The sequence below is a fragment of the Microbacterium sp. VKM Ac-2923 genome, assembly GCF_022815605.1.
In the GTDB taxonomy this organism is placed as follows: Bacteria; Actinomycetota; Actinomycetes; order Actinomycetales; family Microbacteriaceae; genus Microbacterium.
Genome location: NZ_JALGRP010000001.1, coordinates 33,715 through 91,385 on the forward strand (window position 1 = coordinate 33,715; position 57,671 = coordinate 91,385).

Annotated in this window: 48 protein-coding genes (1 of these 48 running past the window's edge); 18 read left to right on the forward strand and 30 right to left on the reverse strand. The window is 71.2% G+C overall.

Annotation, left to right across the window (positions count from 1 at the left end; translation table 11 throughout):
- Positions 1-299: 299 nt before the first annotated feature.
- The 9 genes from MT347_RS00125 to uraD form a co-directional block, all read right to left on the reverse strand.
- Positions 300-818, reverse strand: coding sequence for a GNAT family N-acetyltransferase (locus MT347_RS00125; RefSeq protein WP_243497041.1), 519 nt, complete (start codon positions 816-818; stop codon positions 300-302).
- 62 nt (positions 819-880) lie between these two features.
- Positions 881-1,861 (reverse strand): ABC transporter substrate-binding protein, encoded by a 981-nt coding sequence (locus MT347_RS00130; RefSeq protein ID WP_243497042.1) that lies wholly within the window; start codon positions 1,859-1,861, stop codon positions 881-883.
- 166 nt (positions 1,862-2,027) lie between these two features.
- Positions 2,028-2,810 (reverse strand): amino acid ABC transporter ATP-binding protein, encoded by a 783-nt coding sequence (locus MT347_RS00135; protein ID WP_243497043.1) that lies wholly within the window; start codon positions 2,808-2,810, stop codon positions 2,028-2,030.
- Positions 2,807-3,934: an amino acid ABC transporter permease gene (locus MT347_RS00140; RefSeq protein WP_243497044.1), complete on the reverse strand. Its 1,128-nt coding sequence runs from the start codon at positions 3,932-3,934 to the stop codon at positions 2,807-2,809. The genes MT347_RS00135 and MT347_RS00140 overlap by 4 nt, the downstream gene beginning before the upstream one ends.
- Before the next feature lie 494 nt (positions 3,935-4,428).
- A complete protein-coding gene (locus MT347_RS00145; protein WP_243497045.1) occupies positions 4,429-5,751 on the reverse strand; it encodes a M20/M25/M40 family metallo-hydrolase in 1,323 nt (440 codons plus the stop codon).
- A 4-nt stretch (positions 5,752-5,755) separates the two neighbouring features.
- Positions 5,756-6,106, reverse strand: coding sequence for a carboxymuconolactone decarboxylase family protein (locus MT347_RS00150; RefSeq protein ID WP_243497046.1), 351 nt, complete (start codon positions 6,104-6,106; stop codon positions 5,756-5,758).
- Positions 6,107-6,349: 243 nt separating this feature from the next.
- Positions 6,350-7,534, reverse strand: coding sequence for an FAD-dependent urate hydroxylase HpxO (hpxO, locus tag MT347_RS00155; RefSeq protein ID WP_243497047.1), 1,185 nt, complete (start codon positions 7,532-7,534; stop codon positions 6,350-6,352).
- A gap of 8 nt (positions 7,535-7,542) precedes the next feature.
- A complete protein-coding gene (gene uraH / locus MT347_RS00160; RefSeq protein ID WP_243497048.1) occupies positions 7,543-7,863 on the reverse strand; it encodes a hydroxyisourate hydrolase in 321 nt (106 codons plus the stop codon).
- A 34-nt stretch (positions 7,864-7,897) separates the two neighbouring features.
- Positions 7,898-8,425: a 2-oxo-4-hydroxy-4-carboxy-5-ureidoimidazoline decarboxylase gene (gene uraD, locus MT347_RS00165; protein ID WP_243497049.1), complete on the reverse strand. Its 528-nt coding sequence runs from the start codon at positions 8,423-8,425 to the stop codon at positions 7,898-7,900.
- Positions 8,426-8,677: 252 nt separating this feature from the next.
- On the opposite strand from uraD, the gene MT347_RS00170 reads away from it, so the two are divergent.
- Positions 8,678-10,243: an RICIN domain-containing protein gene (locus tag MT347_RS00170; RefSeq protein ID WP_243497050.1), complete on the forward strand. Its 1,566-nt coding sequence runs from the start codon at positions 8,678-8,680 to the stop codon at positions 10,241-10,243.
- 35 nt (positions 10,244-10,278) lie between these two features.
- Entirely contained in the window at positions 10,279-13,614 is a 3,336-nt protein-coding gene (locus tag MT347_RS00175; RefSeq protein ID WP_243497051.1) for a LamG-like jellyroll fold domain-containing protein, read from the forward strand.
- Positions 13,615-14,078: 464 nt separating this feature from the next.
- Here the strand turns inward: MT347_RS00175 and MT347_RS00180 are convergent, their stop codons facing one another.
- Positions 14,079-14,759, reverse strand: a complete 681-nt coding sequence (locus tag MT347_RS00180; RefSeq protein WP_243497052.1) for a helix-turn-helix domain-containing protein — start codon at positions 14,757-14,759, stop codon at positions 14,079-14,081.
- A gap of 159 nt (positions 14,760-14,918) precedes the next feature.
- On the opposite strand from MT347_RS00180, the gene MT347_RS18030 reads away from it, so the two are divergent.
- From MT347_RS18030 to MT347_RS00235, 12 genes are all read left to right on the forward strand, one after another.
- Positions 14,919-15,704, forward strand: coding sequence for a cytosine permease (locus MT347_RS18030; RefSeq protein WP_308194190.1), 786 nt, complete (start codon positions 14,919-14,921; stop codon positions 15,702-15,704).
- On the forward strand, positions 15,674-16,651 hold the full coding sequence (locus tag MT347_RS18035) for a cytosine permease (RefSeq protein WP_308194191.1): 978 nt from the start codon (positions 15,674-15,676) through the stop codon (positions 16,649-16,651). The genes MT347_RS18030 and MT347_RS18035 overlap by 31 nt, the downstream gene beginning before the upstream one ends.
- Positions 16,648-17,589 (forward strand): aspartate/glutamate racemase family protein, encoded by a 942-nt coding sequence (locus tag MT347_RS00190; RefSeq protein WP_243497053.1) that lies wholly within the window; start codon positions 16,648-16,650, stop codon positions 17,587-17,589. The genes MT347_RS18035 and MT347_RS00190 overlap by 4 nt, the downstream gene beginning before the upstream one ends.
- A gap of 51 nt (positions 17,590-17,640) precedes the next feature.
- Entirely contained in the window at positions 17,641-18,975 is a 1,335-nt protein-coding gene (allB, locus tag MT347_RS00195; protein ID WP_243497054.1) for an allantoinase AllB, read from the forward strand.
- A gap of 209 nt (positions 18,976-19,184) precedes the next feature.
- A complete protein-coding gene (locus tag MT347_RS00200) occupies positions 19,185-20,399 on the forward strand; it encodes an acetamidase/formamidase family protein (protein ID WP_243497977.1) in 1,215 nt (404 codons plus the stop codon).
- Positions 20,396-22,000, forward strand: coding sequence for an AtzH-like domain-containing protein (locus tag MT347_RS00205; protein WP_243497055.1), 1,605 nt, complete (start codon positions 20,396-20,398; stop codon positions 21,998-22,000). Before MT347_RS00200 ends, MT347_RS00205 begins: the two co-directional genes overlap by 4 nt.
- Before the next feature lie 238 nt (positions 22,001-22,238).
- Positions 22,239-23,474, forward strand: a complete 1,236-nt coding sequence (locus tag MT347_RS00210) for an alanine--glyoxylate aminotransferase family protein (protein WP_308194192.1) — start codon at positions 22,239-22,241, stop codon at positions 23,472-23,474.
- A 97-nt stretch (positions 23,475-23,571) separates the two neighbouring features.
- The gene (locus MT347_RS00215) at positions 23,572-24,855 is read left to right on the forward strand and encodes an allantoate amidohydrolase (RefSeq protein WP_243497056.1); all 1,284 of its coding nucleotides are present in this window, start codon (positions 23,572-23,574) and stop codon (positions 24,853-24,855) included.
- A gap of 160 nt (positions 24,856-25,015) precedes the next feature.
- Entirely contained in the window at positions 25,016-25,942 is a 927-nt protein-coding gene (locus tag MT347_RS00220; protein WP_243497057.1) for an NAD-dependent epimerase/dehydratase family protein, read from the forward strand.
- A gap of 121 nt (positions 25,943-26,063) precedes the next feature.
- Complete coding sequence (locus MT347_RS00225; protein WP_243497058.1) at positions 26,064-26,921, forward strand: PhzF family phenazine biosynthesis protein; 858 nt, start codon at positions 26,064-26,066, stop codon at positions 26,919-26,921.
- Between the two features lie 164 nt (positions 26,922-27,085).
- Positions 27,086-27,676, forward strand: coding sequence for a trans-aconitate 2-methyltransferase (locus MT347_RS00230; protein WP_243497059.1), 591 nt, complete (start codon positions 27,086-27,088; stop codon positions 27,674-27,676).
- Positions 27,673-28,503 carry a PIG-L family deacetylase gene (locus tag MT347_RS00235; protein WP_243497060.1) on the forward strand — a complete coding sequence of 277 codons (831 nt, stop codon included), beginning with the start codon at positions 27,673-27,675 and terminating at the stop codon, positions 28,501-28,503. Before MT347_RS00230 ends, MT347_RS00235 begins: the two co-directional genes overlap by 4 nt.
- 50 nt (positions 28,504-28,553) lie before the next feature.
- On the opposite strand, the gene MT347_RS00240 is transcribed toward MT347_RS00235, so the two are convergent.
- From MT347_RS00240 to MT347_RS00250, 3 genes are all read right to left on the reverse strand, one after another.
- The gene (locus MT347_RS00240) at positions 28,554-31,619 is read right to left on the reverse strand and encodes a molybdopterin-dependent oxidoreductase (protein WP_243497061.1); all 3,066 of its coding nucleotides are present in this window, start codon (positions 31,617-31,619) and stop codon (positions 28,554-28,556) included.
- A gap of 61 nt (positions 31,620-31,680) precedes the next feature.
- Positions 31,681-32,514: an FAD binding domain-containing protein gene (locus tag MT347_RS00245; RefSeq protein ID WP_243497062.1), complete on the reverse strand. Its 834-nt coding sequence runs from the start codon at positions 32,512-32,514 to the stop codon at positions 31,681-31,683.
- A gap of 3 nt (positions 32,515-32,517) precedes the next feature.
- The gene (locus tag MT347_RS00250; RefSeq protein ID WP_243497063.1) at positions 32,518-33,132 is read right to left on the reverse strand and encodes a pyridoxal 5'-phosphate synthase; all 615 of its coding nucleotides are present in this window, start codon (positions 33,130-33,132) and stop codon (positions 32,518-32,520) included.
- Positions 33,133-33,239: 107 nt separating this feature from the next.
- Here MT347_RS00250 and MT347_RS00255 point away from each other — a divergent pair, with 107 nt between their 5' ends.
- Positions 33,240-34,262 carry a methylenetetrahydrofolate reductase C-terminal domain-containing protein gene (locus MT347_RS00255; protein WP_243497064.1) on the forward strand — a complete coding sequence of 341 codons (1,023 nt, stop codon included), beginning with the start codon at positions 33,240-33,242 and terminating at the stop codon, positions 34,260-34,262.
- Positions 34,263-34,301: 39 nt separating this feature from the next.
- On the opposite strand, the gene MT347_RS00260 is transcribed toward MT347_RS00255, so the two are convergent.
- From MT347_RS00260 to MT347_RS00275, 4 genes are all read right to left on the reverse strand, one after another.
- Positions 34,302-35,294 carry an antibiotic biosynthesis monooxygenase gene (locus MT347_RS00260; RefSeq protein ID WP_243497065.1) on the reverse strand — a complete coding sequence of 331 codons (993 nt, stop codon included), beginning with the start codon at positions 35,292-35,294 and terminating at the stop codon, positions 34,302-34,304.
- 2 nt (positions 35,295-35,296) lie between these two features.
- Positions 35,297-36,874, reverse strand: coding sequence for a guanine deaminase (gene guaD / locus MT347_RS00265; protein ID WP_279390900.1), 1,578 nt, complete (start codon positions 36,872-36,874; stop codon positions 35,297-35,299).
- 93 nt (positions 36,875-36,967) lie between these two features.
- Complete coding sequence (locus MT347_RS00270; RefSeq protein ID WP_243497067.1) at positions 36,968-37,675, reverse strand: SDR family NAD(P)-dependent oxidoreductase; 708 nt, start codon at positions 37,673-37,675, stop codon at positions 36,968-36,970.
- 197 nt (positions 37,676-37,872) lie between these two features.
- Positions 37,873-38,379, reverse strand: a complete 507-nt coding sequence (locus MT347_RS00275; RefSeq protein WP_243497068.1) for a pyridoxamine 5'-phosphate oxidase family protein — start codon at positions 38,377-38,379, stop codon at positions 37,873-37,875.
- 195 nt (positions 38,380-38,574) lie between these two features.
- On the opposite strand from MT347_RS00275, the gene MT347_RS00280 reads away from it, so the two are divergent.
- The 3 genes from MT347_RS00280 (at position 38,575) to MT347_RS00290 (ending at position 42,223) form a co-directional block, all read left to right on the forward strand.
- Complete coding sequence (locus MT347_RS00280; protein WP_243497069.1) at positions 38,575-39,525, forward strand: alpha/beta hydrolase; 951 nt, start codon at positions 38,575-38,577, stop codon at positions 39,523-39,525.
- 208 nt (positions 39,526-39,733) lie between these two features.
- Positions 39,734-41,110, forward strand: a complete 1,377-nt coding sequence (locus MT347_RS00285) for an amidohydrolase family protein (RefSeq protein ID WP_243497070.1) — start codon at positions 39,734-39,736, stop codon at positions 41,108-41,110.
- A 309-nt stretch (positions 41,111-41,419) separates the two neighbouring features.
- Positions 41,420-42,223 (forward strand): alpha/beta fold hydrolase, encoded by an 804-nt coding sequence (locus MT347_RS00290; protein WP_243497071.1) that lies wholly within the window; start codon positions 41,420-41,422, stop codon positions 42,221-42,223.
- Positions 42,224-42,274: 51 nt separating this feature from the next.
- On the opposite strand, the gene MT347_RS00295 is transcribed toward MT347_RS00290, so the two are convergent.
- The 13 genes from MT347_RS00295 to MT347_RS00355 all read right to left on the reverse strand — a co-directional run.
- Positions 42,275-42,652 carry a hypothetical protein gene (locus tag MT347_RS00295; protein WP_243497072.1) on the reverse strand — a complete coding sequence of 126 codons (378 nt, stop codon included), beginning with the start codon at positions 42,650-42,652 and terminating at the stop codon, positions 42,275-42,277.
- Between the two features lie 53 nt (positions 42,653-42,705).
- A complete protein-coding gene (locus tag MT347_RS00300; protein WP_243497073.1) occupies positions 42,706-43,926 on the reverse strand; it encodes an MFS transporter in 1,221 nt (406 codons plus the stop codon).
- Positions 43,927-44,431: 505 nt separating this feature from the next.
- Positions 44,432-45,211 (reverse strand): creatininase family protein, encoded by a 780-nt coding sequence (locus MT347_RS00305; RefSeq protein WP_243497074.1) that lies wholly within the window; start codon positions 45,209-45,211, stop codon positions 44,432-44,434.
- The gene (locus tag MT347_RS00310; RefSeq protein WP_243497075.1) at positions 45,208-46,539 is read right to left on the reverse strand and encodes an FAD-binding oxidoreductase; all 1,332 of its coding nucleotides are present in this window, start codon (positions 46,537-46,539) and stop codon (positions 45,208-45,210) included. Before MT347_RS00310 ends, MT347_RS00305 begins: the two co-directional genes overlap by 4 nt.
- Positions 46,540-46,884: 345 nt before the next feature.
- Positions 46,885-48,060: an ABC transporter substrate-binding protein gene (locus MT347_RS00315; protein ID WP_243497076.1), complete on the reverse strand. Its 1,176-nt coding sequence runs from the start codon at positions 48,058-48,060 to the stop codon at positions 46,885-46,887.
- 135 nt (positions 48,061-48,195) lie between these two features.
- Positions 48,196-49,086, reverse strand: a complete 891-nt coding sequence (locus MT347_RS00320; protein ID WP_243497077.1) for an ABC transporter permease — start codon at positions 49,084-49,086, stop codon at positions 48,196-48,198.
- Positions 49,083-49,859 carry an ABC transporter ATP-binding protein gene (locus MT347_RS00325; RefSeq protein WP_243497078.1) on the reverse strand — a complete coding sequence of 259 codons (777 nt, stop codon included), beginning with the start codon at positions 49,857-49,859 and terminating at the stop codon, positions 49,083-49,085. The genes MT347_RS00320 and MT347_RS00325 overlap by 4 nt, the downstream gene beginning before the upstream one ends.
- Before the next feature lie 29 nt (positions 49,860-49,888).
- A complete protein-coding gene (locus MT347_RS00330) occupies positions 49,889-51,145 on the reverse strand; it encodes an amidohydrolase family protein (RefSeq protein WP_243497079.1) in 1,257 nt (418 codons plus the stop codon).
- Positions 51,146-51,432: 287 nt separating this feature from the next.
- The gene (locus MT347_RS00335; protein WP_243497080.1) at positions 51,433-53,631 is read right to left on the reverse strand and encodes an alpha-galactosidase; all 2,199 of its coding nucleotides are present in this window, start codon (positions 53,629-53,631) and stop codon (positions 51,433-51,435) included.
- 67 nt (positions 53,632-53,698) lie between these two features.
- Entirely contained in the window at positions 53,699-54,550 is an 852-nt protein-coding gene (locus tag MT347_RS00340; protein WP_243497081.1) for a carbohydrate ABC transporter permease, read from the reverse strand.
- Entirely contained in the window at positions 54,547-55,416 is an 870-nt protein-coding gene (locus tag MT347_RS00345; protein ID WP_243497082.1) for a carbohydrate ABC transporter permease, read from the reverse strand. The genes MT347_RS00340 and MT347_RS00345 overlap by 4 nt, the downstream gene beginning before the upstream one ends.
- Before the next feature lie 170 nt (positions 55,417-55,586).
- Positions 55,587-56,912 carry an extracellular solute-binding protein gene (locus tag MT347_RS00350; protein ID WP_243497083.1) on the reverse strand — a complete coding sequence of 442 codons (1,326 nt, stop codon included), beginning with the start codon at positions 56,910-56,912 and terminating at the stop codon, positions 55,587-55,589.
- 112 nt (positions 56,913-57,024) lie between these two features.
- A protein-coding gene (locus tag MT347_RS00355; RefSeq protein WP_243497084.1) for a glycosyl hydrolase family 32 crosses the window boundary here: on the reverse strand, positions 57,025-57,671 show its 3' portion. The gene runs 331 nt beyond the window's last position; 647 of the gene's 978 nt are visible here — the last part of the coding sequence; the start codon falls outside the window, past its right edge — the gene reads right to left on this strand; it ends in the stop codon at positions 57,025-57,027.

Here is a 57,671-nt window from a genome sequence, read left to right on the forward strand (position 1 = left end):
CCCCGAACCGCGCACGATGGCTCGCCCCGAACCGCGCACGATGGCTCGCCCCGAACCGCGCACGATGGCTCGCCCCGAACCGCGCACGATGGCTCGCCCCGGACCGCGCACGATGGCTCGCCCCGAACCGCGCAGGACGGCTCGCCCCGAACCGCGCACGATGGCTCGCCCCGGACCGCGCACGATGGCTCGCCCCGGACCGCGCAGGATGGCTCGCGGCGTGGACCCTCCGCGCGGCTCCCGCCGGGCCTTCCACGCGGCTCCCGCCCGGGCCGGCTCCGCCGAGGGGCGGAACAGCCTCAGAGGTCGAGTCCGAACGCCCGCAGGTCGAGGAACCGACCCGGCTCCACCTCGACGGAGTGCTCCCGCTCGGTCAGCCGCCGGAAGCCGAGCTTGAGGTACAGCGCGTGGGCGCCGAGCATCTCGGGCCCGCTGTTCATCACCACGCGGTGCGCGCCGCGGCCGCGCGCGACGGCGACGACGTGACGGGTCAGGGCCTCACCGACGCCGCGACCCCGGGCGGCGGGGGAGACGGCGAGCTGACGGAAGTCCACCTCGCCCTCCCGCGCGAGTTCCGACAGCCTTTCGCCGGGTCGGGGCACCCACACGGATCCCACGATGTCTCCGTCGGCCTCGACAGCGACCCACACCTCACCCTGGGCGACGCGGCTCGCCACGTCGGCCAAGGACGCGAGGTAGGCATCGCTCAGTCCTTCGTAGCTGTGCCGATAGGCGTCGGCCGTCGCGCGTCCCACCACGGCGTACTCCTCCGGCGCGATGAGGCGGATGGTCAGCGAGGGGGTGACGGCAGTGGTCATGGCATCCATTCTGCGTAACGGGAGAGTGGCCCGGCCTCGAAAGACCGGGCCACGCGAGAGGGTCAGGACTTCGGGAGTCCCGGCGGGTTGATGCGCGAGGTGTCGACGCCCTCGGAGGTGAGGTTCCACACCTTCAGCACCTCGGCGTATTTGCCGTCCTCGATCAGAGCGTTCAGCACGATGCCGACCGGCTCGATGAGACCGTTGCCCTTCTTCGTGGCCGCCGCGATGTCGGCCTGCAGCGGCCATCCACCGGGGATGATCCCCACGAGCTTGGTCTCTCCGGTCTCCTTCGCCGCCCACGCCGCGGTGGCGTTGGGGCCGAAGGTCGCGTCGACGCGGCCCGACTGCAGCGCGAGGGTCGCCGCGGCGTTGTCGTCGTAGTACTGCAGCTCGGCCGGGGCCTTGCCCGCGGCGGCGAGCTCGTCGTTCCAGCTCAGCAGCACCTTCTCCTGGTTGGTGCCGGAGCCCACGACCACCTTGAGACCCGAGATGTCGTCCGCCTTCTCGATCGTGGAGATCGCGCTGTCGGAGCGCACGGAGAAGCCCAGCAGGTCCTGCCGGTAACTGGCGAAGTCGTACAGCTCCTTGCGCTCCTCGGTGACGGTGACGTTCGAGGTGATCAGGTCGTACTTGCCCGACTGGATGCCGAGGGGCCAGTCCGCCCACGCGACCACGACCGGGTTGTACTCGAGGCCGAGGCCCTCCGCGATGAGCGAACCGAAGTTGGGCTCGGTGCCCGCGGGCAGGGTCTCACCGTCCGGCACATAGCTGAGCGGCGGCACGAAGGCGCCCACCGCGACGGTCAGCTTGCCGGGCTCGATGGGGGTGAAGCCGCTGTCCTTCAACGCCTGGACGGCCTCGGGGACGGCGTCGGTGTGGACCCAGTCGATCGCGCCCGCGGAGGCGGATGCCGCGGGTTCGGGGGCTGCGACCGCCTCGGCCGGACGGTTGAGGCCGATCGCGGTGCCGATACCGGCGACGGCGACGATCGCGGCGGCGATGACGCCGATCGCGACTCCTTGTTTCTTGCTGAGGGCCATGCTGTGTCTCCTTGCGGGTGTGCGGGTGTGCGGGTGTGCGGGTGTGCGGGTGTGCGGGTATACGGGTGGTTCGGGGGAGCGGTGGCTGAGCCTGTCGAAGCCACCGCGGGCGCGCACGGGCCGGCCCCTTCGACGGGCTCAGGAACCTCGGGCAGCGGCGATCGCCTCAGCCGAGCACCTTCGCGAGGAACTCCCGCGTGCGCGGGTGCTGCGGACGGCCGAGTACCTCGTCGGGCGTGCCCTGCTCGACGACGCGACCCTGGTCGAGGAACACCACGCAGTCGGCGACCTCGCGGGCGAAGCCGATCTCGTGCGTGACGATCACGAGGGTCGTGCCGAGCTTCGCCAAATCCCGGATGACGTCGAGCACCTCGCCGACGAGCTCGGGGTCGAGCGCGCTGGTCGGCTCGTCGAAGAGGAGCACCTGAGGCTTCAACGCCAACGCCCGGGCGATCGCGACCCGCTGTTGCTGACCCCCCGAGAGTTGCCGGGGGTACGCGTCGGCCTTCTCGCTCAGCCCCACGCGATCCAGCAGCCCGAGGGCGAGCTCTCGGGCGTCGTCCTTGCCCAGCCGCTTCAGAGCCAGGGGCGCCTCGGTGATGTTCTCGAGCGCGGTGAGGTGGGGGAAGAGGTGGAAGTTCTGAAACACGATCCCCACCCGTGTCCGCCGCCGCAGGATCTCGCGCTCGTGCAGCTCGTGCAGCTTGCCGTGGCGCAACTCGTAGCCGATGAACTCGCCGTCGACCGTGACCGAGCCGGCATCCACGCGCTCGAGGTGGTTGATGGTGCGCAGGAGCGTCGACTTGCCGGAACCGCTCGGCCCGAGCAGGGCCACGACCTCGCCGGGCTCGACGGTCAGGTCGATGCCCTTCAGCACCTCGACGCCGTGGAACGCCTTGTGCACGTTGTGGATCTCGACGAGTCCGCGCGTCGCGGTGGGGGCGGTCATGCTCGGCCGCCCTTCGACGTCAGGTCGTGCTCGACGGCATCGGCTGTGCTCGCCCCGTCGGTCGGCGAGGGCGCCGGGCCTGTGGCATCCGTCCCTCCCGGCGGTGCCGGAGTGTCATCCAGGCGCGCCCACTGCACGCTCACCCACCGTCGCGCCCGCTGCACCGGCGTCGGGGGCAGTGCCCGCGCGGCACCCCGGGCGTAATACCGCTCGATGTAGTACTGCGCGACGCTCAGGATCGTCGTAATGAGGGTGTACCAGACGACCGCCACCAGCAGCAGCGGGATGACGCGGCTGTTGCGGTTGTAGACGACCTGCACCGCGTAGAACAGCTCGGGGATCGCGATCACGAAGACCACCGATGCGCCCTTCACCAGGCCGATCACCTCGTTCGTGGCGTTGGGCACGATCGACCGCATGGCCTGGGGGAGGATGATGCGGAACAGACGACGGGATGCCGGGATGCCCAGCGCCGCCGCCGCCTCATGCTGACCGGGGTCGACCGAGACGAGACCGCCGCGGATGATCTCGGCCGAGTACGCCGCCTGGTGCAGGCCGAGACCCAGGATCGCCGCGGCGAAGGCGCTGACCAGCTGGACGGTGGGGAACTCCACGATCCAGAAGTCGGTCGTGAACGGCGTCCCGAGGCCCAGGGTCGGGTAGAGGTATCCGAGGTTGTACCAGACGATGATCTGCACGACGAGGGGCACCGACCGGAAGAACCAGATGTACCCCCACGCCGCGGCGTTGAGCAGCGGCGACGCCGACAGGCGGCCGAGCGCGAGGACCGTACCGAGGGTGAAGCCGACGACCGTCGAGATGGCGGTGAGCGAGAGCGTGTAGCCGATGCCGATGAGCACGGGTTCCGAGAAGAAGTACTGCGCGAAGGTGTCCCACATGTAGCGGTCGTTCGTGACGAGGCTCCACGCGAACTGGGCGACGACGAACAGCAGCAGGGCGCTGAAGATCCAGCGCCACCAGTGGCGGGTGGGGACGACGGCGACCGTGCTGAGATCGACCTTGCCGGCGGCGCGGTCGGACGGCGGGCCGGCGTGCGGGGAGGCCTGTGCGGCGGTGGTCCCGGCGGTCGGGCGGTCGGCGGGGGCCGGCGCGGTGGTGGTCATGGCGTGCTCCTCGAGCGGCGGATCGGCGGCGGACGCCGGCGGGTGACGAAACGCTATGTCGGGGTTCCGCCGCCCGCGATTCCCCGTTTCACACGTCGCAACGCCCCGCCATGCACCGCAATCGGCCGCCATGCGGCGTCACATCCTGGCCGCCGCGGCGGTTTCGCGCTACGCGCGTCTGCGGGCGCGACACAACGCAGGAGATCTGCCACCGGCGAGGCCTCGTGCGGGGTCAGGACGGGGGTCCCGGTGCGGAGTTCCTGCGTTGTGTCCGGCAGGGGCCGAGCCCACCGCGGCGGGCCCGCCTGCACAGGAGGTTGTTGAGCCTGTCGACGGGTCTGTGATCGGGGAATGCCGCAGCCCGTCGACGGGATCGCCTGCACGGGAGGTCCCTGAGCCCGTCGAAGGGACCGGGGCCAGGGAGGTCCTCGGGCGCGTCACGGGGCCGGGACCAGGGAAGTTTTCGTGCCCGTCGACAGTGCCGGGACCAGCCCTCAGGCCTCTCGCAGCACCCGCTCCGTCACCCGCGTGCCGAAATGCAGTGCCTCGACGGGCACGCACTCGTCGGCCGCGTGGAACTGCCCGAACACGTCGAAGTCCGCCGGAACGCGCAGCGGCACGAACCCGTAGCCCCGGATGCCGAGGCGCGCCAGGTGCTTGTTGTCGGTGCTGGCCGGCAGCAGGTACGGCACGACCGTGCCGTCGGGGTCCTCGGCACTCACGGCATCCTGGAGCACTCCCACGAGCCGTCCGTCGGCGGGGGCCTCGATGGCGGGAATGTCGCGCGCCCAGGTGATCTCGATGTCGTCGCCGACGACGGCGGCCAGCTGCTCCCGCACCGCCTCGGCCTGCCCCGGCACGACGCGCACGTCGAGCGTCGCGCTCGCCGAAGCCGGGATGACGTTGGCCTTGCCCCCGGCGGCCAGCACCGTGGGCGAGGCGGTGTTGCGGCTGCCCGCGTTGATGAGGGATGCCGCGAACCCCAGGTCGTCGACATCGCCGCCCGCCCGCGCGTACACGTCGACGAAGCGCTGGAGCGTGGCGGTGCGCGCGACCGGGAAGCGGTGCTCGCCCACGGCCGCAACGGCCCGGGCGAGACGGACGACGGCGTTGTCGGCGGTGGGGCGTGAGCCGTGCGCCGCGCGACCGCGCGCCGTGAGGGTGGCGGTGGTCACGCCCTTCTCGGCGGTGGCGACGAGGTAGGCGCGGCGGTCCCCGGGCAGGGGGATCGAGAACCCGCCGACTTCGCTGATGGCCTCCGTCGCCCCGGCGAAGAGTTCCGGGCGGTGCTCGACGAGCCACCGTGCGCCCCAGACACCTCCGGCCTCCTCGTCGGCGAAGAAGGCGAAGATCAGGTCGCGACGGGGCACGACGCCGTCGCGTCGGAAAGTGCGGGCGATCGCGAGCAGCATGCCGGCGAAGTCCTTCATATCCACCGCGCCGCGGCCGTACAGGATGCCGTCGTGGATATCCGCGCCGAAGGGCGGGTACGTCCAGTCCTCGGCGGTGACCGGCACGACGTCGAGGTGGGCGTGGGCGACGAGGGCTCCGGCATCCGGATCCGACCCGGCCAGACGCGCGATCACACTCGCGCGTCCCGGCCTGGGCTCGACCAGGACGGTGTCGTAGCCGACCTCGTGGAGGTGCTCCTGCACGTATCGCGCGGCGCGCGTCTCGCCGTCGCCGATGGTCGCCGCCTCGCCCGTATTGACGCTGTCGATGCGGATCAGGGCGCGGATGTGCTCCAGCGCCTCGACCTCGAGCGGGCCTGGGTCGGGGGCCCCGGCGTCGGTCGCGAGCGGCGTGACGTCGGTCACGGAATCAGTGCTCGTGCGGGCGGGCGTCGTCGGCGAGCTTGAAGGCGAGGCGTCCGTGCGCGTAGCCGCCACCCGCGCGGATGGCGGTCGCGACCCACGCGGCCTCGGCGAGCTCGGCCTCGGTCGCGCCCGCTTTGACGGCGTTCTGCGAGTGACCGTCGATGCAGTACACGCACTGCGTGGTGATCCCGACGGCCAGAGCGATGAGCTCGCGGTACTTCAGCGGGATCGCCCGCCCCTCGGGAGCGAACACGGCCTGGTCGAACGCGGCGAATGCGGCGAGGATGTCGGGCGTCTCGGCCTTGTAGACCTTCGTGTAGGTCTTGTCGGCGGTGCGGTCGAAGTAGTCGGACATGGTGCCTCCCGAAGGCGTCGCGGGGTCTGAGGGTGGGCTCCCACGGTGCCACGGGTCGGGTTGGCCGACGCCGTGCGCGCGTCACGCGGGGTCACACGTTCCGCGCCCGTCCGCGCGGCATCCGATGCGTCATCCGGCGTGACGTCCGGGGCGACCCATGTCCCGCTCTTCGCGGACCATGTCCCCCCTCTGGCGGCCCACGCACCCCTCAGCCGGCCGAGGGGGCGCAGCTCACACCGCGCGTCAGCTCAGGACGCTCGCCCCGAGCTCGACCGGACTTCCCTCGATGTTGCCGACGATGCCCCGGATCACCCCGGTGCCGTCTTCGCGGCGCAGACCGTCGTACCAGGCCTGGGTCGCCGCGAGGTCGAAGGCGTGCGTCTCGTGCGCGCGCTTGCGGGCGCGCAGCACCAGATCGCCCGCCCGCTCCGTCCGGATGCGTTCGTAGCGCCGGAGGGAGTCCTCGACGCCGAGGGTCGAGGTGGCGAAGACGATGCCGAGGGCGAAGCTGTCCTCCAGGGCCGAGCAGGCGCCCTGGCCGATGTCGGGGGCGGTGTTGTGCGCGGCGTCGCCGAGGATCGCCACGCGCCCGCGCGCCCAGGTGTCGAAGGGGTCGATGTCCCAGATCTCCACGCGGTTGAGTGAGGCGTCGGGATCGACGCCGTCCAGCAGCGCCCGCACGCCCGGAGCGCCCCACGATCCGAAGGCGTGCTCGAGCGCCGTCATGCGGTCCTCCACCACGCCCGAGGGGCCCGGCACGTCGACGAAGAAGTAGAAGCGGTCGCCCGCGACGGGCATCACGGCGCACCGCTTGCCGTCGCCGACGTAGGTGGTCCACTGGTCCAGCGGTCCGATGCGCTCGTCGGCGGCGACGAGGCCGTTGTAGTTGACGTAGCCCGAGTAGGTGCGCTCGGGACGGATGCCGGTGGGCTCGGTGACGTAGTCGCGCACGAGCGATCGTGCCCCGTCGGCGCCGATGAGCAGGTCGGCGGTGTCGGTGGAGCCGTCGGCGAACGTGGCGGTGACCGTCGTTCCGTCGTCGGAGACGGCGACGAGCTGCATCCCGAGGCGGATGTTCGCCGGGCCCACGGCATCCATCATCAGCTGCTGCAGGTCCGCGCGGGCGACGGGGTAGGGCCTCTGGCCGGTCTGTTCGGTGACGGGGGCGAGGCTGAAGCGGCAGAGCTCGTCACCGGTGTGGCCGTCGTAATAGGCCATGTCGTCCATGCGGCCCCCGAGGGCGGCAACCTGCGGGCCGAGGCCGAGCCAGTTCAGGACCTTGACGCCGTTCGACCACAGCGACAGGGCGGCCCCGACCGGTCGGTTCTCGCGCATGCGGTCGTACACGACCACCTCGTGTCCGAGTTTCTGCAGGGCGAGGGCGGCCGAGGTTCCGCCGACGCCGGCTCCGATGACGATGACCTTCATGACGCTCCTCAGCTGCCGCGGTAGGTCGAGTAGGCGAACGGGCTCAGCAGCAGCGGCACGTGCAGGTGCGCCTCACCGTCGACGGTGAAGGCGACGGTCACGACGGGGTGGAACGAGATCACGTCGTTCGCGCGGAAGTAGGCGCCGGTGGCGAAGGTCAGGGCGTAGTCGCCGTCGTCGAGGCGGTCGGGACCGAGGCTGAGGCGACCGTCGGCGTCGGTGGTGGCGGCGTCGATCTCCGCGCCGTCGAGATGGGTCAGCGCCACGGCGACGCCGACCGCGGGCGTGCCCGTCGTGGCATCCAGGATGTGAGTGGTGAGGTGCGTCATTCGGTGCCCTCCGGGGCGTCGGTGGTGCGGGGGCTCATTCCGCGGCCTCCGGTTCGGCGGGGGCATCGTCGGCGAAGGCGGCGCCGAGGCGCAGAAGAGCGATCTCGGCAAGCTGGCGGGTGGCCTCGATGGTCTCCGCGGCGGGGTCGTTGCCGAGGCGTCGCTTGAGCTCGGCGCGCATCTCGCTCGGCGCGCGTCCGGCGGCGCGGATGAGGAACACCCGACCGAATCGCTCCTCGTACGCGGCATTGCCGGCGGCGATCGCGGCGATGTCATCGTCGTCGGCGGATGCCATCGAGCCCTGCTCGACACGGGATGCCGCGGCCTCGGCGCCGTCGCCCGCGACCTTCCCCCCGATGCGGGGGTGGGCGTGGAGGGCGGCCTCGAGGTCCTGCGGCGACCACGTCGAGGCGAGGGTGCCCGCATACGAGGCGAGAGCGCCGACGTTCGGGTAGGGCCGACCCGCCACGACGGCGTCGACCCATCCGGGGACGTCGGCCCAGACACGGACCACCGCTGCGGCATCCGCGTCGTCGAGGGCGTGGAACTCCTGCAGGTGCATGCGGTCAGGCTAAGCGTGCCGCGTTACGGGGCTGTGGCGGGATGTGTCGGCGATGTTGCTGTGGGGAACATTTCGGGAGGCCGTCGCCGATCCCGCGGCGAGCGCCGTCATACGCAGACAACGCGGTGTTCATGTCTAGAGAACGTCCCGAGCGTCTGCGCGGCGCATCGGATGGATAGCTTCCCCGTGGCCCTCACCCGGACGGCCGCCGCCTCGCCCGAGAGGCGTTGCCTCGAGAGGACTCCTCCCCCCATGTCTGCTGTTGTCCCCCGACGGGCGGTCGGCGTCCTCGCCGCCGTCACCGCCGCCCTCCTCGCCGTCGCGCTGGGGTCGTCCGCGCAGGCAGCGGAGCGCCCCGCCGCGGTCGACGCCCTCTTCGACGGCGTCGGCGCTCCCAGCCTCATGTTCGTCGAGAGCGTGAACGCGCCCGGGAAGGCCCTCCAGGTCGCCGACACGAACGCTCAGGTGTCATCGGCACCGGGCGCGACCGAGCGCGCCGCCGCCGCCATCGAAGCGATGAAGACGGGGGATGCCACGCTGCTCGCCGCGCAAGCGCTGCGCTTCTACCCCGTCACGGGCGCGGAGAACACCTTCGTCATCACCGACCAGCAGGGCCACGCCCTGGTCCGCTCACGCAACGACCAATCGAGCTTCCGTTACCTGCGGCTCGCCGACGTCGCTGACGTCGTGACGGACCCGTACGCGCAGTGGGAGGCCCGCGACGCCGGAAACGGCAGCGTCAACCTCGTGAACGTGCAGCGTGACCCCTCCCAACAGGAGGCGGCCCTCGATCTGTACAACTGGAAGACCGCGGACGGCTCCGAGGTGCAGACGTACACCCTCAGCGCGGCCGCGGCCGTGCAGAAGTGGCGGATGCACCCGCTCACCCCGACGGTGGCGGTGCCCGCTGCCGCCGTTCCCGTGGGCCAGGAGCCGCCGATGCCGGCGAAGCTCGTCGCCCGCTACGGCTGGGGCACGTCGTTCCCGCTCACCTCGGTCTCCTGGCGCACGCCCGATCGCTCGGTGTGGAATGCCGTCGGAGACGTCGACGTGCCCGGTTCGGCGAAGGGGTTCTTCGGTGAGACCGTCGCGGTGACGGCGCACTTCTTCGTCGGGTCGTCCGCCCTGGTGGACGACGCCGCGTTCACGTCGTACGCGGGTGTCACGGCGAAGGAGGTCCGGATGCTCGCGCCGCGAACGGTGGTGCGCACGGTCGGTGGTTCCGGCGCCACGGTGACCACGCCGGTGACGTGGGACTTCTCGGGCATCACGGATGCCAGCTTCGCCCAGGCCGGAACGATCACGCTGCCGGCGGCGCCGGGGACCGGCTTCGAGGCGCGCCTGGTCATCACCGTCGTCGCTCCCGAGCGCGTCAACCACCTGCGCCAGAGCGGCGTGCACCCCGATTACACCTTCAAGGACGCCACCGCTTTCGCGCTCACGGACGGCAACCGCAACGCCACCGGGTTCGCGGACTGGCGCAGCGGCGGCGCCACCAACCGCGTCAATCCGAACCGGGTCTCGTTCGCCTTCGATCAGCCGCGACAGATCTCCGGCGTGAACGTGTACGACATCGGGGGCAAGCAGAACATCGGCAGCGTCACGGTGCAGTACCGCACGCTTCTGGGCGGCTGGAAGAACCTGCCGACGAGCTCCGGCTGGCCCGTGACCAACACGTCGGCGAACCTCTCGCTCGAGGCGTCTTCGACCCCGGTGCTGGCCACCGGCGTGCGCGTGATCATCAAGAACAAGTCGTCCAACACCTGGATGTCGCTGTCGGAGATCGAGGCCTACGGGCCCCGCACACCGGCATCCTGACCCGTCCGCCCTCACGAACGCTGATGAGAAGAGAGATGTCCCTCCACTCCCCGCGCGCCCGACGCGCACGCCCCCTGCTCGCCGCGGTGACGACGCTGGCCCTGTCGGCCCTCGTCCTCGGCAACGCCTCGGCGGCCGTCGCCGTCGGCGACCCCGCACCTGCCTCGGCGCCCGCCGCCGCCGCATCCGCCGAACCTACCCCGGCCGCCGACAGGTCCAGCTTCCTGCTCCCGGTGATCCCCGACACCCAGTTCTACTCCCGCTACAGCGCCTCGCAGTTCTACCCGCAGTACGGCACGAATCCCTTCGAGGTGCAGACGCAGTGGATCGTCGACCACGAGAAGGAACTGAACATCCCGTTCGCGATGCAGCTCGGCGACGTCGTCGACCAGCAGTGGGTGAACGACCAGTGGACCGCGGCGACCAAGTCGATGCGCATCCTCGAAGACGGCGGCGTGCCCTACTCGATCCTGCCCGGCAACCACGACGTGAAGGACCAGGGGGTGCGCTCGTCGGAGGCGAACTCGGCGAGCTATCTGGCCAACTTCGGCGCCTCGACGCTCCAGCGCGAGGCGGGTCAGACCCTGCTCGGAACGTTCCAGAACGGGTTCTCGTCGGCGTACCGGTTCTCGGCGGAGGGGCACGACTGGATCGTGCTCGCCCTGGGCTGGAACGCCTCCGACGACACCTTCGCGTGGGCCCAGGGCATCCTCGACGCGCACCCCGGTGTGCCCGTGATCCTGTCGTCGCACGCGATCATCGGCATCGATCAGGATCAGGTCTCGCCCGCCGGGTGGTGGTACGGAGACCTGCTGTGGGAGAAGCTGATCCGCCGCAACGACCAGATCGTGCTCACCCTCAACGGCCACTTCCACGGCGCGACCCAGCGCACGCTGACCAACGACTTCGGTCACCCGGTCTACCAGGTCCTCAGCGACTACCAGATGTCGGCGGACGGCGGGAACGGCATCATGTCGCTCTTCGAGTTCGACCTGACGAACAATCGCATCGACGTCGAAACCATCTCGCCGTGGGTGCCCAAGAAGCATCCGGATGCCATCACGTCCACCGACACTCCGGTGCTCGACGGCACCTGGCAGAAGTTCACGCTGCCCCTCGATTTCGGTGCGCGCTTCGGGTGGGCGGCTCCGGATGCCGCACACGCGGACAACGGCGACCTCTCGGCCCGGGCCACGCAGATCGTGTCGCAGGGGTGGACCGGTCAGGGGGCGCAGCAGCACCTCGCGCCTGCCGGCGACGCCACCGACTACGTGCGCGTGGACGGCACTCTCGCGCACTGGCGTTTCGGCGGCGTCGCCGAGGGCGAGGTGACGGCTTCGACCGAGATCCCCGACATCGCGGGGGCGAGTCCGATGTACCGCAATCCGGTCGACGACACCGACGAGCCCGACACCGGCGACGACGTCACCATCACTCACACCAACGTCCCGGTCTACTCGGCGGACAAGGGCGCGGTGTGCTTCAGCGACGTCCACCGCAACCCGTCGGCTCGCGACAACCTCGCCTACCTCACGACGGAGTACGGAGCACCGGCCACCGTCGCGCACCTGGATGCCTCCACGGGCTACACCCTCGAGACGTTCCTGCAGATGGACAGCGCCTGGACCGAGGCCGCGAACCGGTGGGGAGCGGCGATCACACGCGGCGGTGCGCGGCAGTGGATGGGGATCAACGACCCGTCCGACGCCGGTGCGGGAGCGGCGTGGCTCGGCATCTCCAATCTGCGGGAGTACCAGTTCTCGGCGGCGGACACGCGCACGAAGAACTCGTACACGCTGTGGTCGGGGGAGATCATGCCGGGCTCGTGGCACCACGTCGCCATCGTGAACGACCCCGCCGCCAGCACGGTCATCATGTACGTCGACGGCGTGCCGGTGCTGCGCAACGCCTCGCAGGTGGGCGGCATGATGGCCGCCGACTTCATGCCCTGGGTCATCGGCACCTCCACCTGGAACACCGAGCCCGACCACGGCTGGTTCGGATGCGTCGGTGAGACCCGCCTCGTCGACCACGCGCTCGCGCCCCAACAGTTCCTTTACCAGCGTCGGAGCATCGACGCCGAGGGGGCGGGCTTCGCCCTGACCACCGACGTCGACGCCGTGGGACCCACCCAGGTCGCCGTGTCGTCGTTCGAGGGGACGGGCGTCGTCGGCGCCGCCGTGCGGGTCATCGAGAACGGGCGGACCCTCGGTCAGACCCGGGTCGACGACGCGGGACGCTGGCATGTCGTGCTCGACACCCCCGTCGCCGGGGCCGGAGCGCACGCGGTGAGCTTCGTGCAGTCCATCGGCAGCCGGGAGGGCACGCCGATCGCGGCCACGGTGACCATCACGGCCGCCGCCGCCACCGTCACCGACCCGTCCGACCAGCGTGTGCTGGTCGGGACGACCGCGGCGCTCGCCGTCACGGTGGGGGGCTCACCCGCCCCGACGGTCACCTGGCAGTCCTCGTCCGACGGATCGACGTGGACACCGATCGCCGGCGCCACCTCGTCGACGTTGACCATCGCGGATGCCACGCTCGCACTCGACGGTCTCGCGTACCGGGCCGTTGCCTCCAACGGCGTCGGTCCTGACGCTGTGTCCCGCGCGGCGACCCTCACCGTGGTGGACGCGACACCGCGAGAGCCGGGACCGGGTGACGGCGGCCGCGTGGACATCGCGGACCCCGTGAACGGGGAGGGCGTCGTGACCCTCCCCGCGGGGTCGGGCCACGCGAGTCAGGTGCTGCAGGTGTGGGCGTGGTCCACGCCCACCGACCTCGGGCGCGTGACGACGGATCCCACCGGTCTGGCCTCCGTCGACATCTCCGCGCTTCCGCCGGGGGACCACACGGTGGCGCTGACGCTTCCCGGGGATCCGGGCGTCATCGCGTGGGGGAGCTTCACCGTCCCGGTGCACCCGGTTTCGGTGACGGACACCGCGGAGCTGTCGACCACCGTGACCGCGAGTGACCTGTGGTCGCTCGACGCGCAGAAGTCGTCGGTCGACTTCGGTGCGGTTCCCCGCGGGACGACCGCCACGGCCCGGCTGGGTCGGGTCACCGTCGTCGACGATCGCAGCGCGCTCACCGGGTGGACGCTGACGGCGTCGACCTCGGCGTTCAGCGACGGCGTGAACACGGTGCCGCCGAGCGTGCTGGCGATCCGACCCGCCGCGTTCGAGGGATACGAGCCGATCGCGGGCCTGACCGTGGGGTCCGACGGAGGCACGATCGCCTCCAGCGCGGCCGGGGTGTCCACCGGGATCGGCGGCGCGCGCTTCGACGCCGGGCTGGACTTCACCGCGCCGAAGGACGCGCCCGTCGGCGTCTATCGCTCGACGCTGACGCTCACGCTCGTCGCCAAGTAGCGCACGCGGAGCCCCCGTCGACTTCCGGGTCGGCGGGGGCTCCGTCGTGGTCGCGCGTCCCGCGGCTCGTCCCCCGGGTCTTGCCGCCGCGGGGTTTGGGGCGTGGTGTGTGCAGTGGGGCGTGCTGCGGCCGCCCCGGTGCACATTTCGCGCCCCGGACGAGGTCGCGCGGCACGTCCGCGCCGCCGCGTGCACGTGCGCCGGGGTGTCTGCCATTGCGGCTTGCCGCTGCGGGTTCGGGGCGTGGTGTGTGCGGTGGGGCGTGCGGCGGCCGCCCCGGTGCACATTTCGCGCCCCGGACGAGGTCGCACGGCACGTCCGCGCCGCCCGCCACGCCCGGGCGGTGCACATTTCAGGCCCCGGATGAGCTGCCCCGCCGCATCCGGGCCCCGGACAGCGGGATCCGCCCGACCGGCCAATCCCGCCCCGAACCGGACCGGCCGGACGCTGCGAAAGCGCGAGCGTCAGGCGTGCACGATCAGCCAGTGCGCCACGGCATCCGCGTCGCCGGTGTTGTGCAGCCGGTGGGGGACCGAGCAGGGGTAGCTGATGGCATCCCCGGCGCGGAGGATCACGCGCTCCGCCTCGAAGTCGATGGTGAGCTCGCCCGCCACGACCGTGCCGACCTCGTACCCCTCGTGGTGGAACAGCCCGTCGGCGCCGTGCGCCGAGGCACCGGGCGGGTAGATCGACTCGAAGTAGTCGACGCCGGGGGAGCTGCCCGGGGTGAGGCGGCGGAACGACACCCCGCTGTCGAGCACGATGTCGGGCGACTGCCCGGCCCGCTGCAGGGTGAATCCTGACGGCCCGACGGGTTCGGCGGGGCGATCGGATGCCGGGTCGAAGGCCGCGACGAGGGGCACGCCGAGGGCGTCGGTGATGGCGATGAGCCGCGAGACGCTCGGCTGCATGACGCCCCGCTCGATCTGCGAGACGGCGCTGGGCGAGATGCCGAGCGTCTTCGCGAGCGCCCGTGCGGAGATGCCGCGCGCCTGGCGCAGGTCGCGGATACGCGTGCCGACGGAGGCCGGCGCGTCGGACGTGGCGCCGGCGTCCGCCTCGGCCGCGGCCTCTGTAGCCCTGGCGGCGTTCGCCCTCGTGTCCGAGTCGACGGCGACGGTTTCGGCGGCGGGCGGCTGCGGCATGCCCCGAGTCTAGGGACGTGCCGCGTGTGAAGGACTGACTTCACACGCCTGTTACATGAGCGAAACCAACCGCGCTATGTGAACCCATAACTTCACATCAGAGCTCCACTCCGGCCGCGGACTCCACGTCGTGGCATCCATCGTCCTGAGAGGAATGACGTGACTTCCACCCCCCTGACCGGCCCCCACGACCTGGTGGAGGCCGCCGGCCACCCCCACGGGGGCGGCAATATGAAGCCCCACTACGACGACCGCCTCGCCAACGAGGATCTCGCCCCGCTGCGGAAGCAGAAGTGGTCCAGCTACAACATCTTCGCGTTCTGGATGAGCGATGTGCACTCGGTCGGCGGCTACGTCACCGCGGGTTCGCTCTTCGCCCTCGGACTGCAGTCGTGGCAGGTGCTGGTGGCGCTGATCGTCGGCATCTGCATCGTGCAGCTCTTCGCCAACATGGTCGCAAAGCCGAGCCAGAAGACGGGCGTGCCCTACCCCGTGATCAACCGCGTGGTGTTCGGCATCCGGGGCGCGAACATCCCTGCGATCATCCGCGGCCTGATCGCCATCGCCTGGTACGGCGTGCAGACCTTCCTCGCGGCCGAGTCGCTGAACATCGTGTTCCTGAAGTTCATCCCCGGTTCCGCGGCCCTGCTCGACGTCTCGTTCGCGGGGCTGTCGGCTCTCGGCTGGATCTCGTACGCGATCCTGTGGACGGCGCAGTTCCTGCTGTTCTGGAACGGCATGGAGGTGATCCGCCGCTTCATCGACTGGGCGGGACCGGCGGTCTACCTCGTGATGATCGTGCTCGCGATCTACCTCGTGTCGCAGGCCGGCATCCAGAACATCTCGTTCACCCTCTCGACGACGCCGCTCGACTTCTGGGCCTCGATCCCCGTGATGTTCGCGGCATCGCCCTGGTGGTCTCCTACTTCTCCGGCCCGATGCTGAACTTCGGTGACTTCGCGCGCTACGGCAAGAGCTTTACCGCGGTGAAGAAGGGCAACTTCTGGGGTCTGCCGATCAACTTCCTCTTCTTCTCGCTGTTGACCGTCATCACCGCGTCGGCGACCGTGCCGGTGTTCGGCTCGCTCATCACCGACCCCATTGCGACGGTCGAGCGCATCGACACCCCCTTCGCGATCCTCCTCGGCGGCCTGACCTTCGTCACCGCCACGGTGGGCATCAACATCGTCGCCAACTTCATCTCTCCCGCGTTCGACTTCTCCAACGTCGCCCCGAAGAAGATCTCGTGGCGCGCGGGCGGCATGATCGCCGCCGTCGGTTCGACCTTCCTCATGCCGTGGAACTGGTACTCGAACGCCGACGCCATCCATTACTCGCTCGGCGTGCTGGGCGCGCTGATCGGCCCGCTGTTCGGCATCCTGATCGCCGGGTACTACATCGCCGCCCGCCAGCGCGTGAAGGTCGACGCGATGTTCACGATGGATGCCGAGGGTCCGTATTGGTACCGCAACGGCTTCAACCCGAACGCGGTCAAGGCCGTCATCGCCGCGGGTGTTCCGACGGTCGCGATCGCGATCTTCCCGAAGCTGTTCGCCGATCTGGGTCTGTTCGACGTCGCCGCGATCAGCGACTACAGCTGGTTCATCGGCTGCGGGCTCGGCTACGTGCTGTTCCTGCTCTTCGAGCGGCTGGACCCCCGCATCCCGACGTTCGAGGGCGAGACGGAGGGGATCTCCGACGGCACCGTCGAGACGGTCGGAGCACCCGAGGAGCGTGTCGTCCCGGTGCTCGCGCAGTCCGCTCCGGATGCCACGGACGCGGCGCACGTGTCGGGCTCGGTGCTCGCGCAGACGACTCCGGATGCCACGTCATCGGCCCCGAGCGCACGGCCCGCGCCGAGCACCGGAACCGCCCGCGAGGCGCTCGCGTGAGGGTCCTGCTGATCAACCCCAACACCTCCCGGGCGATGACGGAGAAGATCGCCGAGGCCGCTCGGGAGGTGGCGGGACCCGACGTCCTCATCGAGGCCGTGTGCCCCGCCGACGGCGCCGACGCGATCGAGAGCCACACCGATGAGATCGCCGCGGCCGCCGCCGTGGTCGAGCTGATCACCGCCGACCGCGCCGGCGCCGACCCCGCCGACGCCTACGTGATCGCCTGCTTCGGCGATCCGGGTCTCGACGCGGCGCGGGAGTTAGTCGAAGCCCCGGTGGTCGGCATCGCCGAGGCGGCGATGCACCTGGCCGCCGTGTCGGGCCGGCACTTCGGCGTCGTGACGACGCTCAGCCGCACGTTGGGTCGCGCCCACGACCTGGTGTCGCGGTACGGCATGGAGCGCGCGTGCGTGTCGCTCGCGGCGACCGGCATCCCGGTGCTCGACCTCGAGGACACGGGTTCTCCCGCCGTGGAGACGATCGCGCGCGTCAGTGCCGAGGCCGCCGCGAGCGGCGCCGACGTGATCGTGCTCGGCTGCGCCGGCATGGCAGACCTGTGCACCGAGCTGACGGCACGCGTCGGGGTGCCGGTCGTCGACGGCGTCGCGGCGGCGGTGGGCGTGGCATCCGGGATGGTGCGCATGGGCCTCGGGACGAGCAAGCGCGACGAGTACGCGCCCCCGCCGCGGGCGCTGGTCGCGGGCGCTTCGGCGGGGCGTGTCTCGGCTGTTCCCGCGGGGGGAGCGTCGGGGTTCGGGGCGCGATCCGACGTTCGGGGCGGGCCGTTCCCGCCCCGAGGCGCGGAATCCGCCCCGGACCGCGAGTCGTCGGCTGCGAGCTCGGCGCCGGACCGCGAGTCGTCGGCTGCGAGCTCGGCGCCGGACCGCGAGTCGCCGGCTCCTCCCCAGGCGGGCGATCTCGCGGTGTTCGCATGAATGTTGATGACGGTTACATTGGCGAAACGCGAGGCGCTTAGCGTGAACGGCATGAGCACACGGATCGCCGCCCGACGGGTCTACCTCGACGGTGCCTTCACCCCCGCCACGGTCGTGATCGACGAAGGCGTCATCACCGCCGTCGACCCCTTCGATGCGACGGCCGGCACGGTGCTGCCCGGCGACGCCGTGCTGCTGCCCGGACTCGTCGACTCGCACGTGCACCTCGACGAACCCGGCCGCACCGAGTGGGAGGGCTTCGCCACCGGCACCGCCGCAGCCGCCGCGGGCGGCATCACGACGGTCGTCGACATGCCGCTGAACAGCTCGCCCGCCACCACGACCCCCGAGGCACTGGATGCCAAGCGCGCGGCGGCCGCGGGCAAGCTCGCCGTCGACGTGGCCTACTGGGGAGGAGCGGTCCCCGAGAACCTCGGATCGCTGCGGACCCTCTCCGACGCCGGGGTCGTGGGCTTCAAGTGCTTCCTCTCGCCGAGCGGCATCGACGAGTTCGGACATCTCGACGCCGCCCAGCTCGAACGGTGCCTCACCGAGTTGGCCGCCTTCGACGGCCTGCTCATCGTGCACGCCGAAGACCCGGGGCATCTGCACGCCGACGGCGCGCTCGGCCCGCGCTATCGCGACTTCGAGGCGAGCCGCCCGCCGCTGAGCGAGCGCGCCGCCATCCGCCGGGTGATCGACGCCGCTCGGCGCACGGGCGCCCGTGCCCATATCGTGCACGTGTCCGACGGCGGGGCCCTCGACGACGTGCGCGCGGCCAAGGCCGAAGGCGTGCGCATCACGGTCGAGACGTGCCCGCACTACCTGACCCTCGACGCCGCCGACGTGCCCGACGGTGCGGGGGCGTTCAAGTGCTGCCCGCCGATCCGCGGTGGCGATAACCGCGATCTCCTGTGGGCGGGCGTCATCGACGGCACGATCGACGCGATCGTCAGCGATCACTCGCCGGCCACCGCCGAGTTGAAGAACAACCCCGACTTCGGCCTCGCGTGGGGCGGGATCGCCGGCCTGCAGACGGGACTCTCGGCCGTCCACACGACAGCACGGGAGCGGGGCCTCGCCTTCGAGAGCCTGCTCCCGCTGTTCACCACCGGCCCCGCCCGCATCGCGGGCCTCGAGGGGCTCGGCGTCATCGAGCCGGGCGCACCGGCCCACCTCGTCGCCTTCGCCCCCGACGAAACGTTCGTGGTGGATGCCGCGACGCTGGAGTACCGCAACCCCGTGACGCCGTGGCACGGCAAGACCCTCACCGGTGTCGTCCGCGAGACGTGGCTGCGCGGTGCCTCGGCCTACCGGCGGGGGGCGCCCGTGACCGAGCGCGAGGGTCGCGAGATCCTCCGCACCCCCGCGGTGGTGGAGGCGTGAGCGCCGCGGGGACGGGAACGCGGAACCCGGGGGGAGGCTTCGACGAGCTCAGCCACCGCGTGTCGGCCGCGCCCGAGGTCCCTGAGCCCGTCGCAGGGACCGGACCCCAGGGGTCGGGGGGAGGCTTCGACGAGCTCAGCCACCGCGTGTCGGTCGCGCCCGAGGTCCCTGAGCCTGTCGAAGGGACCGGACCCCACGGGCCCGTTCCGATCCTCCAGCCCGGCCGCGGGCCGATCCCCGGCGACCACTACCTCCCCGCCACCCCCGACACCGTGCTGTGGGGGCGCCTGCCCTGCGCCACCGACGCCGCCGTGCTCGCGATCTCCTCGGGCGACAGCGTCACCTTCGACACCGTCAGCCACGAGGGCATCCTCGACGACCAGGGCAAAGACCCCGAGGCCTACTTCGCCGCACAGGGGGTACCGCGCGCCGAGGTGCTCGACGATGCGATCGAGATCGCGGCATCCGTTGTTCGAGACCCCTTCGCCGACGGGCCGCACGTGGTCGTCGGACCGGTGCACGTCGTCGGCGCCCACCCGGGTGACCTGCTCAAAGTCACGGTCGAGACGCTCGTTCCGCGCGTGCCGTACGGCGTCATCTCCAACCGGCACGGCAAGGGCGCGCTGGTGGGCGAACTGCCGCGCGGAGAGCACAACGTCAGCGTGTTCGCCGCGGTCGCCGAGCGAGACGGCATCCTGCACGGCACCCTCCCCGTCGTCGAGGGCGGCGAGCCGGTCGTGACCTTCCCCCTCGCGCCGTTCCTGGGGACGATGGGGGTCGCGGTGGCAGGTTCCGAGCGCCCGCACTCCGTGCCGCCGGGGGCGCATGGCGGGAACATCGACATCAACCTCCTCGTCGAGGGCACGACCCTGTTCCTCCCCGTCCAGGTCGAGGGAGCGCTCGCGTACGTCGGCGATCCCCACTTCGCGCAGGGCGACGGCGAGGTGGCGCTCACCGCGCTGGAGGCGTCGCTGCGCGCGACGCTGCGCTTCGAGGTGATCCCCGGGGATGCCGCCCGCGCCGCGTTCGGCGAGGTGACGGGTCCGCTGGTGCGCACCCCCGACTACCTCGTCCCGACCGGGATGGACCCCGACCTCGACGCCGCGATGCGCGCCTGCGTGCGCTCGTCGCTCGCGCTCCTGCACGGCCGATGGGGCATGGACGAGCACCTCGGCTATGCCTACCTGTCCGCGGCGACCGACTTCGACATCTCGCAGGTCGTCGACATCGTCTCGGGCGTGCACGCGCGCATCCGCGAGGCCGACTTCGCGGCGGTACCGTCGGTGGAGCCCGAAGCACTGGCCCCCTCCGCGGGTCCGGTGTCAACGACACCCGGAGGGATTCCGGGAGCGTCCGGGTTTCCTGGACACTCGACGCGGGGGGATGCCGCCCCCCGCCCCGCATCCGAGGACGGTGCCGCATGACCGACATCCCCACCGACCTGCGCGACGCCTTCGACGCGTACGAGCGCGCCATCGTCGCCAACGACCTCGACGCGCTCGACGCGTTCTTCGCTCCCGGACCCGACACGCTGCGCGGCGACACCGCGGGGCTGCTCGTCGGTCACGAGGCGATCAGCGGGTTCCGGTCCCTGCGGGGCGGTGTCCCCCCGCGCGAGATCGCCGAGGTCCACTACCGCCCGCTCGCGTCGGCGACCGACGGTGACAGCACCGACGGCGACGTCGCCCTGCTGATGTCGGTGTCGCAGTTCCGCGGTGGTGGCCGTGGCCTCCAGACGCAGGTCTGGCAGCGGATCGACGGGCGGTGGCTCATCGCCGCCGCGCACGTGACCCCGCGCACCCCCGCGCTCGATCGCACGATCTGGCGCAGCGTCGGCGACCCGTTCCTCCAGGGCGCGTGGGAGGGACCGCTCGAAGGGCTCACGGTCGCGGTGAAAGACCTCTTCGCCATCGCGGGTTTCCGCATCGGCGCGGGAAACCCGACGTTCCTCGAAGAGGCCCGGCCCGAGAAGGCCACGGCTCCGGCCGTCGCCGACCTGCTTCGCGGCGGTGCGTCGCTGCGCGGCATCGCCCGCACCGACGAGTTCGCCTACTCGATCGCCGGCGACAACGCCCACTACGGCACCCCGCCCAACGGCGCCGTCGTCGGTGCGCTCCCGGGAGGCTCCTCCAGCGGACCGGCGTCCGCCGTCGCCCTCGGTCACGCCGACATCGGGCTCGCCACCGACACCGCGGGTTCCATCCGCGTTCCCGCCTCCTACCAGGGGCTGTGGGGCCTGCGGACGACCCACGACCTCGTCCCGCGTCAGGGCATGCTCCCGCTGGCGCAGTCCTTCGACACGATCGGTTGGCTCACCCGCGACGGTGACACCCTTCAGCGTGTCGCCGACTGGTGCCTCAGCTACGACGGCTCCGCGTCGACCGAGAACGTCTACGGCGCCTCCGGCGACGACCTGCCGTGGCGGTTCGTCGTGCCCGAGGAGATCCTCGACTGCGCCGCCGCCCCCACCCGCGAGGCGTTTTCGAGGCTCCTGGCCGCGCTCGCGGCATCCGACGATCCGCCCTCGTTCCGTGCCGTGCACACCGGAGATCTGGATGCCGCCTTCACGGCGTTCCGCACGGTCCAGGGCGCGGAGGCCTGGCGCAACGACGGCGAGTGGATGCGCGCGCACCCCGGGGCCGTGGGCCCGGCGGTCGCCGAGCGCTTCCGTCTCGCCGCACAGATCACCGCTGCCGACGAACGCGCGGCGCGAGACGAACTCGATCCGATCGCGGCGCACCTGGCCGAACTCGTCGACGGTTCCGTGCTGATCTTCCCCACCGTCCCGGGTCCCGCCCCGCAGCGCACCGCCGACATCGACGGTGTCCGGGCCGCCACCCTGCGCATGACCGCGCCCGCCGCCATCGCGGGGCTGCCGGCGATCTCGGTGCCCTTGCTGACGGTGAGCGGAGCCCCCGTCGGCGTCTGCCTGGTGTCGCGCGCGGGCACCGACATCGCCCTCGTGCGTCTCGCCCGTCGCCTCGCCGCCCTCGCCGCACCCGGGGCGGAAGGCGTGAGCCGATGACGCGACCACCCCGCGACACAACGCAGGAGTTCCGGTCCCGGGCCTCCGCCGGCGCCCGCGAGATCGGCCGTCGTACCGCGATCCGCGAGGGGTTCTCCTGCGTTGTGTCGCGCACCGCCGCCGCTCCGCCGACGGCCCCGCCGCCCGCCCCGCCGCCTGCTCCGCCGACGGCCCCGCCGACCGCTCGCCGCCGGCTCACGCCGCCGCACCCGTTCCGCCCCCGCACTATGGAGATCTCGTGACCAGCCACCTCCCCGGCCCCATCGACCCGCCCGCCCGTCTGCTGATGGGCCCCGGCCCGATCTCCGCCTACCCGAGCGTGCTGCGCGCGATGGGGGCGCCGCTCGTCGGCCAGTACGACCCGTTCATGACGGCCACCATGACCGAGACCCAGGAGCTCTACCGGCAGGTCTGGGCGACGGGGAACGATGCGACACTGCTCGTCGATGGCACCAGCCGCGCCGGCATCGAGGCCGCCATGATCTCCCTCGTGCGCCCCGGCGACCGGGTGCTGGTCCCCATCTTCGGGCGCTTCGGACATCTGCTGGCCGAGATCGCCGAGCGCGCCCTCGCCGAGGTGCACACGATCGAGGTGCCGTGGGGTGAGGTGTTCCCGGTGTCGGCCGTCCGCGCGGCGGTCGAGCGCGTCAAGCCGCACCTCGTCGCGTGCGTGCAGGGCGACACTTCCACCACGATGCTCCAGCCGCTCGACGAGATCGGCGAGATCTGCCGCGCCCACGGTGCCCTCTTCTACACCGACGCGACGGCCTCGCTCGGCGGCAACGCCTTCGAGATGGATGCCTGGGGCCTGGATGCCGCGACCGCGGGCCTGCAGAAATGCCTCGGCGGCCCGTCGGGGTCGGCGCCGATCAGCCTGTCGGAGCGCGCCGTCGAGGTGGTGCGTTCGCGGGCCCGCGTCGAGGCCGGGATCCGCGAAGACGGGGATGCCGTGGCACCCGACTTCATCCGGTCCAACTACTTCGACCTCGCGATGATCCTCGACTATTGGGGACCGCGCCGCCTCAACCACCACACCGAGGCGACGACCATGCTCTACGGCGCGCGGGAGTGTGCGCGGGTGCTGCTGGCCGAAGGGCGGGATGCCGTGATCGAGCGGCACCGCCTGCACGGCGACGCCATGCTCGCGGGTGTCGAGGGACTCGGGCTCACGGTCTTCGGCGACGTCGCGCACAAGATGACCAACGTCGTCGCCGTCGAGATTCCCGAGGGCGTGACCGGCGACGCCGTGCGCGCGGAGCTGCTGAGCGACTTCGGGATCGAGATCGGCACGTCGTTCGGGCCGCTGCACGGCCGGGTCTGGCGCATCGGCACGATGGGCTACAACGCCCGCACCGACGCGGTGCTCACCACGCTCGCCGCGCTCGAGGCGGTGCTGCGCCGACACGGCGCCGCGGTGGCGGCCGGCGGCGGCGTCGAGGCGGCGCAGGGAGTTTACGCGGCGGCACGCTCGTGACGCCGCTCGCATCCCGGACCGGGGTGGCTGTGACGGCGCCCGCCGCCGCGGCAGTGCCCACGTCACCGCGCCGCGCCGGCTCGAGCGGAGGCCGACCGTGACCACCGCCACCCGCCTGCAGGTCGCCCCCGAGCGCATTGCCTCGGCCGCCCGCCGCGTGATGGGCCGATGCGAGGAGCTCGCCCGCGTCACCGCGACCCCGGGCGGCATCACCCGCGTCTACCTCTCTCCCGAGCACGCGCGCGTGAACCGTCTCGCCGCCGAGTGGATGCGCGAGCTCGGCATGACCACGCGCCAGGACGCGGCGGGCAATCAGGTCGGCCGACTCGCGCCCGCGGGCCTCCCCGACGCCCCCGCGCTGCTCATGGGCTCGCACCTCGATACGGTCCCGGATGCCGGCCGCTTCGACGGAATCGTCGGGGTGTTGATGGCCCTCGAGGTCGTGCGGCTCATCCGTCACGTGGACGACGAGGGCGTGGCATCCAGTCCCTTCCCGTTCGCGCTCGAGGTCATCGCGTTCAGCGACGAGGAGGGCACGCGCTTCGGCAAAGCCCTGCTCGGATCATCGGCCGTCGCGGGACAATGGGACGAGGCGTGGTGGGATCTGACGGATGCCGACGGCTACACGCTGCGGCAGGCGTTCCGCGAGTTCGGTCTCGACCCCGGCCGCGTCGGCGAGGCCGCCCGGCGCCCCCAGGAGCTCATCGGCTACCTCGAGGCGCACATCGAGCAGGGTCCCGAGCTGCACCGCAGCGGCCTGGCGCTCGCCGCCGTGTCGTCGATCGCGTCGGCCCGGCGCTTCCAGCTCGTCGTCGAAGGAGAAGCGCGTCACGCCGGCGGAACGCCGTACGACATGCGTCGCGACGCCCTGCTCGGGGCGAGCGAAGCGGCCCTCGCGGTGGAGCGCATCTGCCGCGCCGAGCACCACATCATCGGGACGGTCGGCCAGCTCGAGGCGTTCCCCGGGGCGATGAACGTCGTGCCCGGCGAGGCGCACTTCTCGCTCGACCTGCGCGGCGAGTTCGACGCGACCCGCGACCACACATGGGACGAGATCTCGAACGAGCTGGATGCCATCATGGGCCGCCGCGGTCTGCGCTGGCGCGCCCGCGAGGTGCACAGCGCGCCCGCCGTCTTCTGCGAACCGTTGCTGCAGGACGTCGTCCGCGCGGGAATCGGCGGCGAGGCCCCCACCCTCTTCAGCCGGGCCGGTCACGACGCGATGGCGATCGGCGCGATCACCGGGGTGGGGATGCTGTTCCTGCGCAACCCCGACGGCATCAGCCACCACCCCGACGAGGCCGTCACCACCGCCGATGTCGCGACCGGCGTCCGCGCCCTCGCCGAGGCGGTGCTGCACCTGGGGGCCGAGCCGCGCTGAGGAACCGTCGGCGTCGGGCCCCGTCGTAAGAAGCGGCGGCGGGCAATCGAGCTAAATAGATAGTTACGCTATCCGATAGTGGCACTATCGAGTAGGGTGATCCCGTCAGAGGGGATGCCGGCCAGCTCGGCGCCCCGAACCCGACCTGAAGGGAACCCCCATGAGCACCCCCACCGCGCACGTCGTCCTCGGCGGCAACGGCGTCATCGGCCGTGAGACGCTGAGCGCTCTGATCGCAGCCGGAGAGCGACCGTCATCCGTGGGCAGGCGACCTTCCGCCGTGGACGGAACCCACTCCGTGACCGCCGACCTCCTGAACGCGGCCGAGGTCTCGCGGGCGCTGCGCGGCGCCGAGGTCGCCTATCTCACCGCCGGACTGCCGTACTCGAGTCGCGTGTGGGCGGAGCGGTGGCCCGTCGTTCTCGACAACACGATCGCGGCCGCGAAAGAGCACGGCGTGCACCTCGTCTATCTCGACAACGTCTACGCCTACGGCCTCGTCGACGGCGCGATGACGGAACACACCCCCCTGGCCCCGCGCAGCAAGAAGGGGGAGGTGCGCGCGGCCGCGGTTCGCTGCATCGATGACGCCCGGGCGGACGGACTGTCGGTGACGATCGGCCGGAGCGCCGACTTCTACGGCCCCAGTGCGAACACGAGCGTGTTCAACACGTTCGCCCTCGACAAGATCGCCGTCGGAGCGCGCCCCACGTGGCTGTTCGACGCCGACCAACCGCACTCGCTCACCTACACGCCCGACATCGGCCGTGCCCTCGCGCTCCTCGGCACGAATCCGGCCGCCCGGGGCGGCACGTGGCACCTGCCGACGGCCCCGGCGTTGACGGGGCGCGAGTACATCGAGATCGCGGCCGGTCCCGGTGTCCGCACGGCGGTGATGGGAAGCGCCACGATGCGGATGGGGGCGCTCTTCGCCTCAGCCGCGCGCGAATCCCTCGAGATGGCCTATCAGAACACCCGGCCGTATCTCTTCGACTCCCGCGCGTTAGAGACGGCGTTCGGAATGACGGCGACGCCGACGAATCAGGGCATCGCAGCGACGCTGGCCCATCGCCGCGCGCAGTCGTGACGGCCCGCACCCGCCGCTCCACCCGACGTCGCCCGTCTCAGGAGGCCCGGGTCGACCACCCCGGCCAGGGGTCACCGATCGGCCTTTCCGCTGTTCGGGCGGCACGCGCGAGAATCGTTCCATGACCGCGACCCCCGGCATCCTTCAGCTGCTCGCCTTCGCCGCCGAACCCGGGGGTGGAAACCCCGCGGGCGTCGTCCTCGACGCCGCGACCCTCGACGACACGCACATGCAGCGGATCGCGACCGAGCTGGGGCATCCCGAAACGGCGTTCGTGACCGCGCGCGACGGGCGACGGCTGCGCGTGCGCTACTTCTCGCCCGGCGCCGGGGTGCCGTTCTGCGGGCACGCGACGATCGCCACCGCCGTCGCGCTCGCCGAGGCCGAGGGCATCGGCGCCTTCACGTTCGACACGGCAGCCGGGCCGGTCGAGATCAGCACCGACCGGGACGCGGAGGGTCGCGTCACCGCCGGGTTCACGAGCGTCGAGCCCGCCGTCGCCGACCTCGAGGCCGAGGTGGCCGGTCGCCTCCTGGCACTCCTCGGCCTGACCCACGACGACCTCGACGAACGGATGCCGCTGGCGCAGGCGTTCGCCGGCAACCTGCATCCGGTGGTCGCCGTCGCCGCGCGCGAGACGTTCGACACCTTCACCTTCGATCCTGCCGCGATGCGAGCTCTCATGGACGAGCGCGGGTGGAGGGGGACCGTCATCGTGACGCACATCGGCGGCGTCATCGCCGACGGTCTGGTCGCGGAGGCGCGCAACCTGTTCCCGGTCGGCGACATCACCGAAGACCCGGCGACGGGCTCCGCCGCCGCCTCGTTGGGGGCGTACCTCCGGGACAGAATCGGCGTACCCGCGCCGTTCGCCTTCATCGTCCGGCAGGGGCGTCACGTCGGCCGACCGAGCGTCCTGGCGGTCGAGGTTCCGACAGCCGGCGGCATCCATGTGCGGGGCGGCGCCACGCCGATGTGACCCGTCCGCGTCGCCCCGGTCGCATTCCCGGTCCGCCGTCGCGCGTCCGAGGAAGCAACGGCGCCCGAACCGGGGAGACCGCCGCAGATCCCGGCGACACGCGCGAGTGCATGCGATCATGGGCAGACGTCTGTCCCCCGATCGCGCCGACCGCTGGAGAACGAATGTCCCCCCTTTGGAGACGACTCGTCCCCCGCAGCCTGCGCTTGCGCACGCGGCTGCGGCTCAAGAACGGGCGGTGGCGTCTGGCCACACCCGATCGAGTGATGCTCGAAGACGTGATCGTGCCCGAGTTCCTCGGCCGCGACGACATCCGGCGGATGCTCGACGTCGGAGTGGCCTGGTACACCCGCACCTACCCGCGGCTCTACCGGGGCATCGAGTACCACACGATCGACGTCGATCCCGAGATGCAGCGGATCGCGGGGCGACACCACCACACCCTCTCGATGACCGATCTCGCCACGGTGTACCCGCCCGACACCTTCGATCTGGTCGTGTGCAACGGCGTGTTCGGCTGGGGGCTGGACACCGCCGATGAGGTGGCACGTGGTCTCGAGGCGTGTGCGGACGTGCTGCGCCCGGGCGGATGGCTCGTGGTGGGGTGGAACGACATGGAGGGTCGACGCATCCCGGACCTCGATGCCCTCGCCGCCGCCCGCTTCGACCGGGCGACGCTCCCCGCCGCTCGTGCGGACCACCTGACGACCCCGACCCACTACGCCCACCGCTACGACTTCTTCGTCCGCCGGTGAGCGCACCGGCACCGGTGATCGCGGGGATCTGGGCTCACTACGACGACGACCTGCTCTTCGCCACCCCGACGATCGACCGGGCCATCCGCGGCGGCCAGAGCGTCCGGAACCTCTTCCTGACGGCCTCGGATGCCGGCACCGGCCTGTCGCCGTACGCCGCAGGTCGTGAGACGGGTATCCGTGCCGCCTACGACGTCATGCGCGAATCGTCGTCGCCCTGGTCGGACCGCACGACGGTGCTGTCGAACGGCGTCACCGTCACGACGACCGCTCCGGACGACGACCCCCGCGTCGCCCTGGCTTTCCTGCGGCTGCCCGACGGCGGGCTCACCGGCGGCGGGTGGTACGGGACCGGATACCGGACGATCCCCAAGCTCCTCCGCGGGCAGGTCTCGTCGCTGACGACGCTCGACACCGGTCAGGAACTCACCGTGACCAGCCTCATCGCCACGATCGCCGCGTTCGTCGCCGGGTGCGGGGCGACGGCGGTGCTCGCGAACATGCCCGATCACGCCGCGGGCAGCGAGGGCGACCATCCCGACCACGGTGGCGCGGGCCGGCTCGTGGCAGCGGCGGTCGACGCGGGACTCATCGATGCGGCGATCGTCCGCTACGCCGTCGGATACCCGCTCCACACGTGGTCGACGAATCTCGACGCCGAGGCCGTTGCCCGCAAGCTCGCCATCTTCTCGGCGTACGGCGAGCACGACGAGGTCCTGCGCCGCGACCCGGAGGCCTACCTCGCCCTCCCCGGGCTGGGCGAGTGGTTACGACGCGAGCATCTGCTCGACGATCGCGACATCGTGCGGGCCGACGGCGGGCGCTGACGGGTCAGCCGGGGGCTACCCGAAGGCGGGGCGGCTCGGGCGGGACCCGCTCACTCCCCGCTCGCGAGCCTCCACACCCGGTCGCGAGAGAAGGGCAGCTCGTACCCGCGACGTCCCAGCGCCCGCGAGACGGCGTTGCCGATCGCCGCCCCCACCGGGTTATAGGGCGACTCGCTCATCGACTTCGCGCCGAACGGACCCAGGCTGTCGTCGGTGTCGGCGAAGTACACCTCGGTGTCGGGCACGTCGGCGAACTGCGGCACGCGGTACGTGCGGAACACCGGGTTCTGCACGACGCCGTCCTCGATGTAGACCTCTTCGTACAGCGCCCCGCCCAGTCCCTGCGCCGCGCCGCCCTCGACCTGCCCGCGGCACTGCGCCGGGTTGATGACGACGCCGGCGTCGGCGGACTGGATCGACTGCAGCACCTTAACCGTGCCCGTCTCGGGGTCGACCGCGACCCGCGCCGCGTGCACGTTGAAGGCCAGCGAACGGAAGTCGCCGAACTCCGCGCCGTCGGCGGTCAAGCCGTCGGCGGTCAGGTAGCCGGCGGGCGCGGCGGCGACGATCCGTTCCCACGTCACCGTTTCGGACCCCACGCGGACCCCGGATGCCACGAACTCCACGTCCAGCGCGTCCGTCGCGGCGGAGTCGGATGCCGTCGCACCGGGGCCGGCATCGACCGACGCCCACACGGACTCGGCATCGCCCTCGGGCGCCGCGGCATCCCCTCCCGCCAGCTCGGTGGCGATCTCGACCATGCGGCGTCGAAGGGCCGTGCAGGCGCCGAACAGCGCCTTACCGGCGACGACGGTGCCGGCCGAGGCGAAGGCGCCGGTGTCGTGTCGCACGGCGTCGGTGTCGGCGGCCCACAACTCGAGGCGCTCGAGCGGCGCGTCGAGCACGGTCGCCGCGATCTGCCGGTGCACGGTCGCGGTGCCGTTGCCGAATTCGGCCGTCCCTACGCGCAGCAGATAGGTGCCGTCGGGGCGCAGGCTCGCGGTGGTGTGCGCGATGTGCCCGCGCGGGGCCATGGTCGCGATCATGGACGCGGCCATGCCCTCGCCCACGAGCCAGCCGGCGGGGGCGTCGGTGGCATTGCCGCGGCGCAGGGCGTCCTGGGCGAGGTCGAGGCACTGGTCGAGGCCGTAACTGCCCCAGATCAGGTCTTCCTCGTACTTCTCCCCGTCGTCGGGGTGCAGTGCGTCCCCCTCGCGCACGGCATTGATGCGGCGGAGGTCGAACGGGTCGATGTCCAGCTCCACGGCCAGCGCGTCGAGCGCCGACTCGACGGCGAACACCACCTGCCCGAGCCCGTACCCGCGGAACGCCCCCGACGGCGGGTTGTTCGTGTAGACCGCTTCGGCATCGATCCACTTCACCGGCACCCGGTACAGCGTCGTCGATTCGGCGCACGAGTGGAACAGCACGCCGATGGCGTGGTTGCCGTAGGCGCCGGTGTCGCTCAGCACGTCGATCTTCATCGCGGTGAGGGTGCCGCCGGCATCCGATCCGAGGGTGACCCGCACGCGCATCGGATGCCGCAGCGACGCCCGCACGAACTGATCGGTGCGTGAGAACTCGTACGCGACCGGACGACCGAGCTTCAGCACGGCGAGGGCCGTGAGGTCTTCGGTGAAGAGTTCCTGTTTGCCGCCGAAACCGCCGCCCACGCGCGTCGCGTAAACGCGGACGCGCTCCCGCTCCAGACCGAAGATGTGGGCGAGCTCGTCGCGCGCCAGGAAGGGCACCTGGGTGGAGGAGCGGATGACGAGACGCCCGTCTTCGTCGAGCCACCCGAGGGAGCCGTGCGTCTCGAGGGCCGCGTGGGTCACGCGTGACGAGCGCCATTCGCCGGTGACGGTCACCACGCTGGCGTCGAGCGCCGCACCGATGTCGCCCCCGTATCCCGTGTGGAAACCGGCGACGACGTTTCGCCCGGCCGCCTGCACGCGCTCATCGGGGGTGCGGTCGGGGTGCAGCAGCGGGGCGCCCGGGCGGCGGGCCTCGTCGGGGTCGAAGACGGCCGGCAGCACGTCCCACTCGATCACGACGGCCCGGCATCCGGCATCCGCCGCCTCCGCCGTCTCGCCGACCACCGCGACCACGCGCTGGCCGACGTGGCGCACGACGTCGTCGAGCATCCGTGTGTCGTCGGGGTCGTCGGTGCGGTGCTCGTGGCGACCCGTCGAGTAGCGCACGTCGGGCACGTCGGCGTGGGTGAAGACCGCGACCACGCCGGGGACCGCGAGGGCGGCCGAAGTGTCGATCGAGACGACGCGCGCGTGGGCATGGGGCGAGGCGACGACCCGCAGCACGAGCGGCGGGCCGCCGGGCACGGGGTCGTCGAACGTGAACGGCTCGCGGCCCTGCACGATGCGGCGCGCGGCCTCGGGGACGGCCGAGGTGCCGACGCGGCCGGTGGCTGCCGCTTCGGGCGCGCACGACTCCTGCAGATCCGCACCTTCCGGGGCCGGAGGGGTGGACTCGTGCCGATCTGCAGGAGGTGTGCGAGGAGTCCCCGAGAGCTCCGCCCGGTCATGCCCGGCGCAGCTGCCGCCGCAGCCTCCGGCGCCGCCCACCACGGCCGGTCCGGCGGTGCGGGTGCCGGTCGAGTCGGCGCTGCGGGTATCGGCCGGGTCGGCGGCATCCGTCGCGCACCCCACCCCGGTCTCGCGCACCGGCCCGAGGACCGACGAGCGGATGGCCTCCCGGATCGGGCGATAGCCCGTGCACCGGCAGAGATTCCCCTTCATCCGCCGGTCGAGGTCGTCGAGGTCGTCGGGCGTCAGCGTCGATGCCGTCACGCTCATGCCGGGCGTGCAGAAGCCGCACTGGAAGCCGAAGCCCTCGGCGAGGGCTTCCTGCACCGGGTGGAGCTCGTCGCCGGGGGCGAGGCCCGCGGCGGTCGTGATCGCGTGGCCGTCGAGGCGCATCGCCGGGACGATGCACGAGTGGGTCGGCGTCCCGTCGAGCAGCACTGAGCACGCGCCGCAGTCACCCGCGTCGCAGCCCTTCTTCACCTCGACGTGGCCCGTTTCGCGAAGCAGAGTGCGCGCGCTCTGGCCGGGCTTCGGCTCCGCGTCGATGGGGATGCCGTTGACTTCGAACCTCACGTCACGTCCTCCGGGCGGTCGTTGCGGGATGCCGTGTCGCGGCGGTGCGGCAGGCTCCTCCTCATGCGGCGCCCTCCTGCAGCTCGCGCGCGAAGCTCTGACGCAGCCGTTCTGCGAGCACGACGCTCACGCCACGACGCCAGTCGGCGCTGCCCAGGGGGTCGGTGTAGAAGTCGGTGGCGCTGGCGACGGCATCCCGCAATTCACCCGCTCCGGGCACGCGCGCGAATCGCAGCACGCGGGGCCGGCGCACCGCGGCGGTCACCACGAACACGGCGGAACCGTCGGCGTCGACCCGGGCCGTGACGACGGCGCCCGAGCGGCCGAGCTCGGCCAGGGCGATCTTGCGCAGTCCGACGCGCGCGCTGAGCGCGTGGGCGGGCACGTCGAGCGCGCGGACGACCTCACCGGGGGCGAGGGAGGTGGCGGCGTTGTCGATCACGAGATCGGCCACCCCGATCCGGCGTTCTCCACCGTCGGGCGTCCACACCAGGGCCGTGGCATCCAGGGTCGAGAGCATCGCGATCATCGCCCCCGCCGCGAAGGCCTGGCAGACGTTCCCGCCGACGGTGGCGGTGTTCCAGATCTTGAACGACGCCAGCAGGGCGTCAGCGGCGGGACGCGCCAGCGCGAGCGAGGTCCAGGCGGCGGGCGCCTCGTGCTCCGCCCACGCGAGCAGGCGGGCGATCGTGCAGGTGGCGCCGATGCGCAGGCCCGTGTCGGTGACTTCGATGTCGGGCCAGTCGAGGGTCGTGAGGTCGACGAACCCGGTCGTCCCCGGCTGCGGCTCGCTCATGAGCCAGGTGCCCCCGGCGATCACGACTTCGCCCGGGGCGAGGGCGAGGTCGCCGCGGGTACGGGCGGAGCGGTACGAGGTGACGGTGGTGATGTCCATGCGTCAGCCCGCGAGGATCCGGCCGGACCAGCGACCGTCGGTGAGCGTGTAGTGCTGGCGCACGCTCTGACCGAGCGGGTCGCCGCGCCAGAACGTCAACGTGAGGGGCCGCAGCAGGAATCCGGCCCATCGCTCCGGCGGATCGAGTGTGGGGTGCGTCTTGTCGAACTCGGCCCACAGGTGTCGACGGTCGTCGGCCGGCAGACGGGCGTTGTCGGCGGTGTTCAGCCACGCCAGGATCTGCAGGTAGCGTGACCGGCGCCGGTAGGCCTCGGCCGCGGAGGCAGTGCTCACGCGCTCGACGATCCCGCGGGCGACGAGTTGCCGACCCGCCTCGGGCCACGCCACCGAGAGGGCGGCGACGGGGTTCGCGGCGATCTCCGCGACCTTCTCGCTGGCCGAATCGGTGTGGAAGAACAGGCCGGTGGCATCCCGGTCGCTCACGAGCACATGACGGAGCGAGGGGATGCCGTCGCGACCGATGGTCGAGAGCGCGGCGAGCGGACGCAGCTCGCCGTCGTCGGCGGGGAGCCAGCGCACCAGCTGCGCGAGCGGATCGTCGACGAGCACGTCGATGTCGTCGACGTCGGAACCGAAGGTGGTGCCGGCCGTGATCATGGGTACCTCCTGGAGGCCGCGGGTACCGCCGAGCGTAGGGAGCGCGCGTTTCCTTCATGTTGCCGCTATGAACATTCGTCGAAACACGCGCTTCCTACACTCCCGACATGACCCTGTTGCCCCTGATCGACGCGTGTCCCAAACGCATGGAGTACGGCCCCTGCGGAGGGGTCGGCTTCGACGGCTCGTGCGAGATCGACGCCACGCATCTCTGCACGTTCCTTCCGCGGCGGACCGTGCCGTGGACGGGGCTCGATCGGGCGACCCCCGTCCATCCGGGGCCCCGGACCGCCGCCGCCGCAGAGACCCTCGCCTCCCTCGGCACGCGCCCGTGGATCGTGGCCGACCTGCCCGCGAGGGCGCTGAGTGTGGCATCCATCGACGCGTGCGCCTCGGTGCTCACCGGGGAAGTGGATGCCGTCCTCGCCGGTGACGCCGGAAGTGCGCGCGTGCAGTTCCCACCCGCCTACCGGGCGCACCTGCTGCACCGTCGAGGGCTGCGCGTGTGGACCGGGCTCAACATGCGCGACCGCAATCGCGTGGCGATCGAGGGCGAGCTCGCCGCCCTCGTCGTCGAGGGGGTCGCCGGCGTGCATTGCGTGACCGGCGATCACACCCGCACGGGGCACCGGCCCGACGCCGCTCCCGTGTTCGACCTCGACTCCACCGAGGCCACGGCTCTGGCGCGGGCCGCCGGCCATGTCGTCTCGGTCGCCGCGTCCCCCGCGGCGCCCCCACTCGATCGGCGGGCGGCGCGCCTGCGCGAGAAGCAGCGGGCCGGCGCCGACGTCTGCTTCGTCAACCACGCCGGCGGGGCGGCCCCCGTACGCCGGTTCATCGACGAGGTGGGCGACGGCACCCGGTTCATCCCGTGTGTCCCCGTCGTCGTCGACCACGCCTCGGCCGATCTGCTCGAGTCGTTCACCACGCTGGTGCTGCCCGACGGCTTCGTCGGTCGCATCCGTGGGGCCCGCGACACGCGCGCGGAGGGGATCGCCCTGGCCGTGGCGCTCGCCGAAGAGATGCTGGCCCTCCCCGGCGTGGTGGGGGTCAACCTCTCGGGTGGCCGGGAGGGCGCGGAGGAGTCGTTCGCCGAGGCGCTGGCGGAGGTGGCGCGCAGATTGCGCTGACCGTGCCGCCCCCGCCGCGCGCCGGAACGCGACGGGGCGTCAGGCGGCCAACGACAACAACCACGCGTAGAGGGCCATCGACGCCCCGTAGACGACGACGAGGATGCCGAAGCCGAGGAGCTGCGCGCGCCACCCCGGTTTCGGTTTCAGCCACCACGCGAACATCGCGAACACCCGGGGCATCACGAACCAGCCGAGCAACTGGGTGCTGACGAAGTTGCCGACGAACAGCGACAGCCAGAACGGGATGGCGTGCGGTCCGTCGAACAGCGGGGTGCTGACGAAGTAGCTCCACCCGAACACGATCGGGTACAACGCCGCGAGCACCAGGAGGTTGTTCTTCATCACCGATTCGCGAGCGGTCTCACCCGGCGCCCAGAAGTCGAAGCCGAAGCTCGACGTGGTGACGGACAGGTCGGCGTTGAAACGCTCGCCCTCCTCGAGCAGGCGCTTGCGCTCCGGTGAGTCGATCCAGACCGCGAGGTTCTCGGCCGTGTCGAAGGTGAGGATGACGACCCACTCGTCCTGGACGCCCGGCACCGGACGCTGGATCCGGTGGCCCCGGAAGCCGCGGAACCGCGCCTCCGCGTCGGAGATGCGCTTCTGCCATGCGAGGTAGTCGTCCTCCAGTGCCGCGGGGACGGTGGAGGAGATCAGGACGGAGACCTCGTCGCCGTGCGACGGGCTCTCGCGGAACAGGGTCACCTCCTCGTCGAGCACCTCGACGTCGGCGATCTGCTCGTACAGCGCCCGTCGCGCGGGGCCGTCGAGCCAGGCCCGCGCGGCGGCGGCGTCGCTGAAGCGCTGCACGAGGGTCCAATCGTTCCTCGAGTCGCTCGGCGAGATGACGGTGCTGCCGAGATACCCCGGCGTGCCCGTGAGGGCGCGGCCCGACCGATCGAGCCAGCCCTCGAAGGCGTCGACGTCGCGGGCCGCGACCTTCCGGTGCGTGATGAGGGTGACCGCCGTGTCGTCGGAGCCCGACACCTCCGCGGGGGTCGGGCCGTCGTCCGCGACGGCGAGGCGCTCCACGCCTAGCCCTTCTTGTACAGGCGCACGCCGGAGACCCAGGTCTCGTCGACGTTGCGGTCATCGCCGACCATCATGACCGCGAACAGCGCGTGTGCGGCCTCTTCCATCGTGGTCGGGCCCGCCTCGTCGAAGAACAACGACTGGTGCCACGGCATCGCCGACGGACCCGCGTTCCAGTCCAGCGCGACGAAGTCCGCGGACTTGCCGACCTCGAAGTTGCCGACCTGGTCGTCGATGTACAACCCCTCCGCGCCGCCCAGGGTGACCGACCAGAACGCTCGGTACGGCGAGAGCTTGCTGCGCTCGGACGCCGCGAGGTCTTGCGTGACGCGGTTCGTCGTGCCGTCGAGCAGGGTGTTGCCCAGCATCCCGACCTTGTAGGCCTCGTCGAGGACGTGGATCATGCTGAACCGGTTGCCGCCGCCCATGTCGGTGCCGAACGACATCTTGACGCGCCGGTCGGGGTCGGTCGCCTTCCCCAGCCGGAAGATTCCGCTGCCCAGGAAGAGGTTCGAGCACGGGCAGAACACCACCGCGCCTCCGCTGTCGGAAAGGCGTCCGAACTCATTGTCGGAAAGCCAGACCGCATGTCCGCCCGAGAATTTCGGGCCGACCAGATCGTATTTCTCGTACACGCCGAGGTAGTCCGTGCAGTCCGGGTGCGCCAGGAGGAGATTGGAGATCTCCAACGGGTTCTCCGAGATGTGGGTGTTCACCCAGAGATCCGGGTGCTCCTGCTTCAGCCGTTGGCAGGCCTTCAGCAGGTCCTTGCTCGCGCCGAGGGCGAATCGCGGGGTGATCGCATAACGGTTTCGACCCACTCCGTGATACTTGGCGATCATCGCCTTGCTGTCGTCGTAGAACTGCTCGGGCGTGCTCGTCGAGCCTTCCGGCGCGAACTGATCGATGCCGGTCACCCCGCTGATCACCAGCATGTCGCGCCGCGCGGCGGCCTCGAAGAACTCCTCGACCGCGACGGTGGAGGTCGTCGTGAACGCCTGCACGGTCGTGGTTCCACCGGCCAGCATGTTCTCGAGGAAGCGCTCCGACCCCTCACGCGCGTATTCACGGTCGCTGTAGCGGGCCTCTTCGGGGAACACGGTGTCGATGAGCCACGGCAGAAGCTGCTGCCCGAAAGCACCCAGGGCCCGCGTCTGCGGAACGTGCACGTGGCCGTCGATGAAGCCGGGAGTGATGATGCGTTCGCGGATCTCGGTGACGTCGAGATCGGGGTGAAGGGGGGAGACCTCGTCGAAAGGCCCGAAGGCGACGATGACCCCGTCCTCGATGACGAGGAGTCCGTCCCGGAGGAATCGCGCCGATTCCTCTTCCCGACCGACGTGCTTCCACGGGTCGTCCACGAAATCGAAGAATGTGCCGCGAATTCCAGAAGTGACGATGATTGCGCCTTTCGAAGAGGGCAGGTCAGTGCCCGCGACAAGGAGCACCCTTGTCACCGGCGGGTGTCCCCCCGGACACCTAGCTTGATAGTGGCATAAAACAGTTTCGGCCTGGGAAGAAATTAAAGCGACCAGCGCGTGACGTATTCGGCACGCCGTGGGCCGCGTCACGGAGTGCATTTCCGGGGGTGAGCGGATGCCGGATGCCGGGTGTCGCGCAGCCGCCCGGGAGCGGCGGGGCAGGTGCCGGGAGGCGTCGCGACCTGTCGTGCCTCAGTGCATGACCATCCCGCCGGTGACATTGATCGCCTGGCCCGTGAGGTAGCTCCCGGCCGTCGAAGCGAGGAAATGCGTCACCCCGGCCACGTCCTCCGGAATGCCGAGCCGGCCCAGCGGCGACTTCGCGCTCCACGCGGCGACATCGGCCGCCGACCGGGTGTCGGCGCCCATGTCGGTGAGCACGTACCCCGGGCAGACGGCGTTGACGGTGACGCCGTGGCATCCCCATTCCTGGGCCCCGGCCCGCGTGAGGGCGACGACGGCGGCCTTGGACGCGGCGTAGTGGGCCTCGCCGCCCCCGCCGAGCTTCGCGGCCATGCTGGCGATGTTGACGATCGAGCCCCCGCGCGCCTCGAGCATGACCGGAGCCACGGACTGCATGGTCAGCAGGGTCGCTCGCGCGTTGATGTCGAGCACGCGGTCCCAGTCGTCGACGGTGATGTCGAGCAGCGGAACGTGCTGGAAGATGCCCGCGCAGTTCACGAGCACGTCCACACCGCCCAGCTGAGCGACGGCCTCGTCGATCGCGCGGCGGGTGTCGTGGGGATCGCGAAGGTCGACCGCGACGAACACGGATGCCGTGCCCTCGGCTGGAGCGCGACGATCGAGCACCACGACCCGGGCGTCGTCGGCGAGGAACCGCTCGACGATGGCGGCGCCGATGCCGCCGGATCCGCCCGTGACGATGACGCGCTGAGACATGGCATCCCTTTCCCGGGACGTCGGGTACGCCCCGGCCGCACCGTACGCCCGGCGGTGGACGCCCGGACGACGGCGCTGTTTCGGCGACGTAACGGCTTCGCGGGCCGGTGCGGCGCCGGGGCGGTGCGTGGGTGCGGGCGGACGCGCTGCGGGCCGCGCCGCGCGGCGCGGAGCACGGGTTGCCGGGCGCCCCTCCGCTACCGCGCCGGCACCTCGGCCAGCAGCTCCCAGACACGCACGGCGTCCACCTCGAGACGCGCGTCGGTGCCCCGGGAGCGCCACGCGTCGCGGTCGAAAACGTAGGCGCGCACCACGTCGAGCACGTACAGCCGATTCTGCGGCACACCGGCGAGGGCCGCGACCTCCGCCTCCCGCTCGGAGTCGCTCACCGCGTCTCGGAGCAGCCGCGCGGCGAGGACGTCCCGCGCGCCCGTGGCATCCACCTCCCGCGCCGCGAAGGAGAGCTGCACACCGTCGGCGTCGGAGACCGTCGCGGCCGTGTCGTAGACGACCCCGGAGGCCCGGCCCGACGCCGCGATCGCCCGCGCGTGCCGCGACTCGCGGTCGGACTCGACGTACAGACCGCCGGGGAGCAGACGGTACTGCGCGGCGGCCGTCCACGGCCCGTCGGCGTCGGCCGTTCCGATGACGACGAAACGCTGTCCCGCGAGGATGGCGGCCGCGCGCTGCACCGGGGTGGTCATCACGCTATGGTGCGCGGCGTCCGCGACGCCGGTGTTTCCGGGGCGTAACGCTTCTCCGTCGAGGGCCCGGTCGTCGGCATCCGGGGTCGTACGCTCGGGTCGACCGCGCCCATTCCGGCCCGACCGTCGTGCCCGCAGACAGGCCGCGACCGAGCGGGTGCCGAGGCGTCGGGCGACCCGAAGGGAAAGACCCCCGTGACCCCCACCGCGCACCCCGCGATCACCGACCCCCACGTGCGCGCGCACCTCGAACGTCTCGCCGCGCAGGCGGGCACGATCCCTTCGGGAGCCACGGATGTCACCGGCGACGACGCCGCGCGCGTGGCCGAGTTGCGGGCGAACCCATCGTGGATCCGTCTTCCCGACGACGAGGTCGTGGAGTCGATCGACGCGGATGCCGACGGACTGGCACTGCGCCTCTACCGTCCGCGCGGCGGTCACCGGGGAACGCTCGTCTTCGCCCACGGCGGGGGTTGGGTCGCCGGCGACCTCGACAACAACGACGCCCTCTGCCGCGCTCTCGCCGCCGCGACGGGCACGCAGGTGCTCAGCGTCGACTATCGCCTCGCGCCCGAGCATCCCTTCCCCGCAGGTCTCGACGACCTGGACCGCGCCCTGCGTTTCGCCGCCGACGGAGCGGGCGGGTTGGTCGATCCGACGTTGCTGGGCGTCGCCGGGCACAGCGCCGGCGGCAACCTCGCGGCCGCGCTCGCGTTGCGCTCGCGCGAGGGCCGGGCTCCCGGCATCCGGTGCCAGGTGCTGCTGTGCCCGGTGCTCGATGCGCCCGACCCGTCGCGCCCGAGTTACCGCGCCCACACCGAGAACCTGCCGCTGACCTCCAGGGGGATGCAGTGGTATTGGGGGTTGTACGTGCAGGATGCCGTGGGCTCCGCGCCGGTCGAAGCCGCGCCGCTGCGCGCGACGGACCTCGCCGGATCCGCTCCGGCGGTGATCGTCGCGGCGTCCGTCGACCCGCTCTCGGACGAAGCCGAGGAGTACGCCGGCCGCCTCACGGCATCCGGTGTTCCGACCACGTTCGTGCGCCGCGAGGGCGTGCCGCACCTCTTCCTGGTGTTCCCCTCGACGCCCGCGCGCGATGAGGTGCTGGCGCAGATCGCTCCGGCCGTGCGCCGCGCTTTCGCGTAGCGCGGGTTCACGCCTGCCGCGCTCACCCGCGGCCGGCTGCCCGTCCGCTGCCCGTCGCCCGTCGAGTGTCCAAAACACCCGGACGCCTCGAGAATCCGTCCGGGTTTCGTGGACACTCGACGCCGGGATCTGCCTCGAACCCGCCCCGCAAACAGCCCGCCACCCGTCCGGAACACCGCGGAAACACGCCATTGTTACCGTCATCAACATGTCGCTTCTGGTCACGAACGCCCGCCTGATCACCGTCCCCGCCGGTACCGACGACACCGGCTACATCGAGCGCGGATACCTGCTCGTGCAAGGTGGCCGCATCGCCGCGATCGGCGCCGGAGACCCCGATCCGGGCGTCACCGCCGACGAGATCCTCGACGTCGACGGCAAGTTCGTCGCTCCCGGCTTCGTGTCATCGCACAGCCACCTCTTCACGAGCGGTTCGCGCGGTCTCGGCGTCGACCAGACGCTGTACGGCTGGTGCACCTCGATGTTCAGCGTGCTGAACAACGCCTCACCCGACCAGATCTACTGGGCGACCCTGCACGGCTCGCTCGACTTCCTTGCCAACGGTGTGACCACGGCCTACAACTTCACCGACCCCCTCCTGCCGTGGGAGCCGATGGTCGAGGGCAAGCGCGCCGACGGCGGCGGGCAGCTTCGCGACCACGCCTGGCACACCCGCCAGGCCGATGGATGCCACGACGCGGGGCTCCGCTTCGTCGACTCCATCGCGCTCGATGCCACCGTCGGCACCGACGAGGAGATCTTCGCCCGCTTCGAGGCGTCGCTCGATCACGTGCTCTCGATGGACCCCGACCTCGCCCTCGGCGCATCGATCATGGGCCAGGTGCAGTGGTCGACGCGGCCCGACGCCGCCGAGATCGAGGTCGCCGTCATGGACCGCTTCGGCGTCACCAACCAGGCGCACTTCCTCGAGACGTACGAGGCGATCGAGCACCAGCAGACGAAGTTCCAGCTGTACAAGAACGCCGGAGCCCTGCGCCCCGGCATGATGTTCGGCCACTTCATCCAGACGACCCCCGAGATCATCGCGGATGCCGCTGCGGGCGGCGCGTCGATGTCGTGGCAGCCGGCATCCAATGGGCGTCTCGCATCGGGGATCGCCCACGTGCCCGAGATGCTCGAGCAGGGCATGAAGGTCGGAATGGGCCTCGACGACCAGGCCTGCACCGATGTCGCCGACCCCTGGCAGAACATGCGCATGGGCATGTTCATGCAGCGCGCCCGCACCCACGACCCCCTGTCGATGATGCCCGAGCGGGTGCTGCGCCTGCACACCCTCGGGGGCGCGGAGATCATGGGCGTCGACGACCGCGTCGGCAGCCTCGAGGTCGGCAAGTTCGCCGACTTCGTCGTGGTCGACCCGCGCACCCCCGACATCGGCCCGCTCTGGAACCCCGTGCGCAGCTACGTCCTCGCCTGCGGCCTGCGCAACCTCCAGCAGGTCTACGTCGGCGGCAAGCTCGTCAACGACCGCGGCGTCTCGACGAACCCTCTCGCCGCGGAGGCCTCCCGCGTGCTGCACGAGGAGCTGCCGGCCCTGGCCGAGGAGTTCGGCGTCATCCTGTAGCCCGTGGCCCCGCAGAACTCCGGCCCAGCCGCGCCCCCGTGGCCCCGTGGCCCCGCAGAACTCCGGCCCGAGCCGCGCCCCCGTGGCCCCGCGCCGCGTAGACGCCGCGCCCCCGGCCCACGGTCGAGTTCAGAGTCCACGACACCCGGACGTGCTCGGCATACGTCCGGGTGTTCTGGACACTCGAACACCGACGCCCGCCCCACCCCGCCGCCCTAAACGCCGACACACGGCCCTCGCCCCACCCCGCCGCCTCGAACACACCGCGCGGCCCTCGCGCCCGCGCGCCGCGCGTGCCAGCGTGAAGGCATGCGCCGCACCATCGCCGGACTCGACGTCCACACCTCCCGCGACGATCTCGCCGGCCTCGAGGTGCTCCTCTGGCACCACGGCTCACCGCAGACCGGCGCGATCCTCCCGCCCGTGCGGGCCGCGGCCGACGCACATGGCCTCGCGGTGGTGTCGGTGGCGCGGCCCGCCTACGCCGGCTCGCCGCGCCAGGCGGGGCGCACCGTCGCCGACGTCGCGGCGGGGCTGCGGCCGGTCCTCGGCGCCCTCGGCGTGGCATCCCTGATCTCGGTCGGCGCGTCCGGGGGCGGTCCGCACGCGCTCGCCTGCGCGGCCGCGATGCCGGGACTCGTCCGCGCGGTGATCACGTTCGCCTCGCCCGCGCCGTTCACCGGCGAGGACGCGTGGTTCGCCGGCATGCAGGCACCCGGTGGTCTGCGTGCTGCGGCCGAAGGCGAACAAGCGCGCCGACGCTTCGCCCAGACCGACGAGTTCGACGCGGCTTCTTTCGTGGATGCCGACTACGCGGCGCTCCGGGGCGAGTGGGTCGCGCTCGGAGCCGACGCCAGCGCGGCGGAGGCTCTTGGCCCCGACGGACTGATCGACGATGACCTCGCGTTCACGCGGCCATGGGGTTTCGACCTGGCCCGGGTGTCGGCATCCGTCCTCCTCGTGCACGGGGAGCGGGACCGCGTCATCCCTCCGGCTCACGCGAGGATGCTGGCCGCGGCGCTACCCGATGCGACGCTCGACCTGCACCCCGACGACGGTCACGTCTCGGTGCTCCGGCGCCTCGACGCAGCGCTCGACGCGCTCCGACGCTGAGCGCCGCCGCAGGTCGGGGTGCCGGACGCCCGCACGGGCCGGGAGCGACGGTCAGAGGTCGAACTCGGCGCGGATCTCGGCAATGTCCCGCAACTCCTCCCGCAACCGATCGACCAATTCGTGGCCCTCGGCGATCCACCGCTGCGGGGTGCGAAGGTCCGCGTCGTGCGCCCTGTCCTGCCAGCTCTCGTTCCACGCCACGAGGGCGTCCTGGAGCTCCGGTGAGATCGGCAGGGCCTCGCGCGCGACCTGGTGAACCTCGGTGAAGCTCTCCCATAACGGAAGACCGATCGCCCACTCCGGGCGCACGCGGATGAGGCGCCGACCGTTCTCGAGTCGCGGCGGATCGGTCGATCGCAGCTGGCGATCCTGCCAGCTCCAGAAGGCCAGGCGCGAGCGTCGCTCGTCGTCCCGCTCCGCGTCGCCCACGCCCTCAGGCTACGCGTCGACATCGCGCTGTCGTCGGCAGCTGCGCACCACGGTCAGGCGCGAGCTCGACGCCCCACCCGCAGCACCGCCTCACCCACCGCGGCGATCACCGCGGCGAGAGCAAGCGATACCGCGATCGCGGCGAGGGCTGCGGCCGGACCCGTGGCATCCAGGGCCGCTCCGGCGATCACCCCGCCGATCGGCACGCCCAGCGACATCGCGGCGGTGGGGTAGGCGAGGGTCTCGGTGACCCGGCCCTCGGGAGCGCGGGCCGAGGCGACCAGGATGCCGCTGACCATCACCGGCGACACCGCCAGCCCGAGCAGCAGGATCACGACGAAGAGTGCCGGCACCGAGCCCTGCGCGAACGGCAGACCGACCGCGACGACCGCGGCCAGCGTCGCGAAGGCGATGAAGCGCGCGGCGGGGGACAGCTTCCAGGCCCGTGCCCCCGTGATGACCGAGCCGATCGCGATCGCCACGGCGAGGGCGCTGAAAGCGGGGCCGGCGAGCCAGGGCCGCTCGCCGAGCTCGGCCCAGCCGACGAGGCTCACGTCGAACGCGCCGAAGACCCCGCCCAGCGCCACGCACGCCAGGGCGATCGGTACGACACCGGCGGGCGGCAGGACGATTCCGCGTCGGGTCGGTCGCGGGTCCGGTGCGGGTTCCGTCGCGCGCTGCGAGGCGAGCCAGACACCGCCGACGAGCCCCAGCCCGAGCGAGCCGAGCATCGCCACCGCCGGGTCCAGAGCCGCGGCGACCGCGGTGATCGCCGGAGGTCCGGCGATGAACACCATCTGATCAGCGATGGTCTCAAGGGCCAGGGCGGCCGTTCGCTGGCGCTCCGGGGCGAGCACGGTCCAGCGTGCGCGCACGGCCGAGGTCAGGTCGGGGGTCCCGGCTCCCGTCACGAATGCCGCGACGAGCCACGTCCAGAACGGCGCCCCCGTCAGCACGAGGGCGAGCAGACCGGATGCCGCGAGCACGAGGCATCCGAGGGAGACCAGGATGACGCGGGCCTGGCCGTGCCGATCCATGCGCGACGACCACAGGGGAGCCGCGATCGCCATGCCGCCGACCAGCGGTGCCACGACGAGCCCGGCCGAGGCGAAGCTGCCGGTCGCCGCCGACACGAGCAGGATGATCCCGAGCGACAGCGTCGCGCGAGGGAAGCGGGCGAGGATCCCGGCCGCGACGAACGTCCGCGCCCCGGGGAGTCGCAGCACCTGCCCGTACGCGCGGACGCCCTGCGCCGGTTCGGCGGCGACGCTCACGCCGCTATCCCCGTCGCCGTCCGTGGGAGAAGAGCCGGTGACCCGCCCGTCGTACACAACGCAGGAGTTCTGGTGCCGGCGGGCCGTCGGTGTCGGGTTGGGGTGTGGTTCGGGTGGTGGATCTCCTGCGTTGTGTCGGCCGGTCGGGCGCCGCCCGGGCGCGGCGCGGTCGCGTGGGGTGACCCGCCCGTCGTGCACAACGCAGGAGTTCTGGTGCCGGCGGGCCGTCGGTGTCGGGTTGGGGTGTGGTTCGGGTGGCGGATCTCCTGCGTTGTGTCCGCCCGCCCGGCGTTGCCCGCCGCCCGCGCGGCCGCGGCGCCCCGTGCACCCGCGGCGCCGGACCCACCCGCCGCGCCGGACCCAGCCGCAGCGCTCCGCACAGCCGCCCCGCCTCGCCCGCCCGATCGTGCACCGCGAGGCGCACAACTCCTGCGCACCGGCGCCTCACCCGCGCACGGGATCGCAACGACTCGCTGCGGCAGGAGGTGTGCGCGCGCGGCCCGCATCACGCCGTGTAGTCGAATCGGCTGATCTCCTCGAGCGCCTCCACGACGAACGACACGCTGTCCTCGAACAGCGCGGCTCCTGCCGCGGCGTTCGAGCCGGTCGGGTCGCCCAGCACGCCGGTGGGGCCGAAGTCGTTCGACAGCCACCCGAACGTCACGGGCTTCGAGTTGAAGCCGATGTGCCGGAACTCGCCGATGTGCGCCGGCACGGTCGGGGCGAACTGCGCCGGATCGACCAGCTCGGGACGCAGGTGCATGATCATGCTCGTCTCGCCGTAGCCGGCGTGTATGCCGGTGCCGTGCTCGTCGGGGGTGCCGTCGGTGCCGTCGAAGGACGGCACGCGAGCCGCGGGCATGAAGAAGGTGCGCAGGCCGAAGCGGCGCCGCAGCTCGCGGTTGGCGACGTTCAGCAGCGCCACGTTGCCGCCGTGGCCGTTGAGGAACACGAGCGTCCGCGCACGCGTGGTGAGGATCGAGCGGCCGATGTCGACGACCGTCTGCAGCATGGTCTCGGGCGTGAGCCAGAGGGTTCCCGGTGCCCACGAGTGTTCGTCCGACTTCGTGATCGACAGGGTCGGCAGCTGCCAGACGTCCAGGCCCTGTGCGGCGGCCCGCGCGACGGCGGCCGTCGCAGACGCCTCGGCCACGATGGCATCCGTCGCCAGGGGCAGATGCGGGCCGTGGTGCTCGATCGCGCCCGTGGGGAGCACGAGGATCGAGTCCTCGGTCAGGGCTTCGGCTGCGGCGGGGCCGCTGAGCTCGGCGAGAAGACGGGTCATGAGATGATCGCTCCCTTGCGCGCGCCGGTGTAGTCGGGGTTGAGCTTGCCGGGGTTCAGCAGGCCGTTCGGGTCGGTCAGGGACGCGGTCTCGGCGGTCTGCTCGACGTTGAAGTCGACGTTCCACTGGTGGGGGTTGTGCACGCTCACCCCGATCGCGTTCAGCTCGGCGATGCCGCGGTAGACGTCCTCTTCGCTCACGTAGGGCGCGGCGAGCATGCCGATCGGGAAGGCCTTCGTCGACTCGATGTGCAGGTGCGAGCCCGGGAACACCGCCTCGACGGCCTCGATGTCGTCGGCCAACGGGGCGCCGGCGACCTCGAGGTGGAAGACCTCGTGCGGCTGGCTCTTCTGGTACCACTCGATCGGGTGGTTGTAGCTCAGCATCGAGAGGCGGATGCTGGCCTGCGGCCCCTCGCGGACCGCTTCGACACGGCCTCCCGCGCCCTCGATGATCGCGGTGACGGTGTCGATCTGGCCGGCGTCCAGGATCACGCGCAGGCTCGACCGCCCATCGGGGATGGCCTCGTCGGTGGGAAGGGATGCCGAGATCTCGGGCCCGTCGCCCGACACCAGGCGCGGGGAGGGGTCGAGGGTGCCGACGCGCTGCACGACCGACAGCGTCCCGGCGAAGTCGGGGAAGCTCGCCCACAGCCCGCGCCACTCGCGCAGGGGTTCCAGGCGCACGGTCGCGCGCACGATCACGCCCGCCGTCCCGTAGTTGTGCACGTACTTCTGGGCCTCGTCGCCCTCGAAATGGTGGATCGCGTCGCTTCCGTCGGCGTGCACGACGTCGAGGGCGGCGACGAAGCCGCGGTCGTTCGATCCGTGCTCGATCGAGCCGGTGCCGCCGGAGCCGCCGGCGAGGAAGCCGCCGATGGTCGACTGCGCGGTCGAGGGGTACATCCACAGCGCCTGACCGGCGGCCCACGCGGCCTGCTCGAGCAGCACCATCGGTGTGCCGGCCTCGGCCGTGATGAAGCCGTCGCCCACCTCGACGATGGCCTTGGCGCGCGTGGTGTCAATCACCAGTCCGCCCTGCATCGGGATGCCCTGGCCGTAGTTGCCGGTGCCCTTGCCACGCACGGTGATCGGGACTCCGTGACGGGATGCCGCGGCGACGGCCGTGGCGATCTGCTCGGCGTTGGCGGCGAAGACGACGAGGTCGGCGAGACCGAGCGGCAGTTGCGCCGCGATGATCGGGGACATGGGGGAGCCGTCGACGCTGGCGCGCTCGCGCACGCGCGGTTCGGCACTGACGGCGGCGGGACCGAGCAGGTCGAGGAGTTCGTCCTCAAGGGAGAGGACGCGGGTGGCGGTGTCGCTCATGGGGTGTGTCTCCGGGTGGAACGGGTGGGGATGGATGCCGGGGGTCGGGGGGTAGGGGGTCTCGTCGACGAGCTGAGGGATCCGGGCTCGGGCTCGGTGGGTCGTCGCTCCGCTTCGCGAGGGCCCCGTGGGACACGACGCAGGAGTTTTCCGGCCGATCCGGCTGACTTCCGCTGGGCGGGGGGGTGCTCGGCGTCGTAATTCCTGCGTTGTGTCCGCTCGGTCACCGGCGAGGGAGGGACCGGACGGCCCGGCCCGCACGAAGCGGGCCGGACCGCGGCGCGCGTGCGAGCCCTCGCGGGGAGAGAACGGCCGGGTCGGAGTCAGCCGACCCGGCCGTTCGCGTTAGAACGAGATCGAGGTGTCGACGAACTCGTTGGTGTACAGGTCGGCCGGCGTGTAGCCGTCCGCCGGCGGGGTGCCGAGGTCGGTGTAGACCTTGCCGGCCTTGTCGAAGAAGTCCGCGAAGCGGTCGTCGTCGAAGTTGCCGTAGGTCGAGTCCGTGCCATTGCCGACGAGGCCCAGGTCGACCTGCGTCTTGACCGAGTAGTCGGCGACGCCCTGCGTGTAGGTCCAGCCGGTGGCGTACTGGTCGACCAGGTCGAGGATGAGCGTGTTGGCCGCCGCGGGGTCCTTGTAGTAGTCGACGCCGGCCTGCTGCAGCACGGGAACGAGCTTGGTCAGGCACGGCGACAGCTCGTCGAAGTCGGCCGACTTCACCGACACAGACGACTGGTACGTCTGCCATCCGGCGTCGTGGATCAGGGCGAAGTCGACGGGCTTGCCCCACGCCGAGACCTCGTTCTGGTACACGTAGGGCTCGGCCGAGGCGAAGCCCTGCTGCATGTCCTTACCGCCGGCGGCGACGAAGTTCGAGGGCGTGCCGTCGTACGAGCCGTCGAGGATCGAGGCGTCGGCGAGGCCGGCGCTCTTGAGGTACTCGATGTACGCCGAGCCGTCGAAGTAGCGCCAGACACCGCCGTTGGCGGAGAGGGCGGACTTGACGTCATCCACCGTCTTGACGTCCGGGTAGGTCTCGGGGTCCCACATGACCATGGTCGGGCTGATGTCCAGAGGCGCGAAGACGGCCTTGGTGGGCGTGGTGCCCGACAGCTGGATCGCCTCGTCGGTGCTGATGTACCCGAGGGTGATGGCGTCATCCTGGTACATCTGCGCCGAGACGGTCTGGAAACCGATGGCGGGTCCTCCGGCGCGGATCTCGAGGTTCACGCCGGTGTACTCGCCGCCGGCCATCAGGGGACCGGTGACCGCCTTGGTGTTCGCGTCGATCGTGTAGTCGTCCTTGATCATCTCGTAGAGGTGACCGTGCTCGGCTTCGGGGTTCCAGTCCGTCTGGATGACGACGGTCGAGGGGCAGTCGGCCGACAGGTCGACCGCGCCGATCTCCATGTCGGCGGTGGGGGCGGTCTCCGCGGCGCTGCCGGCGCAGGAGGTCAGGGTGAGGGCGATCGCGACGGCGCCGGTGACGGCGGTGCCGCGGACGAGGGTGGAGCGCTGCATGCTGGTTCGCTTTCTGTGACGGGTGGGGCTTCTCGGGTGCGGTGCGGGTGATTTCGGGTGCGGGTGTTTTCGGGTACGCCGGATGCCGCCGTGCGTCGTGCGCGAGCGCGGCATCCGGTGGGGGAGGGGTGCGGGTCAGAGGGTGCTGTCGTACCAGCGGCCGACGGCCACCTTCGACAGCCAGCCGAAGAAGGCGAAGATCGCCACTCCGAGAAGGCACGCGGCGAGGATGGCCGCGAACAGCTCGGCGCTCTGCAGGCGCGACTGGTAGTTGGCGATCAGCGAGCCGATGCCCGGCTCGCCGCGGCGGAAGAAGTAGTCGCCGACGATCGCGCCGATGACCGACAGGCCCGCCGAGGTGCGCATGCCGACGAAGATCGAGGGGAGGGCTGCGGGGAGGGTGAGCTTGGTGAGCACCGTCCACTTGTTGGCCTTCTGCAGGCGGAAGAGTTCGCGCTGGGACTTGTCGACCGACTGCAGACCGAACAGCGTGTTCGACACCATCGGGAACAGGGCGATCAACACGCAGACGATCACGCGGGCGAGGAACTCGTAGCCGAACCAGAAGCCGACCAGCGGCACCAGCGCGAGGATCGGGATGCACTGGAGCATCACGGCGTAGGCGTAGGTGGAGCGCTCGACCCAGCGCGCGAGCGACATCGCGATCGCCCAGCCGATGCCGAGCACCATCGCCACGAACAGGCCGGTGAGGGCGACGCCGGTCGTGCGGAACAGCGCGATCCAGATGTCGGAGCCCACCTGCGGGTCGAAGAACCCGAGGGTGAACATCTCGTGCGGCATGGGCATGAGGAAGCCCTTGCCCGAGGCGCTGAGCCCGATGGAGATGGCGTACCAGACGCCGAGCAGCACGACGAGCACGGCCAGCGGCGGTGCGATGAGGCCGACGCGCGCGGCGAACCCGCGACGGGCGGTGGCCGTGCGCGGCGTCGGCGGTGCGGGCGGGGGAGTGGAGCCGGTGGGCGCGGTCGACTCGATGGCGACCGGCTCTGCAGATGTGGTGCTCATGAGTGTCCTTCCCGAAGGGCGTGGGAGACCTCGCCGACGAGCTTCGCGTACTCCGCGGTGTAGCGGATCTCGGGGTCGCGGGGCATGTCGAAGGGGATCTCGAAGGTGTCGACGAGGTGGCCGGGACGCCCCGACATCACGACGACCTTGGTGGAGAGGTAGATGGCCTCGGAGACCGAGTGGGTGATGAAGAGGCCGCCGAACTTCTGCGCGACGAAGATCTTGATGAGCTCGTCGTTCAGGCGCTCGCGGGTGATCTCGTCGAGGGCACCGAACGGCTCGTCGAACAGGAAGAGTTCGGGGTCGAGCGTGAGCGAACGGGCGAGCGAGGCGCGCATCTTCATGCCGCCCGACATCTGCTTGGGCAGGTGCTTCTCGAACCCGTTCAGGCCGACGAGGTCGATGGCCCATTTCGCTTTCGGGGTGCGAACGCGCTTGGGCTGCCAGTTGAGTTCGGCGAGGAGCTCGACGTTGGACTGCACGTCGCGCCAGGGCAGGAGCGTCGCGTCCTGGAACACGTACCCGATGCGGTCGGTGTTCACGGTGGCGACGCCCTCGCTCGCGGTCTCGAGTCCCGAGGCGATGCGCAGCAGGGTCGACTTGCCGCATCCGGAGGGGCCGACGACGCTGACGAACTCGCCGCGGTTGACGGTGAGGTCGACGCCGGAGAGGGCGGTGGTGCCGTTGGGGAACGTCAGGGCGACGTTGCGGAAGTCCAGGATCGGCGCGGTGGGATCCGCGACGGATACCGGGGCGGGAGAGGCCAAGGTCACGGGGGCGCTCACTTTCCGTTGGGGGCGGGTTACGGCGCCGTCGCGGGTGCGGCGGAGCGGGTGGAGACGGATGCCGCGATCTCGGTCGAGACGGTGGTGCGGCTGACGAGCCGCCCGCGGTGGATCACGACGCGGTCGGCACTGGCGAAGGCGACGGCGTCGCCGAGGGAGGCGGCTTTCACGGCGACGAGGTCGGCGCGGGCTCCGGCGACCGGGCCGGCGAGGGGCAGGCCCATCACGTCGCGGGCGCCGACGGTCACGGCATCCATCGCGTCACCGGGGGCGAGGTGCCCGGCGCTGACGAGGAGCGAGGCGGTCTCGAGGTGGTCGCAGCGCCCCACGGGGTTGAAGGGGTCGCGCACGTTGTCCGCTCCCGCGGCGACGCGCACCCCGGCGACTTTGAGGCGGCCGATCGGCGCGATTCCGCGGGGCACCGCCCGGTCGAGGCCCCACCCCTGCAGGTAGAGGTTGGTGATGGGAAGCGCCACGATGCCGATGTCGGCGGTGCGGATGCCGTCGGCGAGCGTGTCGAGCTCGGCTTCGGCCATCATGCTCAGGCGCACGCAGTGGCCGGCGGTCCGGGGACGGTGCCAGCCCGTGACGGCGGCGGCGTAGGCGGCGAGGGTGTCGAAGCCTGCGAGGCTCTCGTCGGTGTGCAGGTCGAGTCCCACGTCGCGGCGACGGGCGAGGGCGATGAGACGTTCGAGGTCGGCGATCGGGTCGTCGGCGAGGTGCGGGGCACCCCCGACGAGGTCGACGCCGGCGTCGAGGGCGGCCTCGAACACGTCGTCGGCGATGGTGGGTCCGCCGAGGGCGACGAGTTCGACGTCCATGAGGCCGGCGAGCTCGTCGCGGAGGCGCACCATCGCTCGCACGCCGGTCAGGACGTCATTCCCTCGCAGCAGGTCGACGTGCGTACGCACCGCGGTGATCCCGGATGCCAGCATCCGCAGCGCCGTCGAGCGGGCCCGACGGAGCGTGTCTTCTTCGTCGAGGGCCACCGCGTAGGCGTGCCAGCTCTCGATCGCGCGCTCCAGATCTCCGAACGGGGGTTGGATGGCATCCCAGGACTGCGACTTGTCGAGGTGCGCGTGAGGTTCTGCGCCGGCGGCGGTGACGAGGTACCCGGAGAGGTCGAGGGTGATGCCGTCGGTGTCAGGGAGGGGGGTGCCCGCCGGAACGACCGCCAGCACCTCGTCGCCGTCGAGGGCGATGTCGACGACCGCGCCGGAGGCGAGGCGCACGCCGCGAAGGGCGGCGATCGAGGCGGGTGGAGCGGCGGACACGAGGGCCTCCGGAGAGTCGTTGTGACGAGCGGCGAGACGGGCACCACGACGTTGGGGTGAGCCGCCGGGGGCGGCTGCGCCAGTGTTGGTGTGACCAACATCCGGCGATGCTCCGATGCTAGGAACCCTGCGTTTCCGCTGTATTTCTCCCGCGTGACCCTCGTGACAAAGTTCGCCCCGCCCGCGTCAGGATCGGGTGAACGCCGAGGGCGCTGCCTGCTCCGGCGTCATCGTGCCGGGGGTCAGCCGGGCTGGATCGACGGGAGGGAGATTCCGGTCGTCTTCTCTCAGCCGTCCGTTCCGGCCCGGAGAGCGAGGAGGACGGCGTGCTCGGGCGGGAGCAGCGGCATCGCGAGTCCGACCTCGCGCAGGAGGCTTCCGCGCAGGGTGATCCCGGGTCGGTCACCGTGCCACCACGCCGGTGGACGTGTCGACGGCGGCAGATGCTCGACGAGGAGCGGCTCGACGCGATAGGAGAGCTGCGGGTCGAGGCCGGGGAAGCGCACACGGCCGGGCGCGACCACGTCGCTGGTGCCGACGACGGCATAGGAGTACAGCGCCTCTGTGCGATCGCTGGAGACGACCCCGGTCGCCACGACGGCGTCGTCGGGGTGGTCCACGCGCACGACGTCCCCGCTGTGGAGCAGCCCGCGGAATCGCCGGTGAAGCGTCACCCAGTCGCGCAGCTGCGCGATCTCGCTCACGCTGGCTTTGCGCAGGTCCCACTCGATGCCGAGATGCCCGAACACGGCGGTCGCGGCTCGGAAGGAGAGGTCGTGAGTTCGTCCGGTGACATGGGATGCGCCGGAGGCGATGTGGGTGCCCATCATCTCGGGAGGGACGAGCTGGGCGGTCCACCGATTCATGCGTTGCCGGTCGAGCGGATCGATGTTGTCCGAGACCCACACGCGGTCGGTGCGTTCCAGCACGCCCAGGTCGACCCGACCGCCGCCGGACGAGCACGATTCGATCTCCAGCTCGGGATACCGCTCGCGCAGGTCGTCGACGAGTGCGTAGAACGCGAGCGTCTGTGCGTGCACGGCGGGCCGCCCGTCGGATGCCGTCCCGGCGTCGATGAGGTCGCGGTTGTGGTCCCACTTGATGTAGTCGATCCGATATTCGTCGAGCAGGGCGAACAGGGCGTCGCGGATGTGGGCGTAGCACTCCGGGATGCCGAGGTTGAGCACCTGCTGGTGGCGGAACTCGACCGGATGCCGGCTCCCGGCGGTCATCATCCACTCGGGGTGTGCGCGAGCGAGGTCGGAGTCCGGATTGATCATCTCGGGCTCGAACCACAGCCCGAACTGCATGCCGCGACCGCGGACGTGATCGACGAGGGGGTGGAGGCCATCGGGCCAGACCTCGGGGGAGACGACCCAGTCGCCGAGCCCCGACGTGTCATCCCGCCGACTGCCGAACCAGCCGTCGTCCAGGACGAATCTCTCCACTCCCAGCTCGGCGGCGCGGTCTGCGAGCTCCGTCAGCGTGGGGAGGTCGTGGTCGAAGTACACCGCTTCCCACACGTTGAGGGTCACGGGGCGAGCGCTCCGGGGGTGGTCGGGCCGGGCGCGGAGGTGGTCGTGGAAGCGGCGCGCGATCCGGTCGAGGCCCTCGCCGTAGCTGGCGTAGACCCAGGGCGATCGGTACGTGTCGCCGGCGGACAACTGGATCTCGCCGGGGAGCAGGAGCTCGCCGCCGGACAGGAACTGCTCCCCACTGTTGTGTCGCTGCACCTCGTGGACGTGGTTGCCGGACCAGGCCACGTGCATCGCCCAGATCTCTCCCGACGAGAACCCGAACCCGGGAGTTCCGGCGTGCAGGACGTAGGCGGAGTCCGCGCCCGTGCGGCCGCGTCGAGCTTCGCGCCGATGTGCGCCGACCACGATCGGATGACGTTGCGGGGCGCGCTCGTTACCCCACCGTCCGCCGAAGTCGAGGGTCTCGGAAGCGCGCGCGGGCACGGGGAGGCTCAGCTGCATCTCGTCGACCTGGTAGTCGTCCTCGCCGAGGTTCGTCACAGCGGCGCGCATCCTGACGAGCCCGCGGGGATCCATCTCCACCTCGAGGAGGAGCTCGAGGGCGGACTCTCGATCCTGGGCGCGGATGCCGACCCGCCCGCCGTCGGCGAGATCGACCGTCGGGGTGGTGGTGACCACCGGGGCGCCGTCGACCGTTCGTGCGCGGACGTCGACGGTCTGGAACCTCGGCGACCAGGCCCGGCCGGCCCGGGACCCGCTGAGGCCGGGGCGGCCCATCCACCCGCGCCAGTGCTCGGGCACGATGCCGACGCGCACGGGCTCGTCGGGCTCGTTCGCGGCGATCGGCGTGAGGGAGGCGCGGGCGAGGGCGTCGAGGTCGGCCGCCGTGACGAGCCCGGGATCGGCCCCCCAGTGCAGAACGGTGGGAAGAGCCCCGCCGTCGAGATCGAGGATCAGGGACACTCCGGCCGCGCGGAGCGAGATCCGGGTGAGGGGCTTCGTCGTCACGGGTGGTCTCCTTCGGAGGCGAGTCGGGTGAGCGGGGTCGAGCGGTGCGTCGGTCGGTGGCTGTCGGTCACCCCTTGACGGCGGAGCCGGCGACCGACTGGACGAAGTAGCGCTGGAAGATGAGGAACACGATCAGCACGGGGAGCACGAGCAGCGTGCCGAACGCGAACGTCTGGCCCCAGTCGACGGGGACGCGGGCGGAGAAGACGCTCATCTGCAGGGGCAGGGGGCGAACGCTCGGGTCGCTGGTCACCAGCGATGGCCAGAGGTACTGCCCCCAGGAGCTCAGGAAGGTCAGGATCGCGACGGTGGCGAAGACGGGCCGGGAGTTGGGCACGACGATGCGGAAGAACGTTCCCCACGCGCCGAGCCCGTCCAACCGCGCCGCCTCTTCGACGCTCTTGGGGAGGTTGAGGAAGAACGTGTAGAAGAGGAACACGCTGAACGCGTTCGCGATGAACGGGATCATCTGCACCAGCAGCGTGTCTCGCTCGCCCTGAAGGAGGGCCATGAGCGGGATCGCGACGGATTCGAACGGCACGATCACGAGCAGGATGATGAGGATGAAGACTTTGTCTCGTCCCACCCATTCGAGCCGCGAGAACGCATATCCGGCGAGGGAGTTGACGACGAGGCCGCCGACGACGACCACGACCGAGATGGCGACGGAGTTGAACATGAACTGCCAGAAGTATCCGGAGGCATCGGAGCTCAGCGCCTGGAAGACCGCCGCGTAGTTGTCGAAGGAGAGGTTGGTCGGGAGGAACCCGGCGAAGCCGTCCAGGACCTCGGCGGAGGGCTTCAGGCTGCCCACGAGGAGGTAGAAGATCGGAGCGAACATGAGGATCGCGGCGACGGTCATGAGGGCGTAGTCGCGGATGTTCGTGGCGGTACGACGTGAACGGGGGGTGGAGGTCATGACTCGCTCCTCTGGCGAAGCAGGCGACGCTGCACGATGGTGATGAGCACGATGATGAGGAACAGCACCACGGAGATCGCGGACGCGCGACCGAGGTTGTTCTCCGAGAAGATCGCGTTGGTCGCGGTGTACAGCAGCGTCTGCGTCGCATCCTCGTTCGCCCCGGCGGTGCGGATCAGGATGTACACCTGGTCGTAGACGCGGAAAGCCAGGATCGTGGTGAGCAGGGTCACGAAGATCAGGGTGTTGCGGATGCCGGGGACGGTGACGTGACGGAACTGCTGCCATCCGTTGGCCCGGTCCAGGCGGGCTGCCTCGTAGCGTTCCTCGGGGATCTCCTGCAGTGCCGCGAGGATGATCACCATTTGAAAGCCGACACCCTGCCAGATCGACAGCAGGATCACCGACCCCAGGGCGGTGGCGGAGGAGCCCAACCAGTCCTGCGCGGGGACGAGTCCGCCCGTGATCAGGGAGACCGAGGCGTTGAGGAGTCCGTCTTCACCGCGGTCGAGGATCAGGCGCCAGATGACGGCGACCAGGGCCATCGGGAACACGACCGGCATGAAGAAGAAGGTGCGGAAGAACTTCACGCCCCGCAGTCGCCGGTTCAGGAGCACGGCGAGCACGAGGGCGAGCCCGGTCTGAACGGGGATGACGACGACGGCGAAGACGAGGTTGTTCAACAGCGACCGCAGGAACGTGCCCGAGAGGATCGGGTCGGTGAACAGGCGGATGTAGTGCGTGAATCCCCAGAATCGCGGGTCGCGCGCCAGATCGGCCTGCACGTTGAACAGCGAGAGCACGATCGCGGCGACGAAAGGGACGCCGACGAAGAGGACGAGGCCGATGACGGCGGGCGCGGCCATGACGACCCCGTCGCGGGTGTCTCGCCATCGGATCCGGCGGGGGCGGGGGAGTGGCCCTGCGGGGGGTATCGCCGTTGATACGGGGGTGACCATGATGCTGCCCTTCTTACGTGTGGTGGGTGTGGGGGTGCTCGCGGTCGAGCGGGCACCCCCACGGTGGGTGAGGCGACTTACTGCTGGTATCCGTCGTTGTCGGCGAAGTTCTGGTCGATGGTGGTGGCGGCGTCCTGGAGGGTCTTCAGAGGTGCGGAGCCTCCCCAGACGGACGAGAGCGCGCTGGCGAACTGGGAGGTGACGGTGGGGTACCCGGCGGTGATGGGTCGGTACACCGCCACGCAGCCGTCGGTGATGGCATCCGAGGCGCACGAGTTCGCGAGCTGCTCGCCGAAGAGGGCCAGCGGGCCGCCCTCCTTGTAGAGCGGGTCGGCGGCGAAGGCGGACGCGGTGGCGGGCGGCGCGCCGTTGGCCTGCGTCATCGCGGTGACGTTGTCGTCGTTGAGCAGGTAGTCCAGGAACGCGCCCGCGGCGCTGCCGTTGTCGGTACCCGCTCCGATGCCCCAGGTCAGCGAGCCGGCTCCGGCTTTCGGGCCGTTGCCGAAGTCGGGGAGAGGCATGACCAGCAGGTCGTCGCCGAGGGCCTCGCTGTAGGCGGGGTAGTTCCAGTGTCCGCCGACGCCGAGGGCCACGCGGCCATGGGGGAACGCGTTGCCGTCGGCGTTGGAGTCGACGAACGGTTTCCAGGCGGCGATGTCGGTCAAGGCCTCGACGCTGGCCTCGGAGTCCAACGCTCCGGCGGCGGTGTCGTCTTGGAGGAGGTTCCCGCCTGCAGACCACACGAAGGGCGCGAAGGCGTACGTTCCCCACTCGCCCGCCAGCCCGGCCTCGTTCAGGTCCAACGCCTTGCCGGACGGGCTCGCCGCGGCGAGGGTGGCGAGGGCGTCGGTGAATTCGTCCGAGGTCCACGCGGTGTCGATCGACGTCGGATACGTGACTCCCGCGGCATCCAGCAGAGCTTTGTTGCCGTACAGGCCCATCGCGGAGTCGAATTGCGCGAGCGCGTAGAGCTCCCCACCGGAGGTTCCCTCGGAGATCGAACCGGCGGTGGCGTTGTCGATGGTCTCCGGCGAGACGTACTCGCTGATCGGGGTGATCTTGCCGTTGTACGCGAAGCTCGCCAGGGTCGGTCCATCGATCTGGAGGACGTCGGGCAGCTGGTCCTTCGGGGTGCTGGTGATCGTCGTCGTGTACGTGTCGCCGGCGATCAGGCGCAGGCTCGCGGTGATGTCGGACTGCGACGAGTTGAAGCCGTCGACCGCGGCCTGCAGCGCGGCATTCTCGCTGTCCTGACCCTGCAGGGCCCAGATGTCGATCTCGCCCGTGCCGTCGCCGGCAGAGCTGTCGCTCCCGCCGCCGGCGCAGGCGGTGAGGAGCACCGCGCTGGTGGCGAGTGCGGTGGCGGCGACGATGCCGCGTCGCGTCGTTCGTGTGATGTTCATCGTTCTCCTTGATGTGGATATCCGTCGTTGGACACGGGGTGCAGGCGGGGGAGGCGGTGGAGCATCGCGCGCACGCCTGCGGTGCGCGCGACAAGTGCGGGGGAGGGGGCGGTCAGGAGTGGGCCGCCGCGATCTCGTGCAGGTCGATCTCGCCCTGCGGCGAGATCGAGAACGGGATGGGGTCGGAGATGGCGCTGCGGAAGCCCTCGGGAGTGCGATCGTTGTGGAACGCCAGCAGAGCCCAGCTCTCATCGCGGCGCTGGACGAGACGGCCGGAGTACAACGACTCCGACGTCAGCGGCCGTGCCTGCGACAGGTCGAACGGCCCGGTGGGTGAGTCGACGAGCATCGCCCAGGTGCCGACGTTCGGGTGGTCGACCGCGCGAGCGGTGGTGGTCGCGTCAGCCGAGCAGGAGAACACCAGCACACACCGGTCGCCGACCTGGGCAACCTGCAACACCTCGACGTGCGCGAAGCCCGCGCCGGGCTGAGACAGCGGGGGGCGCACCTCCCAGGTGGAGAGGTCGGTGCTGACCGCGTGCCCGACGACACCGCGATCGTTCAGATCGCCGTGGTTGGCGCGCGCGGTGACGAGCATGTGGAACCCGTCGCCCTCGGGATCGGCGAACACCCAGGGGTCCCGCCAGGCCTCCTCCTTCCACGAGGAGGTGCCCCACGTCTCATACCAGCGGGCGTCCGCCGACGTCACCGGGCCGGGGTGCTTGGTCCACGTCGACAGGTCGACGGATGTCGCCATGC

What these genes read in the sequence shown, in the direction of transcription:
- MT347_RS00270 (WP_243497067.1), bottom strand. Translation starts at nt 37,675, where the DNA reads ATGTCTCAGCGCGTCATCGTCACGGGCGGATCCGGCGGCATCGGCGCC.
- MT347_RS00135 (WP_243497043.1), bottom strand. Translation starts at nt 2,810, where the DNA reads ATGACCGCCCCCACCGCGACGCGCGGACTCGTCGAGATCCACAACGTG.
- MT347_RS00275 (WP_243497068.1), bottom strand. Translation starts at nt 38,379, where the DNA reads ATGACCACCCCGGTGCAGCGCGCGGCCGCCATCCTCGCGGGACAGCGT.
- MT347_RS00290 (WP_243497071.1), top strand. Translation starts at nt 41,420, where the DNA reads ATGCGCCGCACCATCGCCGGACTCGACGTCCACACCTCCCGCGACGAT.
- MT347_RS00255 (WP_243497064.1), top strand. Translation starts at nt 33,240, where the DNA reads ATGACCCTGTTGCCCCTGATCGACGCGTGTCCCAAACGCATGGAGTAC.
- MT347_RS00230 (WP_243497059.1), top strand. Translation starts at nt 27,086, where the DNA reads ATGTCCCCCCTTTGGAGACGACTCGTCCCCCGCAGCCTGCGCTTGCGC.
- MT347_RS00285 (WP_243497070.1), top strand. Translation starts at nt 39,734, where the DNA reads ATGTCGCTTCTGGTCACGAACGCCCGCCTGATCACCGTCCCCGCCGGT.
- MT347_RS00170 (WP_243497050.1), top strand. Translation starts at nt 8,678, where the DNA reads ATGTCTGCTGTTGTCCCCCGACGGGCGGTCGGCGTCCTCGCCGCCGTC.
- uraH (WP_243497048.1), bottom strand. Translation starts at nt 7,863, where the DNA reads ATGACGCACCTCACCACTCACATCCTGGATGCCACGACGGGCACGCCC.
- MT347_RS00315 (WP_243497076.1), bottom strand. Translation starts at nt 48,060, where the DNA reads ATGCAGCGCTCCACCCTCGTCCGCGGCACCGCCGTCACCGGCGCCGTC.
- MT347_RS00340 (WP_243497081.1), bottom strand. Translation starts at nt 54,550, where the DNA reads ATGACCTCCACCCCCCGTTCACGTCGTACCGCCACGAACATCCGCGAC.
- MT347_RS00130 (WP_243497042.1), bottom strand. Translation starts at nt 1,861, where the DNA reads ATGGCCCTCAGCAAGAAACAAGGAGTCGCGATCGGCGTCATCGCCGCC.
- guaD (WP_279390900.1), bottom strand. Translation starts at nt 36,874, where the DNA reads ATGCACTCCGTGACGCGGCCCACGGCGTGCCGAATACGTCACGCGCTG.
- MT347_RS00150 (WP_243497046.1), bottom strand. Translation starts at nt 6,106, where the DNA reads ATGTCCGACTACTTCGACCGCACCGCCGACAAGACCTACACGAAGGTC.
- MT347_RS00350 (WP_243497083.1), bottom strand. Translation starts at nt 56,912, where the DNA reads ATGAACATCACACGAACGACGCGACGCGGCATCGTCGCCGCCACCGCA.
- MT347_RS00345 (WP_243497082.1), bottom strand. Translation starts at nt 55,416, where the DNA reads ATGGCCGCGCCCGCCGTCATCGGCCTCGTCCTCTTCGTCGGCGTCCCT.
- MT347_RS00180 (WP_243497052.1), bottom strand. Translation starts at nt 14,759, where the DNA reads ATGCCGCAGCCGCCCGCCGCCGAAACCGTCGCCGTCGACTCGGACACG.
- allB (WP_243497054.1), top strand. Translation starts at nt 17,641, where the DNA reads ATGAGCACACGGATCGCCGCCCGACGGGTCTACCTCGACGGTGCCTTC.
- MT347_RS00220 (WP_243497057.1), top strand. Translation starts at nt 25,016, where the DNA reads ATGAGCACCCCCACCGCGCACGTCGTCCTCGGCGGCAACGGCGTCATC.
- MT347_RS00125 (WP_243497041.1), bottom strand. Translation starts at nt 818, where the DNA reads ATGACCACTGCCGTCACCCCCTCGCTGACCATCCGCCTCATCGCGCCG.
- MT347_RS00175 (WP_243497051.1), top strand. Translation starts at nt 10,279, where the DNA reads ATGTCCCTCCACTCCCCGCGCGCCCGACGCGCACGCCCCCTGCTCGCC.
- MT347_RS00245 (WP_243497062.1), bottom strand. Translation starts at nt 32,514, where the DNA reads ATGGACATCACCACCGTCACCTCGTACCGCTCCGCCCGTACCCGCGGC.
- MT347_RS00205 (WP_243497055.1), top strand. Translation starts at nt 20,396, where the DNA reads ATGACCGACATCCCCACCGACCTGCGCGACGCCTTCGACGCGTACGAG.
- uraD (WP_243497049.1), bottom strand. Translation starts at nt 8,425, where the DNA reads ATGCACCTGCAGGAGTTCCACGCCCTCGACGACGCGGATGCCGCAGCG.
- MT347_RS00250 (WP_243497063.1), bottom strand. Translation starts at nt 33,132, where the DNA reads ATGATCACGGCCGGCACCACCTTCGGTTCCGACGTCGACGACATCGAC.
- MT347_RS00225 (WP_243497058.1), top strand. Translation starts at nt 26,064, where the DNA reads ATGACCGCGACCCCCGGCATCCTTCAGCTGCTCGCCTTCGCCGCCGAA.
- hpxO (WP_243497047.1), bottom strand. Translation starts at nt 7,534, where the DNA reads ATGAAGGTCATCGTCATCGGAGCCGGCGTCGGCGGAACCTCGGCCGCC.
- MT347_RS00310 (WP_243497075.1), bottom strand. Translation starts at nt 46,539, where the DNA reads ATGAGCGACACCGCCACCCGCGTCCTCTCCCTTGAGGACGAACTCCTC.
- MT347_RS00320 (WP_243497077.1), bottom strand. Translation starts at nt 49,086, where the DNA reads ATGAGCACCACATCTGCAGAGCCGGTCGCCATCGAGTCGACCGCGCCC.
- MT347_RS00305 (WP_243497074.1), bottom strand. Translation starts at nt 45,211, where the DNA reads ATGACCCGTCTTCTCGCCGAGCTCAGCGGCCCCGCCGCAGCCGAAGCC.
- MT347_RS00140 (WP_243497044.1), bottom strand. Translation starts at nt 3,934, where the DNA reads ATGACCACCACCGCGCCGGCCCCCGCCGACCGCCCGACCGCCGGGACC.